Source organism: Cypionkella psychrotolerans (assembly GCF_001294535.1).
Classification (GTDB): Bacteria; Pseudomonadota; Alphaproteobacteria; order Rhodobacterales; family Rhodobacteraceae; genus Cypionkella; species Cypionkella psychrotolerans.
On sequence record NZ_LGIC01000017.1, the window covers coordinates 1 to 57,671 of the forward strand.

General features: G+C 59.9%; 48 protein-coding genes, 1 tRNA gene and 2 pseudogenes (1 of these 51 running past the window's edge). 21 read left to right on the forward strand and 30 right to left on the reverse strand.

Translation table 11 applies throughout. The features are described 5' to 3' along the window. From AKV04_RS03720 to AKV04_RS27785, 4 genes and pseudogenes are all read right to left on the reverse strand, one after another. Positions 1–513: pseudogene (locus tag AKV04_RS03720) on the reverse strand (IS21 family transposase); the annotation flags it as partial. 307 nt (positions 514–820) lie between these two features. Then, positions 821–1,135 (reverse strand): nitronate monooxygenase, encoded by a 315-nt coding sequence (locus tag AKV04_RS27775; RefSeq protein WP_082351511.1) that lies wholly within the window; start codon positions 1,133–1,135, stop codon positions 821–823. Between the two features lie 23 nt (positions 1,136–1,158). Further along, a pseudogene (locus AKV04_RS27780) lies at positions 1,159–1,485 on the reverse strand (nitronate monooxygenase); the annotation flags it as partial. A 291-nt stretch (positions 1,486–1,776) separates the two neighbouring features. After that, positions 1,777–1,965: a DUF488 domain-containing protein gene (locus tag AKV04_RS27785; RefSeq protein ID WP_054005137.1), complete on the reverse strand. Its 189-nt coding sequence runs from the start codon at positions 1,963–1,965 to the stop codon at positions 1,777–1,779. Positions 1,966–2,252: 287 nt separating this feature from the next. Between AKV04_RS27785 and AKV04_RS03735 the strand changes: the two genes are divergently transcribed. The 7 genes from AKV04_RS03735 (at position 2,253) to ccoS (ending at position 7,362) form a co-directional block, all read left to right on the forward strand. Beyond that, positions 2,253–2,693, forward strand: a complete 441-nt coding sequence (locus AKV04_RS03735; protein WP_054005138.1) for an RrF2 family transcriptional regulator — start codon at positions 2,253–2,255, stop codon at positions 2,691–2,693. Positions 2,694–2,781: 88 nt separating this feature from the next. Then, positions 2,782–4,407, forward strand: a complete 1,626-nt coding sequence (gene ccoN / locus AKV04_RS03740) for a cytochrome-c oxidase, cbb3-type subunit I (RefSeq protein ID WP_054005139.1) — start codon at positions 2,782–2,784, stop codon at positions 4,405–4,407. Between the two features lie 4 nt (positions 4,408–4,411). Next, the gene (gene ccoO, locus AKV04_RS03745) at positions 4,412–5,140 is read left to right on the forward strand and encodes a cytochrome-c oxidase, cbb3-type subunit II (RefSeq protein WP_054005140.1); all 729 of its coding nucleotides are present in this window, start codon (positions 4,412–4,414) and stop codon (positions 5,138–5,140) included. Beyond that, positions 5,137–5,301, forward strand: coding sequence for a cbb3-type cytochrome oxidase subunit 3 (locus AKV04_RS25340; RefSeq protein WP_082351506.1), 165 nt, complete (start codon positions 5,137–5,139; stop codon positions 5,299–5,301). Before ccoO ends, AKV04_RS25340 begins: the two co-directional genes overlap by 4 nt. Further along, positions 5,292–6,167, forward strand: a complete 876-nt coding sequence (ccoP, locus tag AKV04_RS03750; RefSeq protein ID WP_054005141.1) for a cytochrome-c oxidase, cbb3-type subunit III — start codon at positions 5,292–5,294, stop codon at positions 6,165–6,167. The genes AKV04_RS25340 and ccoP overlap by 10 nt, the downstream gene beginning before the upstream one ends. Positions 6,168–6,334: 167 nt before the next feature. Further along, on the forward strand, positions 6,335–7,141 hold the full coding sequence (locus AKV04_RS03755) for a DUF2189 domain-containing protein (RefSeq protein WP_054005142.1): 807 nt from the start codon (positions 6,335–6,337) through the stop codon (positions 7,139–7,141). Continuing rightward, positions 7,138–7,362: a cbb3-type cytochrome oxidase assembly protein CcoS gene (ccoS, locus tag AKV04_RS03760; protein WP_054005143.1), complete on the forward strand. Its 225-nt coding sequence runs from the start codon at positions 7,138–7,140 to the stop codon at positions 7,360–7,362. The genes AKV04_RS03755 and ccoS overlap by 4 nt, the downstream gene beginning before the upstream one ends. Positions 7,363–7,725: 363 nt before the next feature. Here the strand turns inward: ccoS and AKV04_RS03765 are convergent, their stop codons facing one another. Further along, a complete protein-coding gene (locus tag AKV04_RS03765; protein WP_054005144.1) occupies positions 7,726–8,988 on the reverse strand; it encodes a HAMP domain-containing sensor histidine kinase in 1,263 nt (420 codons plus the stop codon). A 6-nt stretch (positions 8,989–8,994) separates the two neighbouring features. Next, positions 8,995–9,687: a response regulator transcription factor gene (locus AKV04_RS03770; protein WP_054005145.1), complete on the reverse strand. Its 693-nt coding sequence runs from the start codon at positions 9,685–9,687 to the stop codon at positions 8,995–8,997. A gap of 136 nt (positions 9,688–9,823) precedes the next feature. Between AKV04_RS03770 and AKV04_RS03775 the strand changes: the two genes are divergently transcribed. The 6 genes from AKV04_RS03775 to AKV04_RS03800 all read left to right on the forward strand — a co-directional run bounded on the left by AKV04_RS03775 (position 9,824) and on the right by AKV04_RS03800 (position 19,147). Then, on the forward strand, positions 9,824–11,206 hold the full coding sequence (locus tag AKV04_RS03775) for an efflux transporter outer membrane subunit (RefSeq protein ID WP_054005146.1): 1,383 nt from the start codon (positions 9,824–9,826) through the stop codon (positions 11,204–11,206). A gap of 3 nt (positions 11,207–11,209) precedes the next feature. Next, on the forward strand, positions 11,210–12,385 hold the full coding sequence (locus tag AKV04_RS03780; RefSeq protein WP_054005147.1) for an efflux RND transporter periplasmic adaptor subunit: 1,176 nt from the start codon (positions 11,210–11,212) through the stop codon (positions 12,383–12,385). Continuing rightward, positions 12,382–15,501, forward strand: a complete 3,120-nt coding sequence (locus AKV04_RS03785) for an efflux RND transporter permease subunit (RefSeq protein WP_054005148.1) — start codon at positions 12,382–12,384, stop codon at positions 15,499–15,501. The genes AKV04_RS03780 and AKV04_RS03785 overlap by 4 nt, the downstream gene beginning before the upstream one ends. Positions 15,502–15,808: 307 nt before the next feature. After that, positions 15,809–16,735 carry a 23S rRNA (adenine(1618)-N(6))-methyltransferase RlmF gene (gene rlmF, locus AKV04_RS03790; RefSeq protein ID WP_054005214.1) on the forward strand — a complete coding sequence of 309 codons (927 nt, stop codon included), beginning with the start codon at positions 15,809–15,811 and terminating at the stop codon, positions 16,733–16,735. A 548-nt stretch (positions 16,736–17,283) separates the two neighbouring features. Next, positions 17,284–18,165: a TniQ family protein gene (locus AKV04_RS03795; protein WP_162232828.1), complete on the forward strand. Its 882-nt coding sequence runs from the start codon at positions 17,284–17,286 to the stop codon at positions 18,163–18,165. Positions 18,166–18,352: 187 nt separating this feature from the next. Continuing rightward, positions 18,353–19,147 carry a hypothetical protein gene (locus AKV04_RS03800; RefSeq protein WP_054005150.1) on the forward strand — a complete coding sequence of 265 codons (795 nt, stop codon included), beginning with the start codon at positions 18,353–18,355 and terminating at the stop codon, positions 19,145–19,147. 175 nt (positions 19,148–19,322) lie between these two features. Here the strand turns inward: AKV04_RS03800 and AKV04_RS03805 are convergent. The 4 genes from AKV04_RS03805 to AKV04_RS03820 all read right to left on the reverse strand — a co-directional run bounded on the left by AKV04_RS03805 (position 19,323) and on the right by AKV04_RS03820 (position 21,702). Beyond that, a tRNA-Arg gene (locus tag AKV04_RS03805) sits at positions 19,323–19,399 on the reverse strand. Between the two features lie 31 nt (positions 19,400–19,430). Beyond that, on the reverse strand, positions 19,431–19,895 hold the full coding sequence (locus AKV04_RS03810) for a GNAT family N-acetyltransferase (protein WP_054005151.1): 465 nt from the start codon (positions 19,893–19,895) through the stop codon (positions 19,431–19,433). Continuing rightward, the gene (locus tag AKV04_RS03815; RefSeq protein WP_054005152.1) at positions 19,892–21,322 is read right to left on the reverse strand and encodes a hypothetical protein; all 1,431 of its coding nucleotides are present in this window, start codon (positions 21,320–21,322) and stop codon (positions 19,892–19,894) included. The genes AKV04_RS03810 and AKV04_RS03815 overlap by 4 nt, the downstream gene beginning before the upstream one ends. 68 nt (positions 21,323–21,390) lie before the next feature. After that, positions 21,391–21,702, reverse strand: a complete 312-nt coding sequence (locus AKV04_RS03820; protein ID WP_054005153.1) for an ETC complex I subunit — start codon at positions 21,700–21,702, stop codon at positions 21,391–21,393. A 347-nt stretch (positions 21,703–22,049) separates the two neighbouring features. Between AKV04_RS03820 and uvrB the strand changes: the two genes are divergently transcribed. Continuing rightward, a complete protein-coding gene (gene uvrB / locus AKV04_RS03825; protein WP_054005154.1) occupies positions 22,050–24,230 on the forward strand; it encodes an excinuclease ABC subunit UvrB in 2,181 nt (726 codons plus the stop codon). Here the strand turns inward: uvrB and AKV04_RS03830 are convergent, their stop codons facing one another. Further along, a complete protein-coding gene (locus tag AKV04_RS03830; RefSeq protein ID WP_054005155.1) occupies positions 24,231–24,548 on the reverse strand; it encodes an antibiotic biosynthesis monooxygenase family protein in 318 nt (105 codons plus the stop codon). Positions 24,549–24,657: 109 nt separating this feature from the next. On the opposite strand from AKV04_RS03830, the gene AKV04_RS03835 reads away from it, so the two are divergent. Then, positions 24,658–24,846, forward strand: a complete 189-nt coding sequence (locus AKV04_RS03835; protein WP_054005156.1) for a hypothetical protein — start codon at positions 24,658–24,660, stop codon at positions 24,844–24,846. Here the strand turns inward: AKV04_RS03835 and AKV04_RS03840 are convergent. After that, positions 24,824–25,120, reverse strand: a complete 297-nt coding sequence (locus AKV04_RS03840; protein WP_054005157.1) for a hypothetical protein — start codon at positions 25,118–25,120, stop codon at positions 24,824–24,826. The two genes, AKV04_RS03835 and AKV04_RS03840, sit on opposite strands and share 23 nt — an antisense overlap. A 127-nt stretch (positions 25,121–25,247) precedes the next feature. On the opposite strand from AKV04_RS03840, the gene AKV04_RS03845 reads away from it, so the two are divergent. After that, positions 25,248–25,460, forward strand: a complete 213-nt coding sequence (locus AKV04_RS03845) for a hypothetical protein (RefSeq protein WP_054005158.1) — start codon at positions 25,248–25,250, stop codon at positions 25,458–25,460. An 87-nt stretch (positions 25,461–25,547) separates the two neighbouring features. Here the strand turns inward: AKV04_RS03845 and AKV04_RS03850 are convergent, their stop codons facing one another. Beyond that, positions 25,548–26,366: an HNH endonuclease gene (locus AKV04_RS03850; RefSeq protein WP_156317348.1), complete on the reverse strand. Its 819-nt coding sequence runs from the start codon at positions 26,364–26,366 to the stop codon at positions 25,548–25,550. Positions 26,367–26,471: 105 nt separating this feature from the next. Then, a complete protein-coding gene (lepA, locus tag AKV04_RS03855; protein WP_054005160.1) occupies positions 26,472–28,271 on the reverse strand; it encodes a translation elongation factor 4 in 1,800 nt (599 codons plus the stop codon). Positions 28,272–28,617: 346 nt separating this feature from the next. Here lepA and AKV04_RS03860 point away from each other — a divergent pair, with 346 nt between their 5' ends. Next, a complete protein-coding gene (locus tag AKV04_RS03860; protein ID WP_054005161.1) occupies positions 28,618–28,947 on the forward strand; it encodes a hypothetical protein in 330 nt (109 codons plus the stop codon). A 44-nt stretch (positions 28,948–28,991) separates the two neighbouring features. Here the strand turns inward: AKV04_RS03860 and AKV04_RS03865 are convergent, their stop codons facing one another. The 5 genes from AKV04_RS03865 to rpmB form a co-directional block, all read right to left on the reverse strand. Next, positions 28,992–29,660 carry a pyridoxamine 5'-phosphate oxidase family protein gene (locus AKV04_RS03865; RefSeq protein ID WP_054005162.1) on the reverse strand — a complete coding sequence of 223 codons (669 nt, stop codon included), beginning with the start codon at positions 29,658–29,660 and terminating at the stop codon, positions 28,992–28,994. A gap of 113 nt (positions 29,661–29,773) precedes the next feature. Further along, on the reverse strand, positions 29,774–30,325 hold the full coding sequence (locus tag AKV04_RS03870) for a 2OG-Fe(II) oxygenase (RefSeq protein WP_054005163.1): 552 nt from the start codon (positions 30,323–30,325) through the stop codon (positions 29,774–29,776). A 44-nt stretch (positions 30,326–30,369) separates the two neighbouring features. Continuing rightward, positions 30,370–30,876, reverse strand: a complete 507-nt coding sequence (locus tag AKV04_RS03875; protein WP_082351508.1) for a copper chaperone PCu(A)C — start codon at positions 30,874–30,876, stop codon at positions 30,370–30,372. A 37-nt stretch (positions 30,877–30,913) separates the two neighbouring features. Further along, the gene (locus AKV04_RS03880; protein ID WP_054005164.1) at positions 30,914–31,258 is read right to left on the reverse strand and encodes a hypothetical protein; all 345 of its coding nucleotides are present in this window, start codon (positions 31,256–31,258) and stop codon (positions 30,914–30,916) included. Between the two features lie 130 nt (positions 31,259–31,388). Continuing rightward, positions 31,389–31,676 (reverse strand): 50S ribosomal protein L28, encoded by a 288-nt coding sequence (gene rpmB / locus AKV04_RS03885; protein ID WP_054005165.1) that lies wholly within the window; start codon positions 31,674–31,676, stop codon positions 31,389–31,391. A gap of 394 nt (positions 31,677–32,070) precedes the next feature. On the opposite strand from rpmB, the gene AKV04_RS03895 reads away from it, so the two are divergent. Next, positions 32,071–37,521, forward strand: a complete 5,451-nt coding sequence (locus AKV04_RS03895) for a Hint domain-containing protein (protein WP_054005167.1) — start codon at positions 32,071–32,073, stop codon at positions 37,519–37,521. Positions 37,522–37,675: 154 nt separating this feature from the next. Here AKV04_RS03895 and AKV04_RS03900 read toward each other — a convergent pair whose 3' ends face one another. After that, positions 37,676–42,322 (reverse strand): beta strand repeat-containing protein, encoded by a 4,647-nt coding sequence (locus AKV04_RS03900; protein ID WP_054005168.1) that lies wholly within the window; start codon positions 42,320–42,322, stop codon positions 37,676–37,678. 322 nt (positions 42,323–42,644) lie between these two features. Next, positions 42,645–43,619 (reverse strand): methylmalonyl Co-A mutase-associated GTPase MeaB, encoded by a 975-nt coding sequence (gene meaB, locus AKV04_RS03905; RefSeq protein WP_054005169.1) that lies wholly within the window; start codon positions 43,617–43,619, stop codon positions 42,645–42,647. Positions 43,620–43,885: 266 nt separating this feature from the next. On the opposite strand from meaB, the gene hrpB reads away from it, so the two are divergent. Further along, a complete protein-coding gene (gene hrpB / locus AKV04_RS03910) occupies positions 43,886–46,312 on the forward strand; it encodes an ATP-dependent helicase HrpB (protein WP_054005170.1) in 2,427 nt (808 codons plus the stop codon). 149 nt (positions 46,313–46,461) lie between these two features. Here the strand turns inward: hrpB and AKV04_RS03915 are convergent, their stop codons facing one another. Beyond that, entirely contained in the window at positions 46,462–47,415 is a 954-nt protein-coding gene (locus AKV04_RS03915) for a DUF2971 domain-containing protein (protein WP_156317350.1), read from the reverse strand. 370 nt (positions 47,416–47,785) lie between these two features. Here AKV04_RS03915 and AKV04_RS03920 point away from each other — a divergent pair, with 370 nt between their 5' ends. Further along, positions 47,786–48,577: a peptidoglycan-binding domain-containing protein gene (locus tag AKV04_RS03920; RefSeq protein ID WP_054005215.1), complete on the forward strand. Its 792-nt coding sequence runs from the start codon at positions 47,786–47,788 to the stop codon at positions 48,575–48,577. A 62-nt stretch (positions 48,578–48,639) separates the two neighbouring features. On the opposite strand, the gene AKV04_RS03925 is transcribed toward AKV04_RS03920, so the two are convergent. Next, positions 48,640–49,875, reverse strand: a complete 1,236-nt coding sequence (locus AKV04_RS03925; RefSeq protein WP_054005172.1) for a urate hydroxylase PuuD — start codon at positions 49,873–49,875, stop codon at positions 48,640–48,642. A gap of 91 nt (positions 49,876–49,966) precedes the next feature. Here AKV04_RS03925 and AKV04_RS03930 point away from each other — a divergent pair, with 91 nt between their 5' ends. Further along, a complete protein-coding gene (locus tag AKV04_RS03930; RefSeq protein WP_054005173.1) occupies positions 49,967–50,905 on the forward strand; it encodes a LysR family transcriptional regulator in 939 nt (312 codons plus the stop codon). Between the two features lie 138 nt (positions 50,906–51,043). Here the strand turns inward: AKV04_RS03930 and AKV04_RS03935 are convergent, their stop codons facing one another. The 7 genes from AKV04_RS03935 to AKV04_RS03965 form a co-directional block, all read right to left on the reverse strand. Next, a complete protein-coding gene (locus AKV04_RS03935) occupies positions 51,044–51,841 on the reverse strand; it encodes an SDR family NAD(P)-dependent oxidoreductase (RefSeq protein ID WP_235815530.1) in 798 nt (265 codons plus the stop codon). 69 nt (positions 51,842–51,910) lie between these two features. Next, the gene (locus tag AKV04_RS03940) at positions 51,911–52,969 is read right to left on the reverse strand and encodes a dipeptidase (RefSeq protein WP_054005174.1); all 1,059 of its coding nucleotides are present in this window, start codon (positions 52,967–52,969) and stop codon (positions 51,911–51,913) included. Positions 52,970–53,061: 92 nt separating this feature from the next. Then, a complete protein-coding gene (locus AKV04_RS03945) occupies positions 53,062–53,811 on the reverse strand; it encodes an ABC transporter ATP-binding protein (RefSeq protein WP_054005175.1) in 750 nt (249 codons plus the stop codon). A gap of 2 nt (positions 53,812–53,813) precedes the next feature. Continuing rightward, positions 53,814–54,644 carry an ABC transporter ATP-binding protein gene (locus AKV04_RS03950; RefSeq protein ID WP_054005176.1) on the reverse strand — a complete coding sequence of 277 codons (831 nt, stop codon included), beginning with the start codon at positions 54,642–54,644 and terminating at the stop codon, positions 53,814–53,816. Next, complete coding sequence (gene nikC, locus AKV04_RS03955; protein WP_054005177.1) at positions 54,641–55,546, reverse strand: nickel transporter permease; 906 nt, start codon at positions 55,544–55,546, stop codon at positions 54,641–54,643. Before nikC ends, AKV04_RS03950 begins: the two co-directional genes overlap by 4 nt. Then, complete coding sequence (locus AKV04_RS03960) at positions 55,543–56,601, reverse strand: ABC transporter permease (protein WP_054005217.1); 1,059 nt, start codon at positions 56,599–56,601, stop codon at positions 55,543–55,545. Before AKV04_RS03960 ends, nikC begins: the two co-directional genes overlap by 4 nt. Before the next feature lie 37 nt (positions 56,602–56,638). Further along, positions 56,639–57,671: the 3' portion of an ABC transporter substrate-binding protein gene (locus AKV04_RS03965; protein WP_054005178.1), read on the reverse strand. The gene runs 581 nt beyond the window's last position; 1,033 of the gene's 1,614 nt are visible here — the last part of the coding sequence; its start codon lies beyond the right edge, outside the window; it ends in the stop codon at positions 56,639–56,641.

Genomic DNA, 57,671 nt, shown 5'->3' on the forward strand with positions numbered 1-57,671 from the left:
CGCTTGCGCCTCGCGCGGATAGGCCACAACGAACATCTGACGGCTGTAAGCCAGCCTGAAGTGCGCCAATTTGATCGTCGTGGTGGTTCCGCCCAGCACGACATGCTCGTAGCTCCAGTCAAATTGCGCCACATCACCGCACGCAAAGAACAACGGCACAAACGCCTTCGTGCTCGTGGCCCGACCCACTTCAATCTTCCACTGCCGCACATGACGCTGCACACTGTCATAGGCACCAGCATATCCCTCGGCCTGAAGACATTCGAACAACCGACGCGCCGTCCGCCGCCGTGTTTTGGGCAAAAGCCCATCACCGCGCAGCCACTCATCAAGACGGCCGCACCACGGTCCAAGCTGGGGCCCGGCTTGCTGCTTGCGCTTGTAAACCGGCTCAACCCCCTCCTTCAGATATTTGCGAACGGTGTTCCGCGACAGCTGCAGGGACCGCGCCAAGCCACTGATACTCTCGCCGTCCCGCAGCCCTCGTCGCCTGATCTTCCCAATCGTTTCCACGCATAACACTCCAGCTGCTCCCGCCCAAAAAACGGGATTGTTGCACGACTGGGGTGGTCAGTTTTGGACGCTGTTCCACCCCGTCAGCTGGTCACTTTTGCACGCTGTTTTACAGTCTGATGCGCTGCGGCGTGGCACCCGCAGCAAAGTTGCAAGGCGGCCACCGGGTCGAACTACACAGAACAGACATCTGAATGATTTTAGGCAGGCGGAGAATGGTCAGTGATCCTCCCCAACGCTGAAGCAGAGGCGGAGTTCATCGATCTCGCCTTAGGTCAAGCATGTCTTGAGGCGGCCTACCACCACGTTACTCTAAGCTGCCGCGATCACCTCGCGCGGCAGAAGGTAAGGGCGGTGCAGTTGCACCCATCAGATTGGGGCCAAGCCCGCCAATCACCGAATTGCGGATCACCCTTACCGGAGTATTGGGCGGCCAGTTCAGTGCATAGATGTCGTTATGGACGGTGTCTTCGGCCTTAGCGGCAAGCACGCGGGCCTTATGATCGTCATGGGCAAAGGATTCAGTCGTAGCCAGAAAGGCCGTGCCACAGTCGATACCCTGCGCACCAAGTGCCAGAGCGGCAACCAACCTGGCACTCGTCGCAAAGCCGCCCGAAGCGATGACGGGTAGAGCTTGACCGCCCGCACCACCTGTTCGACCAGAACAAGTGGTGCGGGCGTGCCATGCACATGCCCCCCTGCCTCGCCCCCCTGCACGATCAGCACATCTGCGCCGGCCGCCTCGGCCGCGAGCGCGGCCTTCAACGAGCGAACCGGATGAAGCAAAAGACACCCCGCCGCTTTGGCCCGCACAACGGCCGAGGGCACGACATCCCAGAAAAAGCACATTGCCGACACGCCAAGCTCAAGGCAGATACCTAGTTCAGCATCCAGCAGCGCCGGATCAGTGGCGGATGGGATCAGGTTAACGGCAAGGGTAACGGCAAGGGGCCGATCCGACTGCGCGCGCACCGCACCGCACCGATTTCTTGCGCGATAAACTCAGGGCTTTCACGCACCATGACCAGAATGCCATAGACCCCGCCGCCACCAGCTTCGCGCGCGCAACCCCGCCCATGTCGACTAGCGGGATTGGCAGACGCAGCCTAGCGGAGAGCAAACGGGTGTATGCAGCGGGTATTTGGTCATGGCATTATCTCCTTGGCGAGGCTTGCAGCCAGATAGGCACGCAAGACCAACGCATAGGTATGAAGGCGGTCCTTCGCGGCATAGATCGGCGTGAATGGCCCCTTGTGACACCAGTCAAGGGCATTTTGAACAGCTCGGGGGGCTGTGCAATTCGGCAAGATACTGCTGGCTGAAGCTGTTCCATTTCGCCGGATCATGCCCGAACCATATGCACAGGGCGGGGTTGGGGGTCACCTCTTTCAGCCAGGCATCGATCAGCAGATCGGTCTTGGCGATGCAGCGGGGCCAGAGCCTGTCAACCAACAGTCGCGCACCGACGGGAACCGCTCTCGCCCGGATGTCTTAGGCGCGACATAGGTGGATGTGTTCCGTGGATGGGGTTGTCATTTTGACAAAACCCTGTCGATCAAACCAAAGTGCGGGGGCCATCGCGGCAAAAGCCGATGCAGCGCTGCGGATTAAGTCCGCTACCACCTTGACCGCGAAGTTGAACATCTGGGTCGTCATGGCGCGTAATCCTTGACTCAGTAGTTGCATCAGGGACAAAGCCTGATAAGTGGTATTGTAAATACTTATTAAGCGAAGCCAAGATGCGCCTGACCTCTTTCACCGATTTCGGCTTGCGAGCGCTGATGCGAATGGCCTCGGATCCGCACCGCGCCTTTTCGACGGCCGAACTGGCAGATGAGTTCGGCCTGTCGCGCAACCATCTGACAAAGATCATGCAAAGGCTAGCCCAGGGCGGCATCGTGGCCACGCGGCGCGGCAGCGGGGGTGGTGCTACGCTGGCTCTCGCGCCGCGGGCGATCAGCCTGGGTGACGTGGTACGACTTCTGGAAGCGGGACAGCCGCTGGTCGAGTGTTTCGCTACCACGGGGAACACCTGCAGCATCACCGGGTGTTGCAGTCTTAAGGCGCGGTTGAGCTCTGCCGAAGCTGCGTTTTTGACCAATCTGGACCGATCAACGCTGGCGGATATTGCACTGCCCAAATCGCGACCGTCTCAAGCTGCCACGCCGGTCCCGGCCTGACTCGCCGAAAACCCAAACTTGAGAACGACTTAATCTGCAAGAAAACGTGTATCTATGTTAAACCTATTCTGAGATGAAGGAGACTTGAATGATAGCGTGTCTTACCCCAAGCGAACGCCGCATCGGTCTCTTTCTTGCAGTTTGTCTCGCCCTTCTTGGGCTGGTGATGGCAGCCGTGGGCAAACAGGATCCGATGGCCGTGCATGGCTTCATGGCCTTGGTGCTTGGGGGTGGCTTGTTTTTTGCGATTGGTGGCACGCTGGAGGAACCGGCGCCGGATGCCGCAAGGTTGCATCGCTATTACGATGATCCGATCAAGGTCGGCATCGTTCTGGCAATGCTCTGGGGCGTTTTTGCCATGAGCATCGGTTTGTGGGTCGCGGGGCTGATGGTCTGGCCTGACGCCACCTTTGGCAAGGCTTGGTCAAGCTATGGCCGCCTGCGTCCGGTTCACACCACGGGCGTGATCTTTGCCTTTGGCGGCAACGCGCTGATTGCTACCTCTTTTCATGTCATGCAGCGCACCTGCCGCGCCCGGTTGGCAGATCAGCTTTCTCCCTGGGTGGTGCTGATCGGCTATAACCTGTTTCTGGTATGGGCGGTCAGCGGCTATCTGATGGGCGTCACCCAATCCAAGGAATATGCCGAACCGGAATGGTATGCCGATCTCTGGCTGGTGATCGTCTGGCTGGTCTATCTTGTGCTTTATCTGCGCACCCTGAAACGGCGGGCGGAGCCGCATATCTACGTCGCCAACTGGTATTACCTCGCCTTTATCGTTGTTGTGGCGATGCTCCATATCGTCAATGGTCTCGCCCTGCCGGTAAGCTTCGCTGGCGCCAAAAGCTATCCGGTGTTTTCGGGGGTGCAGGATGCGATGGTGCAATGGTGGTATGGCCATAACGCGGTGGCATTTTTTATGACCTCGGGCTTTCTGGGGATGCTTTATTACTACCTGCCCGTACGCGCGCAGCGGCCGATCTTTTCCTACCGGCTCTCGATCATCAGCTTTTGGGGCATCACCTTCTTTTACCTCTGGGTTGGCTCGCACCATCTGCATTACACAGCGCTACCAACCTGGGTGCAGAACCTTGGTATGACGTTCTCGATCATGCTTTTGGTGCCTAGCTGGGCCTCGGCGGGCAACGCCTTGGCGACGCTGAATGGTGCTTGGCATCGAGTGCGCGATGACGCAACGCTGCGCTTCATGTTCGTGGCGGCGGTATTTTACGGGCTTTCGACCTTCGAGGGCTCATTCCTTGCCATCCGCCCGGTGAACGCGCTGTCGCATTATACCGACTGGACCGTCGGCCATGTGCATTCCGGCGCTTTGGGCTGGCTCGCCATGGTGACCTTTGGCGCCTTCTATTCGGTGATCCCGCAGATCTGGGGCCGCGCTGGGATGTATTCGCCGAGGCTGATCGAATGGCATTTCTGGCTCGCGCTGGCGGGGCTGCTGACTTATGTGTTTTCGCTTTGGAATGCAGGGATTACGCAGGGGCTGATGTGGCGCACCTATAATGCGGCAGGCACGCTGAACTATTCCTTCATCGACAGCATGGAGGCGATGCGCCCCTATTACATCGCGCGTTTTCTGGGTGGCGCGCTGTTTCTGGCGGGCATTTGTGTGGGCGCAGTCAATATCTGGCTGACCATTCGCGGCGCGCAAGATGTGGCGGGTGATCGCCCGTTTGCCCCCCAAGTGGCGGAGTAAAGCGATGTCCCTGTTCAAAGCGCATTACAACCTTGAAAAGCACTCGGTTGGCTTCGTTGTCGCGATCATCCTTGCCGCAAGTGTCGGCGGGTTGGTGGAAATCGCGCCCTTGTTTACAATTGATGAGACGGTGGAAACCTTGCCCGACATGCGGGTTTACACGCCTCTCGAGCTGGCTGGGCGCAACATCTATATTCGCGAAGGTTGCTATGCTTGCCACAGCCAGATGATCCGCACCCTGCGCGACGAGGTCGAACGCTATGGCCCCTATTCGCTGGCGGCGGAAAGCCAGTATGACCATCCGATGCTTTGGGGATCCAAGCGCACTGGGCCGGATATCGCCCGGCTGGGGGGCAAATATTCAGACGACTGGCATGTGGCGCATCTGACCAACCCCCGCGCGGTGGTTCCGACCTCGATCATGCCCGCTTATCCCTGGCTTGCAACGACTTCCCTCGCAGTGAACGACCTTGGCGCGCATCTGGCGACACTGCGTACACTCGGCGTGCCCTATACCGATGCGATGATCGCCAATGCGCCGCGCGACGCGCTGGCGCAGGCCCGTCCTGACAGCGAGGCGGCGGCGGATGTTGTCGAACGCTATGGCGAGGCCACAACGCTGCGGCGGTTTTCGGGAGCGGATGAGCTTACCGAGATGGATGCCGTAGTGGCCTATCTGCAAGTGCTGGGTCAGTTGACCCAAGCACCCTACACAACGGAAACCACGCCATGAGCCATGATCTTGCGCTTTTTCTCTCCAAGACCTTTGGGCTGTTTTACCTGCTGGGATTTTTCATCCTGATCTTGATCCACACCTATCGCCCGTCGCAAAAGGCGCGGGCGGATCAGGCGGCGCAATCAATCCTGACCACGGAGGACTGGCCATGTCCGTGAGCGAACGCGATCCGGTGTCGGGCTATGCCACCACCGGCCATGACTGGAACGGCATCAAAGAGCTGAACTCGCCGATCCCGCGCATCGTGCTGTGGTTTCTGGCCGTGACACATATCTATGCGGTGATCAGCTGGGTTCTGCTGCCGAGCTGGCCGTTGATCGATACCCATACCACGGGGCTGGTCGGTGTCGATCAGAAGACCGCGGTTGCCACTGATATTGCAAGTGCGGATGCGGCACGGGCAGATTGGATGTCCGCGCTTGCGACAGAAGACTATGACAGCCTGCGCGCCAATTCTGACCTGATGGCACGCGCCAAGGTCACGGCGGCAGCAGTGTTTGGGCAGAATTGCCAGGTCTGCCATCAGAAGGGCGGTCGCGGTGGTCCGGGCTTTCCGGGTCTGTCTGATGACATATGGCTTTGGGGCGGCACGGCTGAACAGATCGAGACCACTCTGCGCCACGGCATTAACAGCCCCGATCCAGACACCCATTTTGCCCCAATGCCCGCCTTTGGCCGAGATGGTTTATTGTCTCGGCCCGAGATTACCACGCTCACCGATTATGTGATGACGCTGCAAAAGGGTGTCATCGCCGGAGATACCTCTGAAGGGGCTGTTCTGTTTCAAGCCAATTGCGTCGGCTGCCACGGCGAGGATGCCAAGGGCGTGGAAGGCACGGGCGCGCAAAACCTGACGGATACGGACTGGCTCTATGGCGGGGATGCGGCAACGATCCGCCAGACCCTGCTAAACGGCCGTCAGGGCGTCATGCCTGCGTGGCAAAACCGGCTCTCTGACGCCGATATCCGTATGCTCGCGCTTTATGTCGAGGGTCTTTCGAAAGGGTCGGGAGATGCGGAATGATCACGCGAAGTCGATTTTGGGTGATCCTAGGTATCGCGGCTTTTCTGGCAGTGGTGATAGGCGCGAACTGGCGATTCATCGATCTTGCCTTCCGCTCGCATCCCGGCTGTGTCCCCGAGCACAGAAAACATCCTGCCGCAGAACCCGAATGTTGAATGAGGCAATCTATGCTTGAACCTCTTCCCGCGCTAGAGCCCCGGCTTCGCATCGCTGCGCGCTTTGCACGCGATCTTCCGCATGGTGCTGCTCTGGGCTGGCTTGCTGCGGGTTGGTCCGACCTGCGCCGTGATCCTGCTCAGAGCCTGCTTTACGGCTTTGCGGTCTTTGTTTTGTCGACGCTGGTGATCCTGGGCATGATCTGGGGCGGCCTTCCGTCGTTGATCTTTCCAGCCTTGTCGGGGTTTCTGGTGATCGGCCCACTTCTTGCCATCGGGCTTTATGAGAAAAGTCGCCGGCTGAAATCGGCATCGCGCGCAAGCTTGCGGCAGATGGTATTGGTACGCCCAGCCTCTGGCGGTCAGCTGGTGTTTGCGGGGCTTTTGTCCTGCCTTCTGGTCATGCTCTGGCTGCGCGCGGCGGATCTGCTCTACGCTTTGTTCTTCGGTCTGTTGCCCTTTCCGGGCTTTGATCAGCTGCCAGCGCAGCTGCTGACCACGCCGCGCGGTTGGGCGCTGATCTTGACCGGTTCGGCCATCGGTGGGCTTTTCGCTGCCTTTGCGATGGCAATCAGCCTGTTTTCAATTCCGATGTTGCTGGAACGCCGTGTGGATGCGTTGACAGCGCTTGGCAGCTCTTTTGCCATAACGGTGCAAAATCTTCGCGCGGTTTTGCCTTGGGGGACGATTGTTGCCCTAGGCTTTGCCGTGTCCGTTCTGACGGGTTTATTGGGGCTGATCGTGATTTTTCCGCTGCTCGGTCATGGCACCTGGCACGCTTGGGTCGCGCTGCGCCCGCCAGCAGAGCACGAAGCATGAGCTATTTCTTTCTTATCCCCGTTTCGATCGCGCTTGGTCTGACCGGCCTCGGCGCTTTTTTCTGGTCGCTTAGGCACGATCAGTATGACGACCTTGATGGCGCTGCCGCCCGGATCCTTTCCGCGACCGACAAACCCGCACAGTTGCCGCACCCCGATGCCGATAAAATGGGAGCGGTGCCGCTATCCAAGCCGCTCGAGCAAACCCAACAAAGGACGTAAGCGCCGCAGTTCGGTGCGATGCGCGGCAGAGAGCGTATTCAGCAACACCGTCAACGGCTGTTATGGGGAAACTGCCATGCGGCGCTTTTCGGGTGCCCAACGATTGCAACGGGCCGGGCGCGGCGATCTTAGCCGATCCCCTACACTGGGCGGAAAGCTGACTCTCGCTGTCTTGGCAGTGCAAGTGCGGCAGCTGCCTGAGGCGATCAACCTATTATCTATTATCATGGGCCGTTCCCGCGCGCCAATCTGCCTTATGAGGCTTGATTCAAAACTGGCGACATCTCCATCGATTCCAACTCTGGCAAAGCGTCTTTGGCTTCGCAGGAAATTGATTACGCAGCGGCTGGTCGCCTTGCGTATCTACAAAACCGCATTACCCGCGATGAGGTTGGCGGTCGAGGTTTTCAGGGGGACGCTGATTTTAAGCACCAAGCCGTTCGGCTGGCGGTTGCGCGCCAAGATGGTGCCGCCGTGAGAAGTAATGGCACCGGAGGCGATGGCCAAGCCAAGGCCAATTCCTGCAGATGGAATTTCCTTTTCGACCCTGACGAACGGGGCAAAGATGTTTTTCAAGTTTGCCTCGGGCACGCCGGGGCCTTCATCTGCCACTTCAAGGATTATGGCGTCGCCAATCTGTTGCCCAGTGACTTGCACAATCCCGCCTTGGGGCGAATGGGACAGCGCGTTGCGGATGATGTTTTCGCACGCGCGGTGCAGCAGTTCTGGATTGCCCATCACATTCAGGGTCTTCACGCCGGAATAAGTCAATTTTACGTTGCGGACGCGGCCTTCGAAATTCGCGTCGGCAATGATGTTTTCGACAAGATCCAGCAAATCGAAGGTCTGAAATTCGCCAAGGATGTCACCGCGCTCCAGTCTGGCCAAGGTCAGAATTTCGTTCACCAGATGGTCAAGTCTTGAGATATCGCCCTCCATCCGGCCCGCCAGCGATGCGCCACGGGCGGGGCTGACTTCGATCAGGCCGACGGCAGCGCGCAGGCGGGCAAGCGGCGAGCGGATTTCGTGCGAGATGTCGTGAAACAGCCGGGTGCGGCCCTCAGCAAGGGTTTGCAACCGCTCTGCCGCAAAGTCGAAATCGCGCCCAAGATCCTGCAGCTCGCGGTTCGAAGTCTGGAGTTTGGCCGATATGCGGGTCTGCAGATGCCCTGCTGCGATGGCCTTAAGGCCTTGGCTGATCCTGCGAATGGGGCTTGTCAGCCAGCGCGACAGGAATATCGCCATGACCGCGCTGACCAATGCCCCTATGGTCAACGGAAGGGCTGCGGGTTGAATGATCTGCAATCGTTCAGCGATGCTGCCTGCGCGCGACAGGTGCAGACAGCCCTGATCTGCCGCACCTATGACGTTCGCGTCGCTGCAATCCGCATCCGCCTGCAGCGCGTAAGCTGGAAAGCCGGGCGCGATTTGCCGCCAAAACGCCAGCGCACCGGCTTTTCCCTCTATCCGGTAGATGTCAGAGACCTGCTGTTCAAGCACACGTGTTTCCGCCCTGATCTGGATGTCTTCGGGCGGTGACAGATCGACAAGATTGATCAGCACGAGAAACAAAAGCAGGGTCAGCAGATTAGCGCACCAGATGAAAGCGAATACGCGTAAGATCATCTTCCGTCATTCCCTGACAAAAACATAACCAACCCCGCGCAGGCTTTGGATGGGCGATCTGCCATCCTGGAAGGTGCCCAGCTTTTGACGGATGGACGAGACATGCACATCCACCGCGCGGTCATAAGCCGCAAGCGCGCGGCCCAGCCCCTGCAACGACAAATCAGCCCGCGACACAGGCTTGCCGGTTTGGGAAACCAGCACGTCAAGCAGGTTGAATTCCACCCCTGTAAGGCCAAGCGTTGCGCCCGCCCAAGTGGCAATGCGACGTTGCCGGTCGATGCTGAGTGACCCCTCGCGCTGCACCGAGGCGCTTTCGTTGATCTGATCTTCTGGCGGCAGAGTGCGTCGCAATATGGCGCGGATGCGCGCAGCAAGTTCCGCAGGCGAGCAGGGCTTGGCAAGGTAGTCATCAGCGCCCAGATTAAGACCCATGATGCGATCCGCCTCGTCGCCGCGCGCGGTCAGCATCAGCACGGGCACCGTGCTTTCCGCCCGGATGCGGCGCAGAACCGCAAGCCCACTGACCTTTGGCATCATGATATCCAGCACTACGATATCGGCGCGCGCCTCAAGGATACGCCCAAAAGCGCGTTCGCCGTCACCGGCCACGCTGACACGAAAGCCCTGTTGTTCGAGATACTCGCCCAAAAGCGCCGTCAGTTCAAAGTCATCGTCGATCAGTAAAACAGATGTCATGGTCGCTGCGTCCTTTGTGATGACCTTAGCGCCAAGTGTCTGCCTTGATAGCCAGCTTTTGAAATCTTTGCACAATCTTAACACAACTTAACATGCTGCGCGTGCATACCGATCCGAGCAAGTTTCGGAGCCGACCATGAAGACGATCTACGCCCTGTTGGGGGCCAGCCTGCTGTCAGCCTGTAGCGTGCCGCTGATCCAGCCCAATGCCACTCAGGCTGTGGCGAGCCATTACGGCACCTCTGCTCCGCAAGGCGGCGCTGCTTTGGACGTCAACTGGTGGTCGCGCATGGGCGATGCGCAATTGACGCAACTTCTGGCGCTGGCGCGCACAAACAGCCCCGACCTGCGCAGTGCGGCGGCAAGCGTAATGGCCGCGCGCGCCCAATCTGGTCAGACCGGCGCGAATCTTTACCCCAGTTTGACCGGCTCTGCATCTGCCACGATCAGCGATTCACCGACCACGCCGCGCAGCGACAGCAACACCGCACTGGTCGATTCCAAGTGGGAACTCGACATTTTCGGCAAGGTGCAAAACGCGGCGAAGGCCGATACTGCACGGGCGGGGGCAGAGGAGTTGGCCTACGCGGGGTCTTACGTTTCCTTGGCGGCCGAGGTTGCAGACGGCTATGTCGGCTATCGGGCTTGCAGGCTTGCCCAAGCAGAATACCAAAATGCGCTGGCCTCGCAGCAAGACACCGTCACCGCGACGGGCAGTCTGGTCGATGCCGGGCTAAGCGCCTCTGCCGATCTGTCGCTGGCGCGGGCCAACGTCGCGAATGCCGAGATCAGCGTGACCAACCAACGGGCCGACTGCAAGGTTGCCGCCCAAAGCCTTGCCCGCATCGTTGGCGTGTCGCAGAGCGAGATCGACGCGGTTATCTCAAAGGGTGGCGGTCTGCCCAAAACCAAACCCTTTCAGGTGGCTTCCGTGCCTGCCGACATGTTGCGACAGCGCCCGGATGTGCTTGAGGCCGAAAAGCGTTTTGCGGCCGCGCTGCTGGATATGAAAGTCGCCGAAGCCCAGTTGTTTCCGTCCTTGACGCTGAACGGAAGTATAACTGCTTCTGATCCGCGGTCTTGGTCGTTCGGGCCTGCGTTGTCGTTGCCGATCCTTGACGGTGGTGCATCGCGTGCGGGCGTGCGGCTGGCCAATGCCAATGCGCTGACTGCGGCAGAAAGCTACCGTGCGGCGACGCTGACCGCTGTGTCAGAGGTCGAGGGCGCGCTGACCCGCCTTGCGGCTGCACGGTCTAATCTGGCAAGCGCTCAAAGTCTTGTAGCTAATTATCAGGCTTACTTTGACACCGTTGACCGCGATTGGAAGGTCGGAGCCGCCTCGCTCTTGGACCGCGAAGAAGCGCGCCGACAATTACAATCCGCGCGGATAACCCGGATCAGCCAAAGCGAGGCCGTCCTCGTGCAATGGATAGCGCTCTACAAAGCTATCGGCGGCGGCTGGGTTGCGCCAAAAGTTGTGATCTCCAAGGACCTGGCCCCGAAGAAAATTGAAGGCTAAGATATGACCCGATCCAAAAAGCTTCTTCTCGCTGGCCTTGCCATCGCCGTCGTGCTCGGCACGGCCTATGCCTTTCGGCCCGAGGGCAGCGCCTCCGACGTGGCGGCATCCGAGACTGCACCGCAGAGCGCGGCGCTGACGGTTGCGGTGGTTGCGCCCGAAAAGGGCGTCTGGCCCATCGAAGTTCAGGCCAATGGCTGGCTGGCCGCCTGGCAAGAGGTTGTCATCTCGGCGCAGGTTGGCGGGCAGATGATCACCTCGGTCAACGCCGAAGTGGGCGATACGGTGGCCGAAAACGCACTGCTGAGCGAACTTTCGACCGGGTCGCTGACCAATCAGATCATCCAGCTAGAGGCCGCCGTGGAGTCGGCCAAGGCTTCGCTGGAACTTGCATCCGCCGATGCCGTGCGCGCGCAGCAACTCAGCGGTGGCAGCTCGATCTCAAAACAACAGGCAGCCGAATACTTTGCTACCGAACGCAAGGCGCAAGCAGATGTTCAATCATCTGAAGCGCAACTCGCCTCCGCAAAGCTCGATCTGGCGCATACCAGTATCACGGCGGCAACGGGGGGGATCATCTCCAGTCGCAGTGCTGCGGTCGGCAATGTGGTCAGCGCAGGCCAAGAACTTTTTCGCATGGTGCGTGATGGGCGCGTGGAATGGCAGGCCGAAGTGCCGCTGAACCAGTTGCGCAGCATCAAGGTTGGCATGCCCGTCAGTATTCCAACGCCGATTGGCGACGTATCCGGCGAGGTGCGCCGTATCGCCCCCACCGCCTCGGAAAGCAATGGGCGTGTCATCGTCTATGTCTCGCTTACCCCGCCGAAAGGGCTAGAGACGCCGAAGACCGGCATCATGATATCGGGCAGGTTCAAGGTGGGCAGCAGCGCGGCTGTGTCGGTGCCGTCTTCGGCAGTGGTGATGCAGGACGGGTTTTCCTATGTCTTCACCGTGAACCCGGGCGACGCCAACACCGTTTCGCGTGTTCGGGTTGAAACCGGGCGGCGTCTGGATGATCGCGTCGAGATCACCAGTGACCTGGCACTGGCGGCGGAGGTCGTGCAGGCGGGCGGGGCGTTTTTGTCGGATGGCTCGGTGGTTCGGGTGGTGCCTGCAGAGGCAGACACGGCGGCACCAGCGCCCGCATCTGATGCGGCCACGACCGAGGTGCAGCAATGAATTTCTCTGCTTGGGCCATCCGCAACCCTGTGCCGCCGATCCTTGCGTTCTTGCTGCTGACCATCACGGGCCTGATGGCGTTCAATCGGCTGGATGTGCAGAACTTCCCCGACATGTCGCTGCCGACAATCTCGATTTCGGCCAGCCTTGACGGGGCCGCGGCCGCCCAGCTTGAAACCGAAGTCGCGCGCAAGATCGAAGACCAGTTGACCGGGCTGGATCAACTTGACTCGGTGACCACCACGATCACCGACGGCTCCGCGTCTATTTCGGTGGCCTTTCAGGTCGGCAAGGATGTGCAGACCGCGTTGGACGAGGTTCAATCCGCCGTCGATCAGGCCAAGGCCGATCTGCCCTCGGAAATGAACGCCCCCACCGTGTCGAAAACCACGCTGTCGGGCGGGCCACTGGTGACCTATGTGGTCAGCTCGAACAAACTCGACGATGCAGAGCTAAGCTGGTTTATCGACAACGATCTGAAACGCGCACTGATGGCTGTCGATGGCGTCGGTGAGGTCGGGCGGCTGGGCGGTGTTGACCGCGAGATCAAGATCGAGCTTAATCCGCTGTTGCTGAACGGGCTGGGCCTGTCCGCGGCAGATGTGAACACCCAGCTTGACGCGGTTCAGCGCGATTTGTCTGGCGGCAAGGCCGAAATCGGCGGGGCCTCGCAGTCGGTGCGGGTTCTGGCGGCGTCGGGAAGCGTCGAAGATCTGCGCGCCATCCCGATCCCGTTGCCAAACGGGTCGTGGGTGCGGCTGGACGAGTTGGGCACCGTGACCGATACGTTTTCTAACCTGACCTCGCTGGCCTATCTGAACGGCGAACCTGTTGTCGCCGCACAAATCAAGCGGCTGACCGGTTATTCCGATCTGGCCGTGACCGAAGACGTGCGCACCGCGATGGCCACCTTTGCAGCCGAACACCCGCAGGTAAAGGTCACCGAGGCCTACAACACCATCCTGCCGACCGAGCAGAACTACGCGGCGTCCATGAGCATGCTTTACGAGGGTGCCGCGATTGCCGTGCTTGTGGTGTTCTTGTTCTTGATGGACTGGCGCGGCACCCTGCTTGCCGCCATCGCCCTGCCGCTTTCGATCATCCCGACCTTTCTGGTGATGGACTACTTGGGTTATTCGCTGAACACGGTCACCCTGCTGGCACTGTCGCTGGTGGTCGGGATCCTGGTGGACGATGCGATTGTCGAGGTGGAAAACATCGAGCGGCACATGCAGATGGGCAAGCCGCCCCTTCAAGCCGCGAAAGAGGCCGCTGACGAGATCGGGCTGGCGGTTATTGCCACCACCTTTACCTTGATTGCCGTGTTCCTGCCCACCGCGTTCATGAGCGGGGTGATCGGCATCATCTTCAAGCAATTTGGCATCACAGCCTCTGTCGCGGTGTTCTTTTCGTTGCTGGTCGCCCGCTTTGTCACGCCGATGATGGCCGCTTACATGATGAAGGCCAAAGCCGCGCATGAAAAGCCGGACGGCTTTCTGATGCGCAACTACATTACCGTGATCCGCAGCGCGCTTCAGCACCGCTGGATGCCAGTGGTCGGTGTGCTTGCGTTCTTCGGGCTGACAATTCTGATGCTTGGCCATCTGTCCACGGGGTTCTTCCCCGCCTCGGACAGTAGTCAGACCCAGGTGAAGATCACCACCGCACCCGGAACCACCATCACGCAAACCGATGCGGTATCGCGCACGGTTGCGGCCGCGCTGAAAGGTGTGGGAGACGTTCATGGTGTTTTCCAGGCCACCGGCTCTGCCTCCAGCGGCGGCATGGGGGGCGGGTCGCAGACAAGTTCGGTCACCTCGGCCACGATCGTTGTGGACCTGACCAATATTGATGATCGCGACGTAACCCAGACCGAAATCGAAGCAGGCATCCGCGAAGCCTTGAAAGACATCCCCGGCGCGCGGATCGAGGTCGGGTCTGGCGGGAATGGCACGCAACTGCAACTTACGATGGCGGGCGACAACGCGCAGACCTTGGTTGACGCATCAAGCAACCTTGCGAATGAGGTGCGCGCCAAGATCGTGGGGATTGGCAATGTGACCACCTCGGCCTCCATTCAATCGCCCGAGATCGTGATTACGCCCGATCTGGCGCGCGCCGCCTCTTACGGGGTGACATCGCAAAGCATTTCCAACGCCATCCGGGTGGCGACCTCGGGCGCTTACGACTCGGAGCTGTCGCAACTGAACCTGCCCGAGCGCCAGATCCCGATCCGGGTGACACTCGCCGAGCAGACCCGTCAAAGTCTGGATGAAATCAAGCTTATTCCGGTGCAGGGCGCGAAGGGCAACGTGACGCTTGGCGCGATTGCGCAGGTGTCGCTGGGGTCGTCGCCCGCCCAGATCAACCGCCTTGACCGATCGCGCAACGTCTCGGTGACTATCGAGCTGAACGGACGAAACCTGTCTGACGTCAACAAGGACGTCGCTGAACTGGCCAGCTACCAGAATCTGCCCGCTGGCGTGAAATTTGTCGAACAAGGCGATCTCAAGCGCCAATCGGAACTTTTCAGCAGCTTTGGCACCGCGATGGCGCTGGGTATCTTTTGTGTCTATGCCGTTTTGGTGCTGCTGTTTCATGACTTCTTGCAACCGATCACCATCTTGACCGCGCTGCCGCTGGCACTGGGCGGCGCGCTGTTTCCGTTAGTTATTACCGGGACCAGCTTTTCGATGCCTGCGGTCATCGGCCTGTTATTGCTGATGGGAATCGTGTCGAAAAACTCGATTCTGTTGGTGGATTACGTGCTGCTTGCCCGACGCTCTGGCATGAGCCGCTATGATGCCTTGGTTGATGCCTGCCACAAACGGGCGCGTCCCATCATCATGACCACCGTGGCGATGTCGGCGGGTATGTTGCCGGCGGCGCTGAGCCTGATGGAGGGGGATTCGAGCTTCCGCCAGCCCATGGCAACCGTTGTGATTGGTGGCTTGGCGACGTCTACGCTACTCAGCCTGCTGGTGATTCCTGTAGTGTATACGTTCATCGACGATTTCGAACAGTTCGTCACACGGCGGTTCCGCGCCAAAAGCCCCAACCTGCACCCAAAAAGCGCGCAACAAGGCCAAAGCGGGGCGCGGCGGTTGGATTGCTAAATTAAGACACAGCTGCAAACAACACTGGCCGCTTCTCAAGCGAAATGGGATAGCTGTGGGACGGCATCGACTGGCAGTTCAGGGCCGTTACTGACGGACGGACCTATTGGATCAGCGCAATGCTGTGGGTTAGAGAAAGTTAGCTTCGAGCCGGAAATGACCAATGCAGCACAGGGCATGATCGGTCGGGCCGTCGCTTTAATCGAGCATCTGCCTTGCGACAAATTTTACTATTTGTGCATGAGGGCCTAAAACCAACTCATCGTCGGGCGAGTGACGTGCACCAACTTTCATGAAGGCGTTCCAAATGGCCACCAAAACGAATCTGCATCCGCGCAATCAACATTCGGAAGGCTACGACTTTGTGCGATTGGTGGTGCAGACACCTGAACTCGAGGCTTTCACGATCAGCAATCCACTCGGTCAGACGACAATTGATTTTCAAGATGTAAGCGCCGTTCGTATGCTTAATCGGGCATTGCTAAAGACGCATTATAATATTGATTTTTGGGATATCCCCGCGGGTTATCTATGCCCACCAATTCCCGGTCGTGTGGACTATATCCACTATCTTGCGGACTTGCTTGCCGACAGCAATAACCAAGACACTCCGCGTGGGCGTCATATCAAAGCGTTAGACGTCGGCACCGGTGCAAGTCTGGTTTACCCCTTGACAGGCCAGAGCGAATACGGCTGGCACTTCACTGGCGTCGATATAGATGCGGGTGCTCTCAAATCGGCAAGGCAAATTTGTGAATTCAACAAGTTGAAAATCACCCTTAGGCGACAAAATAATCCTGAGAGTATCTTTAGAGGCGTGATCGAAGCTAACGATTCCTTTCATGTAACCATGTGCAACCCTCCTTTTCATTCGTCCATGGAACAAGCGAATAAAGGCACCCAACGCAAGTGGGCGAATCTTGGAAAAGGACATTCACAAAAGCTCAACTTTGGTGGTCAAAACGCTGAACTTTGGTGTCCGGGTGGCGAGATAGCGTTTGTCGCCCGCATGGTTGAGCAGAGCATGGAGTTCGCTGATCAGTGCCTGTGGTTTACCTCGTTGGTGTCGAAAAAAGATAACCTCCAGCCACTCTACCGAATTTTAGGAAAAGCCAGGGCGGCTGATTTTAAAGTTGTCGAAATGGCACAGGGGCAAAAAACAAGTCGATTTATTGCTTGGACTTACATGAAGAAAAATCAGCGCTCCTTGTTTGCGAATAGAGATGGGTCATAGGAGCCCCTTTGCCGAAATTCTGCGATACAGGTAATGTCTGCTTCGGAGAAGCAGCATCGCAGCATCCCGTGACACTGTGGATGTCCGCTAAGGACCGAATGCGTCGCTCATAGATCGCCAAGGGTCAGCGAGGCCATTCTGCACCGCAGCAAATCGCGAAGAGTGTCTGGGAGTGGATCAGGCAGGGAATGCAGGGTGTCTCTCACCTGCTGATCATCGAACATCTCGTGAAAAATGTTGAACAACGATAACTGTGTGGCAAGAGGCCGCGAGCTCACGATACCTGCGGCACGCGCTGCGCGAGGTCCAGCCCGAGGAAGACCCGCGACACCGCGTTCGTGGAATAGCCCGCCACGCCTTCGAGTAAGGGACGCAGGTGAGCAGATAATTTCCACTGAAAATTGAGCCATGTTTCCCTTCCCCCAGCTTTGCGCGCAATGTGGAAATCAACAACCCCCGCTCTTGACGACGTCTTCGGCCTCTAAGAATGAACAATTGGTGTCTAGTGACCCATTGGAAAGCATAACCTTCACCATCAACAACCCCGTGTGATCTCCTTTGTCAAACTGCCCGCCCGCCTACACCCAGCCCACCGCGAAACCATCCCATCCTACTTGTCGCGCTTAGCTGCTTCGAAAGGGGTGACCGCGCAGAGTTTAGCCTATGACATGGGCGTATCCTTCAAGCGCATCATTAACCTTGATGAGGACGCCCTGTCGCGCCTGTCAAAATGGGGGGCGCTTTCAGCCAAAGAGCTACACGAGCTTTTGTCATGGACAGGTGAAAGTGTCGGTAACATCCGGCTGCGGCTGCGCGGGGAGAACTTTGTCTCGCGCGGCCTGCGCAACCCTATCGTTCGCGGTTGCCCCTTGTGCCTCAAAGAAGATGTTAAGTCGCATGATGGCGACCCGGCTGAGGCGATGGTTATGCGCGGGGATTGGCAGTTTCGCGAGGTGGGACTGTGTTTGCATCATAGTCATCCCCTCGTAGAACTGTGGGTCGCCGATTATCCGAGTGAGCGCTACGATATGGGTGCGCGGCTCAATGAGATCTTGCCCGCGCTCATGGCTGGAAAGCTCGACAAACAACTTCAAGCCCCAACCGCCTTTGACCGCTGGCTGGATGACCGCCTTGAGGATGCGCGCGATTACACTTGGCTTGCGCATCACGATCTTTACGCCGCCGCGAGTTTCTGCCGGATTCTCGGCACGGAGTTGCTTCGCCTTGACCCGCAGGCCGCGGCAAATGGATGCGGTCTAGATATGCAAGCACGCGCAAGAGGCTTTGAGGTCGCAAGTAAAGGCGAGCCCAGCATCCTCGCAGCCCTGACCACGCTCATGCAATCGGCGACCGGGCGCAATCAAGAAATCAAAGCTGCCTTGGGACATCTATTTTACAAGAACATCTCCACAGCATCGTTGCACCTCTAATGTTTCGTGCCGTTTCGCCGCGTCCTGCGATCCTTCGTGATAGATAATTGGCCCATCGAAGAAGGTGCCCACATTTACGGCACGCCCCTCCCAGGGCGTATCCTGCACTCGATCACTACGGCGTCGACAGAAACCGGGATAGGCACGAATCTACTGAGACAGCTGCTGGTTGAACCTGGTGCCGTTGATGCAGATGACGCTCGCCCGAACGACCTTCCGCGCACAAGAGTATGCGCCACTTTTGGCGGAGATCCTGACATGGGTCGAACCTGTCAAAATGAGACGCGCGATGGGGGCTTCGCTAAATGAGCTTAACGCGCTGGTTGAGGCGAACTTGTTGGTGCCTCGCACGCAGCTCCCGAAAATCAAAAGGGTTTGGCGCCGTTCAGATGGCCTTGATCTCGTTGCTCATCTGAAGCCCATTTCCCAATCGATCAGCGAACAGGATCAAAATTGGGAGAGATTGCAGATCGCAAAAGCCCGTTCAGGCCTCACTGTCGGTGACCTCATCGCAGCCATCTGGGCTGGGCAGCTGCAAATTGGCGCGAGAGACGGCCAGTCCGGTTACCAGAGCCTTTGCGTCCATAAGGAAGAGGTAAACAATCTGGCGGATCATGCGTCTGTGCTCAAACAGCGAGACCATCCCTCGGCGGTCCAGTTTGGGCGCTCCGTCGGCATCCGCGATAAACGCCGTTTTTCTACTCTGGTTGAAAAGGGCTATACGCCGGCCACAAGAATGCGCCATCCCAATACCGGTATATGGCAATATGTTATGACCGAGGCCAACATGATCGCATTCCATGCCCGATTCATGACCCTCACAACCATGACTGAAGAATTCGGAGGGCATCGGCAAATCTACCTCGCTGCGCTTCGATCTGCAGGTGTGCCCACTTTCATGCCCGACGGTGAGGACTATGGTCATCTCTACCTAAGGAGCTCGGTGGAGCCTGTGTTGCGTAAACAACGCCTTATCGACTGACTGCACCTCCCAAACAGAGATCGAGGCGGTCACACCATCCATTTGAAATCATGAAATAAAATACTGGAGGGCGGATTTTTGCCCCATTGTATAGCGAAATCTCTTAACAGGGGGTGTGCAAGAAAACGCCAAAACGTGCACTCTTATGCCTCGTTTACAATGTTTAATAAATCTATGGCGACTCCGGAAGGACTTGAACCCTCAACCCCAGACTTAGAAGGTCCGTGCTCTATCCAGTTGAGCTACGGAGCCGCATTTGGCCTATGTGCGGCAGGATCGGCCGCTACGCAAGGCTGCGCGTCATGTAAAGCGAGTTCGCATCAAGGCTGTAGCCCTCAAACGGCGGGCAATCCTCAAACCCGGCTTTGTAATACAACGCGCGGGCGGCGACGAAAGTGGGCTGCACCCCGGTTTCCAGCGACAGGCGTTTCAGGCCTGCGGCTTTGGCCTCGGCCAAGAGATGATCGAGCATGGTGCGCGACAGACCCCTGCCCCGCGCCTCGGTCAGCACATGCATGGATTTGATCTCGGCATGGGCTGCGTCGATCCGTTTGAACGCGCCCATCGCCAAGGGTTTTCCCGCATCGCGCAGCACGAAGAAATCCACCTCGGGGATCGCCAGTTCCGAGGCATCCATCATATGGATGCTTTCGGGCGGCGTATCGGCGTGCATGTCTTCGGTGTGGCGCTGCATCAGCAGCGCCAGATCCGCACTTAGCGGGCTTTCCTTGGTGATGGTCACACTCATTGTGCACCCATCATATTGGTGCCATTCACCAAGAAACCACCGGTTGCGGTGGATTCCAGTTCCCAGACCAAAGCGCCGTTTTCGCCGGGTTTGGCCATGCCTTCGGCCATTTTCAGCATCGGCGTGATCTGGCCTGTCATCTCGGGCGGGCCAGCGGCGAGCGCCTGTTCCACTGCCGTCAAACCCGTTGCAGTGACGGTGGCTTTGCCGACGGGCATCGGCGTGGCCGGGCCCGCGCTGAAAGCACCCTCATAGGTCACGGTATACAGCGGCGAGGTGATGGTGCCCGGTGCCAATGTGAGATCGACCACGCCATCGGGCAGCAAAGCCGCCAGCAACGCCTGATCTTCTTCCGGCGTGTTGACCTTCGGATTAGCAAGATCCAGCGTTTCCAACAGGATCGCCGCCGGGGCTGCCAGATTGAAGCGCGAGGCTTTGAAATCGAGGCTCAGCGAGGTCGGCACCAGTTGCGCCGCCCATTCCGGCACCAGACCCGCGGGCAGGCTCAGGCCATTCAGGGTGAAGGCTTCGCGGAACAGACCATCATCGACAATCCCATTCGCCTCAATCTCAAACGTCATATCGCTGAGGCCGACCGCGCCCATCGGAGTATCGACCTTAACCGCTTTCAGCGCGCCCGTGGCCGCCACATGCGCAAACAGCGGCAAGCCGTCTTTCACGATGCCCTTCAGCGTGTCTTGCTGTGCGATAGCGGCTGCGGCATCTGGGTTGGCGACGGCAAAGGCGATCAGTTTATAAATCGCATCCGGGCGCAGGCCCGTCATCTCGGAGGTTCCCGACTGGCTTTCGGCGGTCAGGGTGATCGGCATCCCCATTTCCGGGACCGTCATCGTCTCGGTCAGCCCGGTGGCCTCATAGGTGCTGGACGCGTCCACCCCGCCATCGGCACCGGCTTCAGCGGTGCTATCAAGTTTCATGCTGGCAAGGCTGTAGGCGACATTGGTCTCAGATTTGGTGTTCGGATCAATCACCTTCTCGGTCACCGCCATATCGGTCGCCGTGGTGGTCGAGGTGGTGAAGGCTTGCAGCGCCGCATCAAAAGTGCCGGTGCTTTGCAGGCTGGCAATCTTCACCGCGATATCCGCCGTACCTGGCACCGACAAAGTGAAGTCAAGCGCTTGATCCTGCTCCATTTCCCATGTGCCATCGCCGTTATCGGTCAGGCTGAATTCGATCGGGGTGATGGTGGTTTTCACCTCGGGCGGGGCCTTGGCGATCAGCGGCGCGAAATCGAGGGTGACATCGTAGTAATCCTCCTCGGGGGTGACGGTGACGACGCCTTCGGTCGCGCCAAGATAAGTTTGCAGCGTGGCGGTCAGGGCTTCGGCCCCCTCTGGCGTGGCTTCAGCCGAGGCTAGGCTGGCGCAGAGGCTGAGCGGCAGAGCAATAATGGCAGCATAACGCATGGGAAAACCTTTCTTTGGGTCGAAATGTAGCAGGCAAAAAGCGCCCTAAGCTTGGGCGGGGGTGATGGTTAATGCGTCCAGACACCGCGACGGTCGGTCGCGAAATTCTCCCCATAGCCACGCTGGCGGATCAAAGCTTTGCGCTTTTGCGGCTCGGTCACGTCAAATTCAATAGCGTTTGCAGTGGCATAGGCTTCGGCAGCTTCACGCGACTCAAAGCGCAGTTTGACCTGCGCTTGGGTGTCCGAAGAACTGGTCCAGCCCATCAGCGGATCAACTTCCCGCGCAGAATCCGGGGCGAATTCCAGCAGCCAATCGGTGGTTTTCGCGGTGCCAGACTGCATGGCGGTTCTGGCGGGCTGATAAATGCGGGCGCGCATGATGAAAACTCCCTGAGTGTTGGGTAGGTTTATTCCGAAATTGGCGGGAAAACGCAAGCCAGAAGGCGCTGTCGGTTGGTCGCGAGGGGTGTGAGTGGGGTGTGTGGTGCGACCAACCGACAGCGAAGTTTGCTGCTTGCTCGGGTAGAGTGCCGCAGGCTTCGCCGCAAAACAACTATAAAGTGCATCTTTGATCTACATTTTCGTTAAAATTGCATTGCTTTTCTTCACTTTAGCGAAAGATAGGTTAACAGCTGCTTTCACACGCCTTTGTTTTCCATGCCCCTTCCCCGTGAACAAAAACGGAATAGATTGGGCGCTGGAGGGAATCACGGGAAGGAATCACTGTGCCCCATAACAACATCAATGCCCTGTCCGAGCGCCCCGAGGTGCTGACCCGCCCCAAGCTGGAAGGCGGGCGGCGGTTTGTCTTGAAGACCCCGTTTGAGGCGGCGGGCGATCAGCCGACCGCGATTGCAGCGCTGTCACAGGGGATTCTGGAGGGCGAGCATGATCAGGTTTTGCTGGGCGCGACCGGCACCGGCAAGACCTTTACAATGGCGAAGGTGATCGAACAGACCCAGCGTCCGGCGATTATCTTGGCCCCCAACAAGACGCTGGCCGCGCAATTATACGGCGAATTCAAGGGCTTCTTCCCCGAAAATGCGGTGGAATACTTCGTTTCCTACTACGATTACTATCAGCCCGAAGCTTACGTCGCCCGCACCGACACCTTCATCGAGAAGGAATCGCAGATCAACGAACAGATCGACCGGATGCGCCACTCGGCCACCCGTGCCCTGCTGGAACGCGACGATGTGATCATCGTGGCCTCGGTGTCGTGCATCTATGGCATCGGTTCGGTGGAAACCTATTCGGCGATGACGCAGGATTTGCTGGTCGGGCAGCACTATGATCAACGGCAGGTGTTGGGCGAGTTGGTGGCACAGGCCTATAAGCGCAACGATCAGGCGTTCCAGCGCGGCTGCTTCCGGGTGCGCGGCGATTCAGTCGAAGTTTGGCCCGCCCACCTTGAAGATCGGGCCTGGCGGTTCTCGTTTTTCGGCGAGGAATTAGAGGCGATTGTAGAGTTTGACCCCTTGACCGGGGCGAAGACCGACAGTTTCAAGCAAATCCGCATCTATGCCAATTCGCACTATGTCACGCCGCGCCCGACGATGAATCAGGCGGTGATCGGCATCAAGAAAGAGCTGCGGCAGACGCTGGATTTGATGGTGTCGCAGGGTAAACTGCTGGAAGCGCAGCGGCTGGAGCAGCGCACCTCTTTCGATCTGGAAATGCTGGAGGCGACCGGGGTTTGCAACGGCATTGAAAACTACTCACGCTATCTGACGGGGCGCGCTCCGGGCGAACCGCCGCCAACCTTGTTCGAGTTTATCCCCGACAATGCCATTGTTTTTGCTGACGAATCCCATGTGTCTGTGCCGCAGATCGGCGGCATGTACAAGGGCGACTTCCGGCGCAAAATGACGCTGGCCGAGCATGGCTTCCGCCTGCCGTCCTGCATGGACAACCGCCCGCTGAAGTTTGAAGAATGGGACGCGATGCGGACGCAAACGGTGTTCGTATCCGCCACCCCGGCAGCTTGGGAGATGGAGCAAACCGGCGGCGTCTTTGTCGAGCAGGTGATCCGCCCGACTGGTCTGGTCGATCCGCAGATCGAAATTCGCCCGGTCGATATGCAGGTGGATGATCTGCTGGATGAAATCCGCCGTGTGGCGGCCTTGGGTCTGCGCGTGTTGGTCACAACCCTGACCAAACGCATGGCGGAAGACCTGACCGAATATTTCCACGAACAAGGCATCCGCATCCGCTATATGCACTCGGACATCGACACCATTGAACGCATTGAAATCCTGCGGGATTTGCGGCTGGGGGCGTTTGATGTGCTGGTCGGCATCAACCTGTTGCGCGAGGGGTTGGACATCCCAGAATGTGGCTTGGTGGCGATTTTGGACGCCGATAAAGAAGGCTTCCTGCGCTCGGAAACCTCATTGATCCAGACGATTGGCCGGGCGGCGCGCAACTCCGATGGCCGGGTGATCATGTATGCCGACCGGATCACCGGCAGTATGGAGCGCGCGATTGGTGAGACCACGCGGCGGCGCGATAAACAGATTGCTTACAACACGTTGCACGGGATTACGCCCACCACGATCAAGAAAAACGTCGAGGATGTGCTGCTTGGGATTTACCAAGGCGACACCGATCAGGCGCGGGTGACGGCGAAGATCGACCGGCCGATGTTGGGGCATAACCTTGCCAGCCATCTGGACGCGTTGCGGCTGGCGATGCGCAAAGCTGCCGAGAATCTGGAGTTTGAAGAGGCTGCGCGGATGCGGGATGAGGTGCGGCGGCTGGAAGCCGTGGAACTGACCATCGCCGATGATCCTTTGGCCCGGCAATCGGTGGTCGAGGACGCCGTGGAAGACGCTGTGAAAATGTCGGGCCGCTCAACCGGCGGCCGGGCGGGGATGCGGGGCGGCAAGGCGCGGCGGCGGAAGTAGTCAGAATGCCGCGATCACCTCATACATCACCGGCTCGAAGCCTTTGCACAGGGTGTTGATCAGACGGTTGCGCTCGCGCATTTCCGGGCTGCGCAGCATCGCCTGATAATCCTCGCGCCGCTGCCATTTGGAGTAGTTGCACACCCGCGTCATCGCGTCGTTCATATGCAGACCAGCGCCGATAAAGCCTTGTTGATGCCGGATAAATTCGTCGTAGGCGGCTTGTAGTTTCTCCATAAGATCATGGGCGGTGGCGGGGGTCATCTCGAAGGTAGTGATGATGGTTTGGCCTTGGAAGCTGGCGGAGATGTCGGTCATGGCGGGCTCCTTTTTCGGCAAGGCTAGGCGGTGGCGGTGAGTCGGGCAAGGGACTTGGCAGGGCCGCGTTTTCGCGGCATGGTGGGATTAGGTATAATAGGCGGGCGATATGAAGATCTTAGACCCGAATGATCCGTTCTTTGCCAAGGCTTGGGTGCGGTGGGTGACTTGTGTTTTGCCAATGCTGTGGGGGTTGGTGGAGTTCTATTACAACAGCCCCGGCTGGGGGGTTTTGTTTGTTGTGGCAGGGGCTTACGCGTTTTATATGCTGATCATCAAGACTTCGGACAACGGATAGAGCCGCGCATTTCGCCGGAATCTCCGGTGAGCGAGGTTTCGCGCAGTTTGCAGCCTGTCACCTCGGGAATCAGGGCGATCATTTGGGCGCGGATGTCGTCATGCTCGCCGCGTTTGGCATAGCCTTGGCGGATCACCTCGACGCGTTTTTCGGTATAGAAAACCGTGTATTGGCGGCCATCACGGGTCACGTCCACCCGCTTGGCGTTGAAGAATTCCGGCGCGGGTTGGGCACCGCAGGCGCAGAGGATCAGCAGGGGGATGAGGGCTTTCATGGCCTCAGCTTGGCCGGATTTGGTTAAGGCCGCGTTAACGGCGGCGTTTCGCCGGGGTTGTGGATGGAGGGAACCGGGGCGGGGTTGGCGCGTTGTCGGGTATCAGCCAATTTCATAGGAGGCTTCCATGACCATCAAATCTTACATCCTCGTCGGTATCGCGGCGTTTGGGCTCTCGGGCTGCTTGGAAAACGACGCCCAGCGCGGCTTGGCGGGTGCGGCGGGCGGTGCTGTGATCGCGGGGGCCACGGGCGGCAATGCGGTGACGGGCGCGGTTATCGGCGGCGCGGGCGGATATTTCTGCCGCGATCTGAATGTGCCGGGTTGCCGGAATAAGTGAGGGTTGGGAGTGGGGGGCGGGTAATTGGGCCCGCTCTTTTCGGTTTGTAGTGGTGTAGGTTGGAGTGAAATCCAGCCCTACATTTTGTTAAACATTAAAAAGCGCATTCCATGCTTCAGCGTAGCTAGGCGACGGCAACCAATCAAACGACATCAACGATTTTTGAGATCTTACCCAACCCGGCTCGCCCGTTACGAAAAGATTGTCTAATTCTTCACTTTCGATGGCGAAGCCCATCTGCGAAGTGCTATTTTTTGTGTTAGGTAGGTGAATGCCGTTTTTATTTATGATTACAGGAACATTACTTATGACAGAGCGGAAGGTTTTGAAGTTTACGATTCCATCCGTAATGGAAATGTCCAAGAACACTTTCCGATTCGGACCGACCACCTTAAATTTAGTTCCGGTCAGCGTAATGTCCCAAAAAAAGTGCGCCCTAAACTCTATTACATTCTCTATGATCGACAAAGCGAGTTTTCCATCCCTTCCGAATATATCCAAATTAAATTTTGGCTTACTCCCAAGCAAGAATGAGAATGGCACGTAACCGTTGATATTGAATAAATTGAATTTCCGATCCACTGGGATCGCGACTCCACAGTTTCCGAAAACAACTTTGAACATGGGGCTCAACAGAGGCTCATAAAATCCGCTATTTTGCTGCTGCCTCAAATAAGGATTTGCTCGCCAAGTTTCGACTTCTCGCTTATAAAGTCGTCCTGCCGTCACTTCAGTGTGATGCCAGGGACATAACAGAACAATGTTTTCAAAATCGTGCGCCTGACATTTAGCGTATGGAGTGACATGCTCATATTCGGTCGGCATCTTGCCACATATAATACAACCATATCCACAATGCTGACGAACGCGGCGCTTTATATCCTCGGGAATAGCGGGTCGAGACATTCAACTCTCCAAATAAGTGCCAAACATCCCGCCCATCCTGCACTGTGTGGGCACGCGAATGGTTTCACCATTCTCTTTCGCCCACCCGCGCTAAAACTGGACAGCCTAGCTGTCCATTTTTAGCGCGCTAATAAACGCCTCCTGCGGAATCTCCACTTTCCCAAACTGCCGCATCCGCTTTTTCCCGGCCTTCTGCTTCTCCAGCAGTTTCTTCTTCCGGGTGGCGTCGCCGCCGTAGCATTTGGCGGTCACGTCTTTGCGCATGGCCGACAAAGTCTCACGCGCGATCACTCGCGCGCCAATCGCCGCCTGGATCGGGATTTTGAACATATGGCGAGGGATCAGGTCTTTCAGTTTTTCAACCATGGCGCGGCCACGCGCCTCGGCCCTATCCCGATGGACCATCATCGACAGCGCGTCGACGGGTTCCTCGTTGACAAGAATCGACATTTTGACAAGGAAATCTTCACGATATTCCGAGATGCTATAGTCAAAGGAGGCATAGCCCTGCGTGACCGATTTCAGGCGGTCGTAGAAATCGAACACCACTTCGGCCAGCGGCAGATCGTAGACCACCATGGCGCGGGAGCCGGCATAGGACAGGTCCATCTGGATGCCGCGGCGGTCTTGGCAGAGTTTCAGCACATCGCCGAGGTAGTCGTCGGGGACCATGATCGTGGCTTTGATCCGGGGTTCCTCGATGTGGTCGATATAGGTCAGGTCGGGCATGTCGGCGGGGTTGTGCAGGTCTTGCACGGTGCCGTCTTTCATGTGGAGTTTGAAGACCACCGAGGGGGCGGTGGTGATCAGGTCGATGTCATATTCGCGCTCCAGCCGATCCCGGATGACTTCGAGGTGCAAAAGGCCAAGGAAGCCGCAGCGGAAGCCGAAGCCGAGGGCGGCGGAGGTTTCCATCTCGGTGCTGAAGGACGCGTCGTTGAGCGAGAGTTTCTCGATAGCGTCGCGGAGGGCTTCGAATTCGGCGGCATCGACCGGGAACAGGCCGCAGAACACCACGGGCTGGGCGGGTTTGAAGCCGGGGAGGGCTTCGGTGCAGCCCTTGCGTTCGTGGGTGATGGTGTCGCCGACCCGGGTGTCGCGGACTTGCTTGATGCTGGCGGTGAAGATGCCGATTTCGCCCGGCCCCAGTTCGGCAATGTCGACCATCTGCGGCTTGAGGACCGAGAGTTTGTCGATGCCGTAGACGGCGTTGGTTTGCATCATGCGGACGCGGTCACCCTTTTTCATCACGCCGTCCATGATGCGGACCATGACGACGACGCCGAGGTAGGCATCATACCATGAGTCGACCAGCATCGCTTTCAGAGGCGCGTCGCGGTCGCCCTTTGGGGCCGGCAGGCGGGTGACGATGGCCTCTAGCACTTCGGGGATGCCGAGGCCGGATTTGGCGGAGATCAGCACGGCATCGGAGGCATCAAGGCCGATCACGTCTTCGATCTGCTGGCGGATGCGGTCGGGTTCTGCTGCGGGCAGGTCGATCTTGTTGAGGACGGGGACGATTTCGTGGCCGGCATCCAAGGCTTGGTAGACGTTCGCCAGCGTCTGCGCCTCGACCCCCTGAGACGCATCGACGACCAGCAGCGAGCCTTCAACCGCGCGCATCGAGCGGGAGACTTCATAGGCAAAGTCGACGTGGCCGGGGGTGTCGATCAGGTTCAGGATATAGGTTTTGCCATCCTTCGCCGGATATTCGATCCGCACCGTGTTGGCCTTGATGGTGATGCCGCGCTCGCGCTCGATATCCATGCTGTCCAGCATCTGCGCCTTCATATCGCGCGCAGCCACCGTGCCGGTCATCTGAATGAGCCGGTCGGCGAGGGTGGATTTACCGTGGTCGATGTGGGCCACGATGGAGAAGTTGCGGATGAGATCAAGCTGGGTCATGCGCGCGATATAGCTTGGATTGGGGGGGGCGGGAAGGGGGTTGTGGTGCGCAGGATGTGTCCACGCGTGGACAGAAGGGTGGTGTGTGTGATTTCAATGAGTTAGCTGGAGGTCGTTAAGAGTTTGTTAAGGGTTGCGGCCATGCGAATTGGCATAGGTGAGGGGTGGCTTTGCGCGGCTCCAAGCGTGGCGGGGTGAACCCCGCCCTGCCGCAAAGACAGCTGGCGCGTGGAATCCGACCAATGGCAACCGCGTCTTGAAAAATCCCGCGCTTGCTACCATACTGATTCCAGATAATGATCTGCGGCTGAGGGCAACCCGGTCGTGGGCGGGCAGAGGCAGAGCGATGAAAAAGTCTATTTTGTGGGCGGCCAGTCTGGCTGTGTTAAGTCTGGGCGTGGTGCTTCCGGTGATGAGCAGTTTTGCCAGCGCCGGGCCGATTGAGAATGCGTGCAACCGCTCCGAGCGCAAGGCGGCCAATCGGCAGCTGTGTGCTTGTATTCAGCAGGTTGCCGATATGACGCTGAAAGGCGGCGATCAGCGCCGCGCGGTGGCGTTCTTCAAGGACCCCGAGAAGGCGCATAAGGTCTGGATGTCGAAAACCGACAGCGATGATGCATTTTGGGAGCGCTATAAGGCGTTCGGCGCGCAGGCGCAGGCCTATTGCGGCGGCTGAACGCGGGCTCAGCAGTGGCGGAGTGAACCCCGCCCCACCCCTGTTCAACGCGGGCTGACTTTGCCAAAGCGATAGTTCGCCGCATGAGCGGGCAGCGCCAGATCTGGGCTTAGGTTTGGGTCGGGGATTGGTGTGCCCATGCTGAAATCAATCGGCAGCAGGCCAGCCCAAACCGGGGTGTTCATATCCTCTGGCGGATCGGTGGGCATGCCGGTGCCGATTTTGGCAGAGGCCTCGCTCAGCGGCAGGCTTAGGATCGCGGTGGCTTTAAGTTCTTGCGTGGTCATCGGGCGCAACTGATCCCAGCGGCCGGGGAACATTTGCTCCATCATCCCGCGCAAAGCCTCGGCTTTCTCGGCGGAATTGGTCACGGCGCGGGCCTCACCAAACACCATCACCGAACGGAAGTTCACCGAATGCTCCAGCCCTGAACGCGCCAGCACCATGGCATCGGTCAGGGTGACGGTGACGCAGACCTGCGCATCTTTCGCGGTGCGTTGCGTGCGGCTGGCCGACGATCCGTGCCAGTAGATATGGTCGCCAATGCGCCATTGCAGGGTGGGGATCACAATGGGCGCGCCGTCTTTGACATAGCCGACATGGGCGACGGGCATTGCTTCGAGAATCGCATCAATCGTGGCGCGGTCGTAGGCGGCTTTCTCGTGCATACGGCGGGCGCGGCTGCGGTCGGAGGGGGCTTTGGGCTCGGTCATGTCTTTGAATTGCTCTTTTTGAAATACTCCCGCCGGAGGCATAGGCGGCTGGCTTGGGGAGCCTCTGGCGGGGATATTTATCACCAATGTGAAATGGGTAGGGCAGAGTTTGGTTATCGGAAAGCGGGGCCGTGCGACCATAGGGTCAGCGACCAGCGGGTGCCTGCAATGAGCGGGGTGACGCGGTGCAGGGTGAAGCTGGGGAAGATGGTGGCGGTGCCGCGTGTGCGGGGGGCTTGGGTGATGTTGCTGTCGGGGCGCAGTTCCAGCGTGCCGCCTTCGTAGCTGGTGGGATCGGAGAGTTGCACGACGATGGTGAGTTTACGTTTGGCAGCCCAGTTGCCTGCGCCGATATCGCTGTGCCAGTCGAAATGGCCTTCCCGTTCGGCGGTGTAGCGGGCGACTTGCGGGCTTTCGCCGAAATCGGAAAGATCAAACTGGAAGGCTTCGCGGTTGGCTTGCGCTGTCAGGCTGATCATGCGCTCAAGCACCCATGACGCTTCGGGGATATCATCCAGCCACGCGATCTCGGCCCGGCGGATATTATGGGCGGTGGTGCCGCGCACAAGGCCTGCATCTTTCAGGTGATGCGCTGCGATCAGGCTGATCAGGCGGTCACATTCATCCGGGGAGAGCGCGTTGGTCAGCGAGATATGCGAAGTCATGCTTTGCCTTTTTGGGCGGGGCTTTGGGAACCCCGCCTGTTGGTTTAATTGACGGGGGCTTCCATCGTGCTGTGGTCCATGCCGGGCATATCGGCCATCGGAGCCGCCGCCGCATCGGGTTTGCGGGCGTTGTCGACGGGGACATCGACTTTCACCTCGCCCGCCTTCTCGAAGGTCAGGGTGAGGTGGATCACGTCGCCGTTTTTCAGTTTTTGATGCAGCCCCATCAGCATGATGTGGTCGCCGCCGCGTTTCAGATCGCGACTTTGCAGGGCGGCGACCGGGAAGCCTTCGGGGACGGCAGCCATGCTCATCACCCCGCCCGCGGATTCGGTGCTTGTGTGCATCTCGACCCGATCGGCCACGTCAGAGGCGACGCCGATCAGGCGATCATCGGTATCGGCGTGGTTCATGATCTCTAGAAAGATACCACCGGTGCCGCCGATGCCGCCGCTGGTGCGGGCGTAGGGGTTTTCGATATGCACACCTTGGTGGGCGAAAGCGGGGGCGGCACACAAGAGGGCTGCGGCGATAAGGGCTTGAAAACGCATGGATTTTCCTTTGCGATTGATCATGGGAGAGGTGGGATCAGGCAAAGGATGGTGGGTCGCGGGCGGATTGTTTTGGCGGTGTGGCGGTGCGGGTTTGGGGGGCGTGTGCGGGGCGGGCGCTGCGGCTATGGGTGGGGGCAGCGGCGATTTGCGGTGGGGATGGCAGCAAAGCCGTGATGGCTGCGGTGCAATCCGGGCAGCGGTGCGGGCTGGGGATCGGTTTGCCGGTGGCGTCGAGGGTGATGGTGGTCAGGCCGCCGCTGGTGTCGGCGCAGATTTCCATCTGGGTCGCGCCCTGCATTTCGGCGTGCATCACCGCCGCGTGGACCGAGGTGGTCGCAAGCGTCAGGGCGAGCAGAAGCGAGAGCAGGTGGCGGATCATGGCGCTTGGTTTAGCGCAGGTGATGCTGCGGGGGAAGGCGACAGTTTGTCAGCGCCCCTGCCCCGTCGCTGAAAGCCAAAAGGCCCCGCTTGTCTCCAAGCGAGGCCCTGTGACATCAAGCCAAAGGCGATCAGGCGGCGGCCTGAGCCTTGGCGATCTCTTTTTTGATCTTCAGCGCGTCGAGCGACAGATCTTCGTCCTTGGCTTTCGCCATGAACGCGTCCAGACCGCCACGGTGATCGACGGTACGCAGAGCCGCAGCCGAGATCTTCAGCGAGAAGGATTTGCCCAGCACGTCGGAGATCAGCGTCACCTGATTCAGGTTCGGCAGGAAGCGACGACGGGATTTGTTGTTGGCGTGGCTGACAGTGTTGCCAGACATCGGGCCTTTGCCAGAGAGTTCGCAGACGCGAGACATGGTCTATTTCCTTGTCAGTTTAAGACGAAAAGGCAGCCACCCGATGGGTAGCACCCGAATTTGATTTCGGGCATTTACGGGTAATCTGGCGGCGCGTCAAGCGTGCAAGGTGATAAAAGCCCGGCAAAAGGCCCGATGACCAAGCAGTTTTTGCGGAAAACGCAGCGAAATTCCACAAGTTGCGCAAGGGCTTGTCCCCTGCCCTGCCCGATTCTGGCGGCTTTGGCCCCAGCTTGGCCTTGCAAGATTTGCGCTTGCGTCACTGATTTATCACAACCCCCTGAGAAAGTTCAGGGAATCCGCCAAAATTGCGCCACAATTTCGGCTCATTTGACATAATTGAAATGCAAATAGATCCGGGCGCAAGATCCGGGCAAACGAGCAGAGCAGCGCAGTGGCAAATATTACCGGAACCGCAGGGAATGATTCCCTGCTTGGAACGACTCTGTCCGATACCATCACCGGGTCTGGCGGAGACGACACGCTTGACGGCGGCAGTGCCGCTGACACGCTGTATGGCGGCGATGGCAATGACCTGCTGTATGGCGGCAATGATCTGCTGCTGTCCGTCGCTGACAAACTTTATGGCGGCAATGGCAATGACACGCTGATCGGCAATGCCGGGGCGGATTTGCTGGACGGCGGCGCGGGGATTGATACCGCAGATTACAGCAGTTCAGGCGCGGCTGTCACGGTGTCGCTGGCGACCGGGGTGGGCTCGGGCGGCGATGCAGCGGCCGATACGCTGACCGGCATCGAGAATCTCGTAGGCTCTGCCTATGCCGATAAACTGACCGGAGACGGCGGCGACAACGCGCTTTATGGTGCCGCGGGGGCAGACAGCTTGGTCGGCGGCGCGGGCAATGACAGCCTATACGGCGGCAATGACAGCGACACGCTGATTGGCGGCACTGGCGCTGATCTGCTGGACGGTGGCGCGGGTGCGGATGATGTGGATTATTCCGCCTCAGCAGCGGCGGTTAGCATTGATCTGGCGGCGGGCACCGGGCTGGGTGGCGATGCGCAGGGCGATGTTCTGGTCAGCATCGAGGACGTGATCGGCACCGGCTTTGCCGATACCATCGCCGGATCAAGTGCGGCCAACATGCTATATGGTGCAACGGGTGCCGACAGTCTGTTTGGTGGTGCGGGCAATGACAGCCTGTATGGCGGCAATGATAATGATACGCTGGCGGGCGGGCTGGGCAGTGACCTGATCGACGGCGGCTCTGGCACCGATACTGCCGATTATTCAGCCGCGACAGCTGGGGTTGCAGCCAGTCTTACGAGCAACACAGGCACGGCGGGCGAGGCTGCGGGCGACACATTTACCAGCATTGAGAATCTTGCGGGGTCGGGGTTTGACGACACTCTGATCGGTGACGGTAATGCCAACGTTTTGTATGGGGCCGCGGGCAATGACAGCCTGAGCGGGGCTGCGGGGGCCGACAGCCTGTATGGCGGGCTTGGCAATGACACGCTGATTGGCGGCACCGGCAGCGATCTGCTGGATGGTGGCGCGGGCGACGATACTGCCGATTACTCGGCCTCGACCAACGCGGTGCAGGTCAACCTGAGCACGGGTCTGGGCGCGGGCGGTGATGCGGGCGGCGATACGCTGGTGGGCATCGAGAACATCATAGGCTCGGGTCAGGCGGATGTGCTGACCGGCGACGGCAACAACAACGCGCTTTATGGTGGGGTTGGCATTGATAGCCTGTATGGCGGCGCGGGCGATGACAGCCTGTATGGCGGCAACGACAACGACATTCTGATTGGTGGCGCGGGTGCTGATCTGCTGGATGGTGGCGCGGGTTCGGATGATGTGGATTATTCCGTCTCAACTGCGGCGGTTAACATTGATCTGGCGGCGGGCACCGGGCTGGGTGGCGATGCGCAGGGCGATGTTCTGGTCAGCATCGAGGATGTGATCGGCTCGGCCTATGCTGACACGATCACTGGATCGACGGCGGCCAACATGCTGTATGGTGCGGCTGGGGCCGACCTGCTGGACGGCGGCACGGGCAATGACATTCTTTATGGCGGCAATGACAATGACACGCTGATTGGCGGCGCGGGCGCGGACAGTCTGTTTGGTGGCTCGGGCATTGATACTGCGGATTATTCGACGGCGGGCGCGGGGGTGGCGGCAAGCCTGACCACCAACACCGGCACGGCAGGCGACGCCAACGGCGATACCTTCAACTCGATCGAGAATTTGGTCGGCTCGGCGTTCAACGATACGTTGGTGGGCGATATCAATGCCAACGCGCTTTATGGCGGCGCGGGCAATGACAACCTGAACGGCGCGGCGGGCGTTGACAGCCTGTATGGCGGCGATGGCAATGACACGCTGATTGGTGGCGCCGGGTCTGACGTGCTGGACGGCGGCGCAGGCATTGATGCGGCAGATTATTCTGCTGCGGGCTCTGCCGTTACCATCAACCTTGCCACCAATGTCAACCTTGGCGGCGATGCGGCGGGCGACACGCTGAGCAGCATTGAGGTGGTGATCGGTTCTGCCTTTAACGACAGCCTGACCGGGGATGCGGGCGCGAACACGCTTTACGGCGGTGTGGGCAATGACACGCTGGTGGGCGGCGGCGGTGCTGATCTGCTGGACGGAGGCACGGGCACCGATAGCATTGATTACTCGGCCTCCGGCGCGGGGATAACGATCAACCTTGCCACGGGTGTCAACACTGGCGGCGATGCGGCGGGCGATACGTTGGTGGGGGCCGAGATTATCATCGGCTCGGGTCTGGCGGATGTGATCATCGGCGACGGGACGGCCAACGTGTTTTATGGCGCGGCCGATGCGGATGATCTGGACGGCGGTGCTGGCAACGATTCGCTTTATGGCGGCGCGGACAATGACACGTTGGTCGGGGGTCTGGGCAGTGACCTGCTTGATGGCGGCAGTGGCATTGATACGGCGGATTATTCAGGCGCAGCGGCGGCGGTTGCGGTCAGCCTGACCACGGGCACCGGCACGGCGGGCGAAGCTGCGGGCGATACACTGACCGGGATCGAGAACCTGCTCGGCTCGGCCTATAACGACACGCTGACCGGCGACGGCAATGCCAACGCTTTGTATGGTGGGCTGGGCAATGACAGCCTGAACGGCGCTGCAGGCGTTGACAGCCTGTATGGCGGCGACGGCAATGACACGCTGATTGGCGGGGCTGGCGGCGATCTGATCGACGGTGGCGCGGGGATTGATACGGCCGATTATGCGTCCTCGACCTCTGGCGTGACGGTCAATCTGGCAACGGGCGTCAACACCGGCGGCGATGCGGCGGGCGATACGCTGGTGGGCATCGAGAATATCACTGGCTCGGGGGCGGCGGATAGACTGACGGGCGATGCGGGTGCCAACGTGCTGGATGGTGGCGCGGGCAATGACACGCTGGCGGGCGGTGCGGGAGCCGATACGCTGATTGGCGGCGCTGGTACCGATACGGCGGATTACTCGGCCTCGGGGGCGGCGGTGTCGGTCTCGCTGACCTCTGGCACCGGCACTGGCGGCGATGCGCAAGGCGATGTGCTGACAGGGATCGAGAACCTGATCGGCTCGGGCTACAACGACACGCTGATCGGCGACGCGGCCGCAAATGCGTTAACCGGCGGCGATGGCAATGACATGCTGTATGGCGCGGCTGGCATCGACAGTCTTTACGGCGGCACCGGCAACGACACGCTGTTTGGCGGCGCGGGCAATGACTATCTCGACGGCGGCGCGGGGACCGATACCGCCGATTACAGCGCTTCGACCGCAGCGGTGAACGTCAACCTTACGACAGGCACTGGCACCGGTGGCGATGCGGCGGGCGATACGCTGGTGTCGATCGAGAACCTGATCGGCTCGGCCTATGCCGATGTGCTGACGGGCAATGCCGGGGACAATTATCTGTCGGGCGGCGCAGGCATCGACAGTCTCTATGGTGGCGACGGTGATGACACGCTGGCGGGCGGTGCGGGCGCCGATGTGCTGAACGGCGGCGCCGGGATGGACTTTGCCGATTACTCGACCAGCAACGCGGCGGTGTCGATCAACCTGAGCACTTGGACCGCACTTTACGGCGATGCGCAGGGGGATCAGCTGACCGGGGTCGATGGAGTCATTGGCTCGGCCTTCAACGACACCATCATCGGCTTCAACGATCAGGGGCTGACGGGCGACGTTTACACCAACGTTTTCTACGGCGGCGCGGGCGACGATTATCTCGACGGGATGGGTTCGAATGACATCCTATTTGGTGGCGCGGATAACGACACGATCTATGGCGGCACAGGCGATGATGCGAGCTATGGCGGCACAGGCAATGATGCGATCTATGCCGGAGACGGCAATGACAGATCTTACGGCGATGCTGGCAATGATTTGGTCTATGGCGGCGCGGGCAACGATAGTGCGGACGGCGGCGACGGCAATGATACCGTTTACGGCGATGCGGGCGAAGATCTGGTCAGCGGTGGCGCGGGCAACGATCTGGTCTATGGCGGCGACGGCAATGACACTGTCGATGGTGGTGACGGCGATGACGCCGCGTATGGCGATCTTGGCAATGACACCGTGCTGGGCGGGGCGGGCAATGACGCGGCTTACGGCGGCGTCGGCAATGACCTCATCTATGGCGGCGATGGCAACGATAGCGTCTTTGGCGATGCTGGCAACGATACCGTGCTGGGCGGCGCGGGCAATGACCTCGTCTATGGCGGGGACGGCAATGACAATACCGATGGCGGCACCGGCGACGATCAGGTGTTTGGCGGCGCTGGCAACGACGTGGTCTCGGGCGGCGATGGCAATGACTCGGTCGATGGCGGCACGGGCAATGACAGCCTGGACGGTGGCGCGGGCAATGACAGCCTGTATGGCGGTATTGGCAATGACACGCTGTTTGGCGGGCTGGGCAATGACACGTTGGACGGCGGCACTGGCAATGACACCCTGAGCGGCGGTGACGGCAGTGATCTGATCTACGGCGGCGACGGCGGCGATGTGATCTATGGCGGCGCCGGTGCCGATACGCTGGTCGGTGGCTTTGGCGCCGATACGATCTATGCGGGCGCGGGCGATATCGTCGATGGCGGCACCAGTGGCACCGATTGGGATGTGCTGGATCTGACCGGACAAGCGCCGTTCAAGATCATCCGCGATCCTGCGAACCATTTGAATGGTGTGGTGAATTTCCTCGACAGCACGGGCCACATCATTGGCACGCTGAGCTTCACCAATATCGAAAGCATCGTGTCGTGCTTCACCCCCGGCACGCGGATTGCGACGCCTGCGGGTGAGGTGGCGGTAGAGGCGTTGCGGGTCGGCGATATGGTGGCAACGCGCGACAACGGCATTCAGGAAATCCGCTGGATCGGCTCGCGCCGGATCACGCGGGACGAATTGCGCGCCGATGAAAGCTTGCAGCCGATCCTGATCAAAGCCGGGGCGTTGGGGCATGGTTTGCCGGAAACTGACATGATGGTGTCGCGCCAGCATCGGATGTTGATCAGCGGGCCACGTGCCGAATTGCTGTTTGGCAGCGATGAAGTGCTGGTGCGGGCGCAGCATCTGCTGAGCTTGCCCGGCGTCTCGGTGGCGGAGGTCGAGGCTGTGACCTATCTGCACATCCTGTTTGACCGCCACGAGGTGATTTTGGCCGATGGCGCGTGGAGCGAAAGCTTCCAGCCCGGCGACCGCACCATGGGCGGCATGGATGCCGAGCAACGCGATGAGATCTACAAGATCTTCCCCGACCTGGCCGAAGCGGGTCAACTCGCGCGGTTCGAGGCGGCGCGTCCGACGCTGAAATCCTTTGAGGCAAGGGTGTTGCTGGCGGCCTGAACCAGGCCAAACCACACGAATATGAACGCCGCAAGCCGATAGCCTTGCGGCGTTTTGTTTTGGCCCGCGTCTCTGATCGACATTTACGATCATAAATGCCCAAAGGGCCAACCGATACATCGGCCAGCCCTGAGGTTTTGAGTTGATTTCCCGATCAGGTGAACAGGAAGTCGCCACCCGAAATCTGGGTCTGATCCGTCAACCCGGTGATCCGAATGGTCAGATCGGTGGCCCCGTTGCCGTCGAAGTCCAGTTGCAGGGCGCCAGCGATGAAGCGGGCTTCGGTGTTGGCAGTACCCGAGAACGCCGCGTCGCCGACATAGGCGAAGGTCCCGGTCAGCAGGCCCACGAACTGCAGCAGATCGCCCTCGGCCAAACCGCCGTCCACGGCGTTGAAGTCCGAGATGGTCGCCTGAGAGGTCGAGGCCGCAACAAACACGAAGTGATCCGCCCCGGCGCCGCCAATCAGCACATCCGCACCGCTGCCGCCCGCCAAGGTATCGTCCCCGGCCATGCCGTTCAGCACGTTTTTGCCCGAGTTGCCCGTCAGTACGTTGTTCAACTCGTTGCCGGTGCCGTTCACCCCGAAGCTGCCCGTCAGGATCAGGTTTTCGAAGTTCGCGCCCAGCACATGGTTGACCGAAGATCGCACCAGATCGGTGCCAGCATCGGCGCCTTCGGTGACGACATCGCTGAGGTGGTCGATGATATAGGTGTCATCGCCCAAGCCGCCCGACAGGCTGTCCGCACCGCCGCCGCCGTCCAGCGTGTCGTTGCCCGCACCGCCGTCCAGCGTGTCGTTGCCGGACCCAGCCGACAGCAGGTTGTTGCCCGCGTTGCCGATCAGGATATTGGCCGACGAGTTGCCGGTGGCGTTGATGTTGTCCGTGCCGGTCAGCGTCAGGTTTTCCACCGGAGACAGGATGGCGTAGCTTACCGAAGCATAAACCGTGTCAGTGCCTTGGTTGGTCAGTTCGGTGACACGATCATTGACGCTGTCAACGATGTAGGTGTCGTTGCCCAGACCGCCGACCATGGTGTCGTTGCCGATGCCACCATCCAGAGTGTCGTTGCCAGCGCCACCAGTGATGCTGTCATTGCCAGCCATGCCCGACAGATAGTTGTCGTTTGCGTTGCCGATCATGACGTTGGCGTTCAGGTTACCGGTGCCGTCGATCGCCGCCGCGCCGTTCAGCGTCAGGTTTTCCAGCGTGTCGGCGAGGGTGAAGGTCACGGACGAGAACACCGTATCTGTGCCTTGGGCGGCCAGTTCGAACACCACATCGTTCAGCGAGTCGACATAGTAGGTGTCGTTGCCAAAGCCACCGATCATCGAGTCATTTCCGGTGCCACCGTTCAGCGTGTCGGCCCCTGCCCCACCGTCCAGCGTATCGTTGCCCGCCATGCCGTTCAGGAGGTTGGCACCGATATTGCCGGTCAGCAGGTTGTTGGCGCTGTTGCCAAAGCCCTTCAGACCCGAAGACCCTGCGAGAACCAGATTCTCAAGGTTCGCACTCAGCGTCCAGTCTACGGTAGAGCTGACCGTATCGCTGCCAGCGCCACTGGCTTCGGTGATCGTGTCGTTCAGCGAGTCGACATAGTAGAAATCGTCGCCCGTCCCGCCATACAGCGCATCATTGCCAGAGCCACCGTTCAGCGTGTCACTGCCCGTGCCGCCGTAGAGGCTGTCGTTGCCCGACTCGCCGGTCAGCAGGTTGTTGCCTGTGTTACCGTTGACGATGTTGTTGAGGTTGTTGCCATGGCCTTCGAGGTTGGCGCTGCCCTGCAGGTTCAGGTTCTCGGTAAAGGACAGCAGTGTCCAGTTGACGGTTGAATCCACCGTGTCGGTGCCGCCCGTGTTGGTTTCGAAGGTTTTGTCATCGACGCTGTCAATGATGTAGCGATCATCGCCATCGCCGCCCGACAGCGAGTCATTGCCGGTGCCACCGTCCAGCGTGTCGTTGCCAGCACCGCCGTAAAGCACGTCATTGCCCGCCAGACCAGACAGCAGGTTGGCCCCGCTGTTGCCGGTCAGGACGTTGGCCACAGCGTTGCCAGTGCCGCTCAGGCCAGAAGTGCCCAGCAGGGTCAGGTTTTCAAAGTTGCTGAGCAGGGTGTAGTTGAACGTGGTCTGAACCGTGTCGATGCCTTCATCGAAATTCTCGACCACCACGTCATTGGCGTTGTCGAGGATGAAGATATCGTTGCCGATGCCGCCATACAGCACGTCATTGCCCACGCCGCCGTCCAGCGTATCGCCGCCCGCACCGCCGTAGAGGGTGTCATTGCCCGCCAGACCTTGCAACATATTCTGACCACCGTTGCCGGTCATCGTATTGGCCGAGGCGTTGCCGAACGCGTTGATGCTGGCAGCGCCGTTCATCTGCAGATTTTCGATGTTGTCGCTCATCGTCCAGGTTGCCCCGGTGATGACGGTATCGTTGCCTTCCCCCGGCTGCTCGATGACCACGTCGGCGGTGGCGTTGATGGTGTAGGTGTCGTCACCGACGCCGCCTACAGCCACGTCATTGCCGATGCCGCCATCCAAGCTGTCATTGCCCGCGCCACCATAGAGGGTGTCGTTGCCGGTGCCGCCCGTCATGTAGTTGTTGCCGGTATTGCCGGTCATGATGTTATCAGAGGTGTTCCCCGTGGCGTTGATATTGGCGCTGCCCGACAGGATCAGGTTTTCCACCCAGCGGTCCATCGTGATGGTGGCAGAGCTTTCCATCGTGTCGATGCCGCCGCCGTCGAGCTCGACAATGGTGTCGCCCGAGCCGTCAACGTAGTAGTAGTCGTTGCCAGCGCCGCCGATCATCGAGTCAGACCCGGTGCCGCCGTTCAGCGTGTCATTGCCTGCGTTGCCGATCAGGGTGTCGTTGCTCTCCAGACCGGAGAGCAGGTTGTCGCCAGAGTTGCCGGTCATCAGGTTGGCGACAGTGTTGCCGATACCGCTGATGTTGCCCGTATCGTCCAGCAACAGGTTTTCAAAATTGTCAGCCAAGGTCCAGTTCACTGTGGTCTGAACTGTGTCGATGCCTTCATTGGCCAGTTCGACCAGCACGTCATTTAAGCTGTCGACTTGGTACAAGTCGCTGCCCTTGCCGCCGATCAGGCTGTCATTGCCGGTGCCGCCATCCAGCACATCGCCGCCATCCATGCCATAGATGGTGTCATTGCCCGCCAAGCCGCGCAGGATGTTTTTGCCCATGGTGCCGGGGCTGCTGTTACCACTGTTGCCGATCAGGATGTTGTTCAACTCGTTGCCGGTGCCATTGAGATCCAGCGAACCGGTCAGCGTCAGGCGGTCGATATTGGCGCCAAGGATGAAGTCAACCGAAGAAATCACCAGATCGTTGCCTTCTCCGGCGTTCTCGATGATCAGTTCGGCAGAGGAGCCTACATAATAGGTGTCATCGCCGACGCCACCGATCATGGTGTCGTTCTCGCCACCGCCATCCAGGGTGTCATTGCCCGCTCCCCCGGTCAGCACGTTGACAAAGGCGTCGCCCGTCAACGAGTCGGCAAAGGCCGAGCCGATCAGGTTCTGGATGCGATACAGGCGGTCGCCTTGTGCATCGCCGCCCGACCCGGTCGAGCCAGAAACCACCGAAACGGTCACAGCGGCCGACGAGGCCGAATAATCAACCGTATCCACACCCTCGCCGCCGTCCAGCGTATCGGCACCTGCGCCGCCGATCAGGATGTTGGCGTTGTTGTCGCCCGTCAGGCTATCTGCGCCCGCCGAGCCACGGATGTTCTCAAAGTTAGAAAGAATGTCGCCTTCGGCGTCACCGCCGATGTTCACACCGCTGAACAGGTTAACGGTGACCGCCGCAGCCGACGTGCTGTAATCCACCATGTCGTTGCCTGTGCCGCCATCAAGGGTGTCTGCGCCTGCACCGCCCAAGATCACGTTGTCACCCGTATTGCCGATAACGGTATCGGCAAACGCAGAGCCGATGATGTTTTCAATCGCAACCAACGTGTCCGCGCCTTCGCCCCCGGTAGCAAGTCCCGTGGTCAGGTTGACGCTGACGGCTGCGGTGGATGCCGCATAGCTGACGGTGTCGACATCCGCGCCGCCGTCGATGCGGTCGTTGCCGGTGCCGCCCAGCAGCACGTCATTGCCTGCACCGCCGTAAAGACTGTCGGCGCCCGCAAGGCCGCTCAGCAGGTCGTTGCCTGCGTTGCCCGTCAGGATGTTCGCGTTAGCATCGCCCGTCAGTGTGTCGTCAAGGGCCGAGCCGTTGATGTTCTCAAAGTTGACAATGGTGTCGCCAGTCGCGTCGCCGCCGGTGGCACTGTTTGTGGTCAGGTTGACGGAGACCCCAGCGCCCGAGGTGCTATAATCAACGGTGTCCGAGGTGCCCGCGCCGCCGTCCATCACGTCATTGCCCGCGCCGCCTGCGATCAGATCGTTGTCAGCCCCGCCGTAAAGGCTGTCATTGCCCGCGCCACCAAACAACTGGTCGTTGCCCGCAGCCCCCGTCAACACGTTGTTGCCAGTATCGCCCGTCAGCGTGTCAGCGAGGGCCGATCCGATGATGTTCTCGATCGAGATATAGGTATCGCCCTGCGCATCGCCGCCGGTGGCGCTGAGCGTGGCAAGGTTCGCGTTCACCGCAGCGGCGCTGGCGGTGTAATCCACCGTGTCAATGCCGGAACCGCCATCCAGCAGGTCAGCCCCGCCGAGGCCGATCAGGGTGTCGTTGCCCGCAAGGCCGGTCAAGGTGTCGTTGATGGCCCCTGCCGTTGCCGTGACCGTGTCGTTTCCAGTTCCGCCGGTAAAAGTCGCCATTCTTAAAGCTCCAAGGTTAAGGGCCGCCGGGAGACCGGAGGACAAAGGGTGATTGCATAAAGGGATAGGTGAGACTTCGGGCCAAAATTGGACGGAAATTTCCGAAAATGCCGCGAATTGCAGCAAAAGCACGGCAGCTTGTGGCAAAGCTGGCGCGGCATCACCATCGTTACCATATTGATGTTGTTATATTATAATTAATGACGGAAATGGCGTAGCCCCGCTGGGCTGCCGCATTTTGCCGCCAGATGATCGTTAAGACCGCTTGGGTCCGAATCGATCCGCGACGGGCTGCCCGCGCGCGATGATCAAAGCTTGGTGATCAGCTGCGGTGCAGCAAGGTCAAGATCTGGGCTGCGGCAGCCTCGGGCGTGCAACGGCCTTCAGCGACGGCGCGGCCTTGTGCTGCGACGATGCCCTTGGTCGGCTCTTGCTCCAGCACCGCGAGCAAGCCGCGCCGCAATTCTTCCTTGAACCAATGCTGCGCCTGCTGACCGCGCCGCACCGCCCAATGGCCCTGCGCGCGCCGCCAATCGGCCAGAGCCTGCATCTCGGCCCAAGCCGTTGCCAGCCCCGCCTGTTCGAGCGCCGAGACGGTCATCGCCTTGGGATAGCCCGCTGGATCTTGCGGGCGTTTGCGCAACAGCCTTAGCGCACCTGCATAATCGGCGCAGGTCCGCATCGCGGCGGGTTTCAGATCGCCGTCGGCTTTGTTGACGAGGATCAGATCAGCCATCTCCATGATGCCCCGCTTGACGCCCTGTAATTCATCGCCGCCCGCAGGGGCCAAGAGCAGGATAAACAGATCGCAGAGCTCGGCCACCACGGTTTCGGATTGGCCGACGCCGACGGTTTCAATCAGGATGATGTCAAAGCCAGCGGCTTCGCAGAGTGCCACGGCTTCGCGCGTGCGCCGCGCCACGCCACCCATCTGGGCTTGGGAGGGCGAGGGTCGGATGAAGGCGCGCGGATCGCGGGACAGATGCTCCATCCGGGTTTTATCGCCAAGGATCGAGCCGCCCGAACGGGCTGATGACGGATCAACCGCAAGCACCGCGACGCGCTTGCCCTGCCCGGTCAGCATCAGCCCGAAGCTTTCGATGAAGGTAGATTTACCCACCCCCGGCGTGCCGGAAAGCCCGATGCGCAAGGCTTGCTTGTCGCTGCCCAAGGCTTGCAACAATTCCAACGCCTGCGCGCGGTGATCGGCGCGCGCGCTTTCCACCAGCGTGATGGCGCGGGCCAGACTGCGGCGGTCGCCCGATTGCAGGCTTGGGACGAGGTGAGCAAGATCCATGGCGACTCCCTTTGCGCGGTTTTGCCTGAGCGCGGGCCGTTTTGCCAGTGTGACCTTGAAACAGGAGCGACCTCGGGCCCCATCGAGGGGCCTCTCGGTCGCGCTGCCGAGGAGTAAATCTGCCGCGTTGGTTTGGCGGGCCTGCTGGAAGCGCGCCGCGCGGGAGTATTTCAAAAAGAGCAACTGACAAGGAATTGCTCTTTTCTAAATACTCATTCTTTTTGCCTGCTGCTGGCCAAGCCGGAGCGGTTGCGGGATAAGGCCTTATGACCAGATTGCCGATAGAAGATGTGTTGGGGGAAGTGCGCGCCGCGACCGCGGCGCGCGGGATGGTGGTTTTGCAGGCCCCACCAGGGGCGGGCAAGACCACATTGGTGCCGCTGGATCTGCTCGCCTCGGGGCTGATCGCAGGGCGGATCGTGATGCTGGAGCCACGGCGCTTGGCAGCAAGGGCTGCGGCAGAGCGGATGGCGGAGACCTTGGGCGAGGCTGTTGGGGCGACGGTGGGCTACCGCATTCGCGGCGAGGCGAAGGTCTCGAAGGCGACGCGGATTGAGGTGGTGACGGAAGGGATTTTGACCCGGATGATCCAGAGCGATCCGGGGCTTACGGGTGTGGGTGCGCTGATCTTTGACGAGTTTCACGAGCGGAGTTTGAATGCCGATCTGGGGTTGGCTTTAGCTTTGGAAATTCGCGGGGCTTTGCGCGACGATCTGGTGTTGGTGGTGATGTCGGCGACTTTGGACGCGAGCCCTGTGGCGGCGCTGATGGGCGATGCGCCGGTGGTGACCTCGATGGGGCGGGCCTATCCGGTCGAGACGCGCTGGCTGGGGCGCAGTCCTGATACCTCGATGCGGTTTGAGGCCGGGGTGGCGGGTTTGGTGCGGCAGGCGGTGGAGGAAACCGAGGGCGGCGTGTTGGTATTTCTGCCGGGTGAGGGGGAAACTCGGCGGGTTGAAGCGATGCTTTCGGGGCTTGCGGGGTGTGAGGTGCGCACCCTGTTTGGCGCGATGGAGTTTGCGGCACAAAGGGCGGCTTTGGGGCCATCTGTGGGGCGCAAGGTGGTGTTGGCGACCTCGATTGCCGAGACGTCTTTGACGATCCCGGATATTCGGGTGGTGGTCGATGGCGGGCGGGCGCGGCGGGCGCGGTTTGATCCGAACTCTGGCATGTCGCGGTTGGTAACCGAGCGGGTGACCAAGGCCGAGGCGGAACAGCGACGGGGCCGGGCTGGGCGTGTGGCTGAGGGAGTATGTTACCGGTATTGGACGCGCGGTGAGGAAGGTGGGCTTGCGGCCTATCCCCCGGCGGAGATTGAGGCGGCGGATTTGACCGGCCTCGCGCTGGAGCTGGCACTGTGGGGCGGTGATGTCGGGTTTCTAACCGCGCCGAATGTCGGTGCGATGGCGGAGGCGCGTGCGCTGTTGGAGGGGTTGGGCGCACTTGAGGGCGGGCGGATCACGCTGCATGGCCGGGTGCTGGCGGCTTTGCCGTTGCATCCAAGGCTCGCGCATATGTTGGCTGTCGTAGGGCAAGAGGCTGCGACCTTGGCGGCGGTGCTGGGGGAGCGCGATGTGTTGAAGGGCGCGCCGCCGGATCTGGGCTTGCGGCTGGCGGCGGTGGCGGATCTGCGGCGGTTTGAGGCGGCGCATCCGTGGCCGGTTTTGCGGCCGGTGGTGGAGCGGGTGAAGCTGGAGGCGCGGCGCTTGGCGCGGTCTGTGAGTGGTGCGGATGCTGGCTATAGTTTGGCGCAGATGGCGGCGCTGGCCTATCCCGACCGGGTGGGGCTGCGCAGGAAGGGCGAAGCGCCGCGCTGGGTGCTGTCGGGCGGCAAGGGGGCGGTGATGGCGGCTGGTGTGCCGCTGGCCGGGGCGCGGTTGATCGTGGCGACGGATCTGGATGGCGATGCGCGCGAGGCTGGGGTGCGGCAGGCGGTCAGCATCAGTGAGGCGGAGTTGCGGGCGGTTTTCGGCGATCAGATCGCGTGGCGTGAAGTTTGTGAGTGGTCGAAACGCGAGGGCCGGGTGATGGCGCGGCGGCAGGAATGTTTTGGCGCGCTGGTGCTGGCGGATGTGCATTGGGATGCGCCTGCCGATGCGGTGGCGCGGGCGGCGCTGGAGGGGATGCGCCTGAATGGCCTGCATTTTACGGCTGCGGCGCGGCGGTTGCGGGCTCGGGTGGAGTTGGCGCGGGGAGGTGGTTCGGATTGGCCGGATTTCAGCGATCAGGGGTTGCTAGACAGCGCGGAGGATTGGTTGCTGCCGCATTTGGCGGGGGTGCGGACTGAGGCGGATTTGCGCGGGTTTGATTTGACCGAGGCGTTGCGGGCGCGGCTGTCTTGGGAGCAGGTGGCGGCTTTGGATAAGCTGGTGCCGGGGGCGTTTGAGACGCCGTTGGGGCGGCGGGTGCCGATTGATTATGATGGCGAGGTGCCGGGGATTGAGGTGCGGCTGCAGGAGATGTTTGGGGTCACGGTGCATCCGGTGGTGGGGGTGAAACGGTTGCCGCTGCGGGTGGTTTTGACCTCGCCGGGGCAGAAGACGATTCAGGTGACGATGGATTTGCCGGGGTTCTGGAAATCATCCTATGCGGATGTGAGGAAGGATATGCGGGGGCAGTATCCGCGGCATCCCTGGCCGGAGGACCCGACGGTTGCGGAACCGACCTTGCGGGCCAAGCCTCGGGGGACTTGAGGGGCGGTCCCGCGTTGGGACCGTTTGGATTTATGGGGAATTTCAGGAGGTTGGGGTGGGGTGTTAAGGGGGTGTTAAGGTTTGGGGGGGGCGTGGGGCCGCCGCTCTATAGTTGGCTTACACCCAAACTGTTTGAAAACTTTGCGCCCTCATCCAACGCGAAGTGGAATATCTGACACAACCACTTTTTCTGCGGCTCCTTCAACGCCCAATCCTTCCAAAACGCCCACAAACGCTTTGTAAGTCACATATGGAAATTGCGTTGGACCAATAATTATTCGATCAATTAGGGAGGGAATATCGGCACCATGCAGGCCATTCTCAGGTTCGTCGGCCAATCGAAGTTTGTAAACTAACTGCGGTACATTTCCCATAACAACGGTTTCCGCTGTCATACTCGGACTCGTTCTTTCCGTTGGGCGATAATACAATCGCCATTCTTTTTCTTCTTCGAACCCGGGGTGTTTCGTTGCAATTGCAAATCGGAACAGCATGTCGTGAATGTATGCAACGAGAGTTTGCTGGCCCAACCCTAGCAAGTATCTTCTGTTGATAAGAATAGCGTTCGTGATCTGGGAAAGGTGCTCAGTTAAGCCTTCCTCAGAAAGATACAGCACCGGGATTGAGAACACGGCAAGGAGATCGGTGATTGCGATCATCGGCGTATTATTCACCACCAAGGCGGTGTCTCCATAGGCACGCCACATCGAAAGCCGTCCTCGTTTGTCTTCTTTTGGATCGTGAACCGAAACACATGCAATGTAAGTTTCAAATTGCCAATCATGCCTCCATCCCGAAAGAAGTTCATCTGCTTGCTTTATTGTGTCTGGAAATATATCATCGACGGCTTCACGAAACCTTGCTCCTTCTGGTCCATTAAAAACCGCAACGATCAAATTCAGCCCATATAAAATTTCCGAGTAGTCATTCATGACTGAGGCATTTCTGAACCACAGCTCTTGATTTCTTATTATCTTAATCGCCGTATCCGCCGAGGTATAGTAAACGAATCTCTTTTGTTGAGCGGCAACAGCCATGACTTCGTCAACAATTTTTGGCTGAAATATCTGTTTGAATTTTAACGTAATTTCGTCGAATTCCACGGTAATATCGCCTCCCCAGTGCCTCAATCAGTACAGCATACCTTCATTATGACAGGGCAGGAAAGGCTCGATTTACTGGAGGCAGGTTCTCTGGCACTACGCCCCTTGCCCAACCGCTTTCAGCCTTATGGGCAACGGACCGAGGCGGATGGAGTCGCACTGGTCGTTGCCCATAAGAGCCTCCGGCGGGGATATTTGAGCGCAGAGGATGAACCGGGTTGGGGCTGGTGAACTCGGGGAGCCACTTACTCGCTTGCTAGATCGTAGGACCGCCGCCCCGCAATTCTCTGCGCAACCGTTCCGCATCTCGCGCGTTATCTCTTTGATGAGCGGGGACCCGTGCGGTCTTCCGAGCGAAAGGGTGATGATGATGCGGAATTTTGCTTTGCCGATGGTGCTGGTGGCGAGTTTGGCGGGGGTGGCTCCGCTCCATGCGCAGACTGATTTGGGTGATGTTGTCTCGGGCATTGCGCAGTCTTTGATTGCGCAGGAGATGGACAAGAAGGCCTATCTCGAGGCGCAGCGGGTGAACACGGTGCGGGGGTATCGCGGCTATTTGACCCAGTATCCGAAGGGGATTTACCGGGTAAATGCGCAGCAGGCTCTGGTGAAATTGGGGGCCTCGGTGGACCCTTATCCGGGCACGCCTGATCCGGGCAATCCGCCTGCGGGGGCCTCTGCTGCGCAGGTGGAGGCCTCGATTGGTCTGAGCCGGACGCAGCGGGTTTTGATTCAGCGACAGTTGACGGCCGTGGGCTATCCAACCGGGGTGGCGGATGGGCTGTGGGGGTCTAAGACTCGCGGCGCGATTGGTCAGTGGCAGAAAGCCAATAAGCTGGCGGTGACCGGATATGTGACGGCGCGGCAGGTGAATTTGATTGCGCAGCAGGCGGGGGACAAGGTGCAGCCCACGCCGCCAACTGGGCCTTCGGCAGGCGATGATCAGCTTGAGGAGCGCTTGCTGGGTCTGAGCTATGACGAGCGGCGCGAGGTGCAGCGGCGGCTGACCTCATTGGGCTATAATACCTATGGCGTCGATGGCGATCTGGGGGCGAACTCGCGCCGGGCTTTGGCGGCGTGGCAGCGGGACGAGAACCAACGGGCGAGCGGCTATCTGACGGCGGATCAGCTGCGGTTGCTGCGGCGGCAGTCGGGCGGCTGAGGCTGTGGTCTGAAGGTTAACAAGGCCGCCCATCGGTTTGGGCGGCCTTTTTTATGGCTCATTTAGCTGCTTTGACCGCCCTGCCCTGCGGATTGGAACCAGCGGCGGATGGTGTCGCGCTCGGGGTCTTCCATGTAGCTGAGGTTGGCGGGGGGCATCGCGTGGGTCAGGCCGGCTTGCATATAGATGCGTTTGGCTTCCGCTGCGATTTGGGCGGGGGTTTCCAGCACGACGCCTTTCGGGGGCCAGTAGATGCCCTCGTAGGCGGGCTCGGCGGCGTGGCACATTGAGCAGCGGCCTTGCACGATGGAGACGACTTCGTCGAAGCCTTGGCCACTGGCGTAGGTAAGCGATGGGCCGTTCAGTGCGGCTTCCTCGGGGCGGTGGCGCATCGGGGCGGTGGAGAGCCATGCGATGATCAGGAAGATGATTGCGGTGACGAACCATGTCCAATGCGGGTTGCCCTTGCGGGCGTGTTTGGTGTTGAACCAGTGGCGGATGGTGACGCCCATCAGGAAGACGAGGGAGGCGATCAGCCAATTGTATTCAGTGGCGAACACCAAGGGGTAGTGGTTGGACAGCATCAGGAACAATACTGGGAGTGTCAGGTAGTTGTTGTGGGTGCTGCGTTGTTTGGCGATCTTGCCGTATTTCGGGTCGGGGGTGCGGCCTGCTTTCAGGTCAGCCACCACGATGCGCTGGTTTGGCATGATGATCATGAAGACGTTGGCGGACATGATGGTGGCGGTGAAGGCTCCGAGATGGAGGAGCGCGGCGCGGCCGGAAAAGACTTGGGTGTAGCCCCAAGCCATGCCGACGAGGATGATATACAGGCCGATCATCAGCCGGGTGTTGTCGTCGCCGAAGCGGCTTTTGCAGATCAGATCATAGGCGATCCAGCCGAAGGCGAGGGAGGCGAGGGATATGGCGATGGCTTGGGTTTGGCTGAGGTCGGCTATAGCGGGGTCAATCAGGTAGAGGTTGGCGCCGAGGTAGTAGACCAGAAACAGCATGGCGAAACCGGAGAGCCATGTGGTGTAGCTTTCCCATTTGAACCAGGTGAGGTGTTCGGGCAGCATCTCGGGGGCAACGAGGTATTTCTGGATGTGGTAGAAGCCGCCGCCGTGGACTTGCCATTCCTCGCCATGGGCTAAGGCAGGCAAGCTGGGGGTTTTGCGCAGGCCAAGGTCGAGGGCGATGAAGTAAAAGGATGAGCCGATCCACGCCATCGCGGTGGTGACATGCAGCCAGCGCGCGGCGAGTTCGACCCATTCCCACAGCACAACCCAGTCATACATCGGTAGTCTCCTGTTTTCAGCAGGCTATACCGGGCAGCATTGATCTGTTAATCCTGAAAAACCGGGGAATACTTTCAAGATTGGCGCGAAAATGTCCTATGTCAACACGATCAAGATGTTTGTGCGGGTGTATGAGTTGGGCTCGATGTCGGCGGCGGCGCGGGATCAGCGCACCTCGCCTGCGGTGGCCTCGGCGCGGATATCCGAGTTGGAAAAGCATTTGGGGGTGAGACTATTCTCGCGCACGACGCGGAGTTTGCAGCCGACCGAGAATGGCCGGATTTTCTTTGAGGGCGCGAAGAAGGTTTTGGAGGCCATCGACGAGGCCGAAGCGGCGGTGATGGATGTCACACAAAACCCCAGGGGGACGATCTTTGTCTCGGCCCCACTGGGGGTGGGGCGGCGGTTTATTGCGCCGCATGTGCCGGTTTTTAAGGATATGTATCCGCAGATTGATGTGCGGCTACGGCTTTCAGACCGCATCATTGATGTGACGGCTGAGGGCTTGGATGTGGCATTTCATCTCGGGATTTTGGAAGATTCGACGCTGAAGGTGCGGTTGATTGCCGATTGCCCGCGGGTTTTGTGCGCCGCGCCCGCCTATATCGCGCGGCGGGGGATGCCTGCGGATGGGGTGGCTTTGGTGGGTGACAAGCACGAATGTCTGAACCTGCGGTTTCCCGGCGCGAAGGAATTTCAATGGGCATTGCAGACCCCCGACGGGGTGCGGCGTTATGAGATCACCGGGCCGTTTGAGAGCGATGACGGCGATGTGCTGACCGGCTGGGCGCTGGATGGGCGCGGCATCGTGATGAAGCCGGTGTTTGAGGTAGCAGATCATTTGCGGTCTGGGGCTTTGGTGCCGGTAGCTACGGCAACGCCGCCTCTGCCGACGCAGCTTTCTAGTTTGTCGCAGCATCGGCGGTTGAAGGACCCGAAGGTGAAGCTGTTCACCGATTTCATGGCGGCGCATGTGCGCGATGCGGTACGCGGGGCGATTGAGGGGCGTTCGGTAGCAATGGCGGGGTAAGCCCCGCCCTACCCGGTTTCAACTGGGCTCCGCACCGCCCGCGCGAACGACTGGGCGGTGCTCGGCGTTGACACCTACGCCTCCGGCGGGGATATTTTTGCCAAGATGAAACGAAAATTTTAGATAAATTTTAGGGATTTAAGTCTCGTAGGGCCAGTTGGCTTGGCTAAAGGCTCCGCCGTCGACCCAAAGGGTTTGGCCCGTCACAAAGGCGGCGGCGTCTGAGATCAGGAATAGCAGCGGTCCGGCAAGGTCTTGCGGTAAGCCGACGCGGCGCAGCGGGGTGACGCGGGCCCAAGTGGCGTCGTAATCGGGGGCCTCGGCGGCGGTGCGGGCGGTGGCGATGGCGCCGGGGGCGATGCAGTTGACGCGGATGTTGTGGGGGCCGAGCTCAACAGCGGCGACTTTGGTGAATTGCTCGATGCCGCCTTTCGAGGTGGTGTAATCGACCAGTTTCGGAAAGGCGAGTTTGTTGCAGCCGGAGCCGAGGGTGATGATGGCACCGGGCTGGTTTGCCTTGATCATGGCTTTCGCGGCGGCTTGGGTGTTGAGGAAGGTGCCGCGCAGGTTGGTGGCGATGGTGCGGTCCCAATCATCCGGGTTCAGGTCGAGGAGGCTGGACCAGGTTTGGATGCCTGCGTTGTTGACCATGACAGAGGGGGCAGTTTCGGCCCAATCGGCGGCTTCAGCGTGGAAGCGGGTGGTTTCGGCGGCGTCGCCCGCGTCACATTCCCAAGCGCGGGCGCGTTGGCCGAGGGCTTCGACGGTGGCGATCAGGGTGACGGCGGCTTCGGTTTGGTTGAGGTGGGTGAAGCCTATGTCATAGCCAGCACCCGCAAGCGCGGTCACGAGCGCGTGGCCGATGGCGGAGGGGCCTGCGGTGACGAGGGCGAGTTTGGGCATGGTCTGACCTTTGAGAGGGATTTCATGCACCATGCCGGAGGACTCTTATTGGAGGAAGAGCCTCCGGCGGGAGTATTTCAGAAAGAGCAATCTTTCAGGGAGTTATTCGCCCCAAGTGCGGTCTAGCAGGGCGAGCCAGTTGTCGTAGCACAGCTTTTGCATCAGAGCCTGACCGTAGCCGTGGTCGAGCATCGCCTGTTGCAGGGCGGGCAGGCCGGTGACGTCGCCAATGCCGTTGGGCAGGGTTGCGCCGTCGAAGTCGGAGCCGAGGCCGAGATGGTCTTCGCCCAATTGGGCGAGCAGGTGATCGAGGTGGGCAAGGACGTCTTCCCAGCCCATGTCGCCCGACTGTTTGCCATCGCGGCGCAGGAAGGAGGTGGCGAAGTTGAGGCCGACCATGCCTTTGCTGTCGCGGATCATGTGGAGTTGGCGGTCGGTGAGGTTGCGGCTGGAGGGGGTGATGGCGTGGGCGTTGGAATGGGTGGCGACGAGGGGGGCGTTGGTCAGGGCGGCCACGTCGTTGAAGCCTGCTTCGTTGATGTGGGAGAGGTCGATCATGATTTTCAGATCGTTGCAGGTGCGGATCAGGCGTTTTCCGGCGTCTGTGAGGCCCGCGCCGGTGTCGGGGCTGGAAGGGTATGCAAAGGGGACGCCGTGGCCGAAGATGGTGGGACGCGACCAGACCGGGCCGAGGCTGCGCAGGCCGAGGGCGTGGAAGGCGTAGAGGTTGTCTAGGTTTGCGTCGATGGCCTCGGCGCCTTCCATGTGCAGGATGCCTGCAATGGTGTTGGATTTCAGGCAGTCGCGGATTTGCGCGGTGGTGGTGCAGAGTTTGAACTGGCCTTTGGAGCTGCGTTCCATCCAGAGGAATTGGCGGGCCATTGAGAAGGCGGTCGACAGGGCTTCGGGTTCGGTTATCAGGTCGCCGAGCGGGATGGTGAACGGCGGGTTTTCCATCTGCGTCATGTAGTTGGGGGCGTCGTGGGCCTCTGGCGAGGGAATGTAGATGGCGAAGAAGCCCGCTTTGAAGCCGCCCTTTTGCATCCGGGGCAGGTCGAGATGGCCTTTGCCTTCACCGGTCAGCCAGATCGCCTCGCGGTTTTCGGGGTGTTTGTGCAGGCGCAGCAGCAGGTCGTTGTGGCCGTCGAAAGTGGGGAACATTTTTAGTGCCTTTGTGTTTTGGGCAAGCGGCTGGGGCGTTGCCCCAGACCCCAGGATATTTGAGCCAATGTGAAAGTTGGCTTGGGGATGGATTAGCCTTCGAGCATCCGGTCGGCGGAGGCTGCGAACAGGCTGCGGGCGTAGGGGGTTTGCATTTGGGCGGTGGCGAGGGCTTCGCGGGTGAGTTCCTCCACCGCTTTGCCGTGTTGCATCACGAGGATGCGGTCGCACATGTGGTCGATCACGGCGAGGTCGTGGGAGACCATCAGGAAGGTGAGGCCTCTTTCCGTGCGCAGGCGGGAGAGAAGGTTGAGGGTTTCGGCTTGGACCGAGGCGTCGAGGGCGGAGGTGGGCTCGTCCAGCAGTAGAATTTCGGGTTGCAACATCAAAGCGCGCGCTATGGCCACGCGTTGGCGTTGGCCGCCTGAGAGTTGGTGAGGGTAGCGGAAGCGGAAGTTGGGCGGCAGGCCCACGTCGGTAAGGGCCTTGGTGATCGCGGCATCGGTGAGCGGCAGGCCGTGGATGGCGAGGGGCTCGGATAGGGTGCGGTCGATGGTGTGGCGGGGGTGGAGGCTGGCGTAGGGGTCTTGGAACACCATTTGCACTTTGCGCGAGAAGGCGCGGTCGTGGGTGATCGGTTTGCCGTTGATGCGGATGCTGCCGCCGCTGATGGGGGCAAGGCCGCAGATCGCGCGCAGGATAGTGGATTTTCCGGAGCCGCTTTCGCCGACGAGGCCGAAGGATTCTTGGGCTTTGACGTTGAGCGAGACGCCTTCGACGGCGCGGACGTGGCGGCCTTGGGCGGTGAAGGTGACGGAGAGGTTTTCGATTTCTATCAGCATGTTCAGAGCGCCCAACTTGCGTCGCGGTCTAGGCTTGGCAGAGCTTCGCGGGTGCCGCCGATGCGCGGAAGGCAGTTCAGCAGGCCTTGGGTGTAGGGGTGTTTGGCATGCATCAGGTCTTTCGCGGCCAGTTCTTCGACGACTTTGCCTTTATACATCACCAAAACGCGGTCGCAGAAACGGGCGACGAGGCGCAGGTCGTGGGAGATGAAGATCAGGCCCATGCCGCGGGTTTTCACAAGGTTGTCGAGGATGGAGAGGACTTCGGCTTGCACCGTCACATCGAGGGCGGAGGTGGGTTCATCGGCGATCAACAGGTCGGGGTTGGGGATCAGCATCATTGCGATCATCACGCGCTGGCCCATGCCGCCGGAAAGCTCGTGCGGGTAGGCCTCCATCACACGCTGCGGGTCGCGGATTTGCACGGCGTTCAGCGCGTCGATGGCTTTGGCGATGGCCTCGGACTTTGAGACTTTGTCGCGCTGGCGCAGGCCCTCGGTCAGTTGTGCGCCAACCTTCATCACCGGGTTAAGGGAATATTTCGGGTCTTGCATCACCATGGCGATGCGGGGGCCGCGGAGGGCGCGCATCTGGGTTTCCGAGGCTTTCATCAGATCAATGCCGTCGAAGGTCATCTCATCGGCTTCGATCTTCCCCGGGGGACGGATCAGGCGGAGGACGGAGCGACCTGTCATGGTTTTGCCGGACCCGGACTCACCCACGATGCCAAGGCGTTCGCGGTTCAGATCGAACGAGACGCCACGGACGGCTTCGACGCGGCCTGCTTCGGTGTCAAAGGTGACGCGGAGGTTTTTGACGGTGAGGAGGCTCATTTGCTGGCGCTTTTCGGATCGAGAACGTCGCGGAGGCCGTCGCCCAGCAGGTTGAAGCCAAGGCTGACGATGAAGATGGCGAGGCCGGGCATGGTGGCGACCCACCATTGCTCAAACAAGAACTTGCGGCCTGCGGAGATCATCAGACCCCATTCAGGCAGGGGTGGTTGCACGCCTAGGCCAAGGAAGCCGAGCCCCGCGGCGGTGAGGATGACGCCTGCCATGTCGAGGGTGACGCGGATGATCACCGAGGGCAGGCACATTGGAATGACATGGCCCCAGATGATGCGGATGGGGCCTGCGCCTTGCAGTTTGACAGCGGCGATATAGTCGGAGCTGCGCACGGTCAGGGTTTCAGCGCGGGAGACCCGGGCGTAGGGGGGCCATGAGGTCAGCGCGATGGCGAGGACGGCGTTCTCCATACCTGGGCCGAGGACAGCCACCAAGGCGAGGGCGAGGATCAACTTGGGGAAGGCGAGGAAAATGTCAGTGATCCGCATCAGGATGGTGTCGACCCAACCGCCGAAATAGCCTGCGACGGTGCCGATGATCAGGCCGACGACCGGGGCAGTCAGGATCACCAGCAGCACAATGTAGAGGGTGATACGGCTGCCGTAGAGGATGCGGGAGAGGATATCTCGACCGAAATCGTCAGTTCCTAAGATGTTGCCGGGGGTGCCGGGGGGCAGCAGGCGGCGGCCGAGTTCTTGGGTGATCGGGTCATGCGGGGCAAGCAGCGGCGCGAAGATCGCGACGAACAGCAGGGCGGCGGTGATCAAGAGGCCGATCATCGCCAATGGGTTGCGGCGCAGGCGCAGCCAGCTCAGGTAGCTTTGGCCGAGGCGGGATTGCATCCGCGAGGCCGGGTTGGGGTCGCGCAGCCATGTGGTGAGTGTGCTCATACCCGCGCCCTCGGATCGACGAGGCGGTATAGCAGGTCTGACAGCATGTTGAGGCCGATATAGGCGATGCCGACAACGACAGTGCCCCCCAGAACGGCGGGCATGTCGGCGACCATCAGGGCGTCGGTAATATAGCTGCCAAGTCCCGGCCATGCGAAGATGGTTTCGGTCAGCACGGCACCTTCTAAGAGGTAGGCGTAGCTGAGCGCGATCACTGTGATCAGCGGCACCATGACGTTTTTCAGGGCGTGGACCCAGATGACGCGACGTTCGGGCATGCCTTTGACGCGGGCGGTGGTGATGTATTCCTGGCCGAGTTCGTTCATCATAAAGCTACGGGTCATTCTGCTGATATAAGCCATTGAGATATAGGCAAGAATCCCGGCGGGCAGAATGATGTGGGAAAACGCGTTGGCGAACATGTCCCAACGGTTGTTGAGGGCTGTATCGAGCAGGATCATGCCGGTGTATTGCGTGAGTTCAAAGTCGAGTGACATTTGATAGCCTGCGTCTAAGCGTCCGGGGCCGCCGACCCAGCCGAGTTGGCCGTAGAACAGCAAAAGGCCCATCAGGCCAAGCCAGAATACCGGCATCGAATAGCCCATCAACCCGATCAGACGGGTGGATTGGTCGAAAAAGCTACCGGGTTTTGTGGCGGCGATAACTCCGGCAGGAACGCCCAAAAGCACGCCGAGAATGGTGGCGAGAGTGGCAAGTTCCAGCGTGGCGGGGAAGCGTTGGCTGACTTCCTCGAGCACAGGCTCGCGGGTGCGGATTGAGGTGCCGAGATCGCCTTGCAGGGTGTTGCCGACATAGATGCCGAACTGCTTCCAGAGGGGTTCGTTCAGGCCCAAACGCTCGCGCGCTTCCTCCATCTGCGCTTCCGTCGCGCGCTCGCCTAAGATCGACAGGACAGGATCGACCGGAATCACGTTAGAGATGAAGAACGTCACCATCAAAAGGCCAAGGAAGGTGACAAACAGCGTGACAACCGTGCCGCCGATTTGGCGAAGCAACGGGATCAGGCGCGAGGACGGAGCGGGGGTGCTGGTCATGGAAAACGGGCGGCCCATCGCTGGGCCGCCCATGGCCTTACTTGGTTGCAAGCCAGTAGGTGGCACCAAGATCTACTGCGCCACCAGTGTAGAAGTCTTTAACGTTGGCGCGCACCCCGGTTTGGCGGGCTTGCTGGAACATCACGATGAACGGTGCGGTTTCGCGGAATTTCTTCTGCAAAGCGGCATACATCTCAACGCGTTTGGCCGGGTCTTGCTCCAAAGCGGCGGCTTTGGATTCGGCGGTCATCTCACCCGGATCGTAAGCGTTGCGCCATGCCAGATAGCCGGTGTTGTTGGCGGCATCCGAGTTATCGGGGTTTTCGGCAAAGGTCGAGGAGTTGGTGTTCGGATCGGGATAATCCGGCCCCCAGGTTTGCAGCGTGCCGTCGTGCTGGCGGGCGCGGTATTCTTTCAGCTGCTCGGCACCTTCACCGACGCTGAGGTCAACCTTGATACCGGCTTGGCCGAAGGTGTTCTGGATCGACTGCGCCACATCCATGCGGTCGGCGGCGTTGCGGACCGACAGCTTGATCGCCGGGTCCTTGATGCCGGATTCCGCGATCAGCGCCTTGGCTTTCTCGATATCCAAGGAATAGGGGTTGTCATCCAAAGCGCCCAGATAGCCCGACGGCAGGAAGTTTTGGTGAACGACGGCGGCACCCTTCATGAAGGTGTCGGCCATGCCCTGATAGTCTACCGCCCAGCGCATCGCGTCGAGGAATTTGGCGTTCTTGTAGTTTTCGTTCTTTTGGTTGAACGACAGATAATAAATCTGGCCGCCAACGTCTTCTTGGATCGCCACATCGGCATTGCCAGCCATGCCAGCGACATCCACCGGAGTCAGCGTGCGGGCGATGTCGATATCGCCTTTTTCAAGCTGCAAACGCTCGGTCGCAGCTTCGGGCACATGCGTCACGAAGACCTTGGCCATTTTGGCATCGCCGCGCCAATAGCCGGGGCGCATCTCCAGAACGTAACCCTCGTTTGGCTTGAAGGATTTCAGCGTATAGGCCCCAGTGCCTGCCGAATGGGTTTTCAGATATTCGTTGCCCAGATCGCTGACGCCA

What these genes read in the sequence shown, in the direction of transcription:
- AKV04_RS03735 (WP_054005138.1), top strand. Translation starts at nt 2,253, where the DNA reads ATGCGCCTGACCTCTTTCACCGATTTCGGCTTGCGAGCGCTGATGCGA.
- ccoN (WP_054005139.1), top strand. Translation starts at nt 2,782, where the DNA reads ATGATAGCGTGTCTTACCCCAAGCGAACGCCGCATCGGTCTCTTTCTT.
- ccoO (WP_054005140.1), top strand. Translation starts at nt 4,412, where the DNA reads ATGTCCCTGTTCAAAGCGCATTACAACCTTGAAAAGCACTCGGTTGGC.
- AKV04_RS25340 (WP_082351506.1), top strand. Translation starts at nt 5,137, where the DNA reads ATGAGCCATGATCTTGCGCTTTTTCTCTCCAAGACCTTTGGGCTGTTT.
- ccoP (WP_054005141.1), top strand. Translation starts at nt 5,292, where the DNA reads ATGTCCGTGAGCGAACGCGATCCGGTGTCGGGCTATGCCACCACCGGC.
- AKV04_RS03755 (WP_054005142.1), top strand. Translation starts at nt 6,335, where the DNA reads ATGCTTGAACCTCTTCCCGCGCTAGAGCCCCGGCTTCGCATCGCTGCG.
- ccoS (WP_054005143.1), top strand. Translation starts at nt 7,138, where the DNA reads ATGAGCTATTTCTTTCTTATCCCCGTTTCGATCGCGCTTGGTCTGACC.
- AKV04_RS03765 (WP_054005144.1), bottom strand. Translation starts at nt 8,988, where the DNA reads ATGATCTTACGCGTATTCGCTTTCATCTGGTGCGCTAATCTGCTGACC.
- AKV04_RS03770 (WP_054005145.1), bottom strand. Translation starts at nt 9,687, where the DNA reads ATGACATCTGTTTTACTGATCGACGATGACTTTGAACTGACGGCGCTT.
- AKV04_RS03775 (WP_054005146.1), top strand. Translation starts at nt 9,824, where the DNA reads ATGAAGACGATCTACGCCCTGTTGGGGGCCAGCCTGCTGTCAGCCTGT.
- AKV04_RS03780 (WP_054005147.1), top strand. Translation starts at nt 11,210, where the DNA reads ATGACCCGATCCAAAAAGCTTCTTCTCGCTGGCCTTGCCATCGCCGTC.
- AKV04_RS03785 (WP_054005148.1), top strand. Translation starts at nt 12,382, where the DNA reads ATGAATTTCTCTGCTTGGGCCATCCGCAACCCTGTGCCGCCGATCCTT.
- rlmF (WP_054005214.1), top strand. Translation starts at nt 15,809, where the DNA reads ATGGCCACCAAAACGAATCTGCATCCGCGCAATCAACATTCGGAAGGC.
- AKV04_RS03800 (WP_054005150.1), top strand. Translation starts at nt 18,353, where the DNA reads ATGCAGATGACGCTCGCCCGAACGACCTTCCGCGCACAAGAGTATGCG.
- AKV04_RS03810 (WP_054005151.1), bottom strand. Translation starts at nt 19,895, where the DNA reads ATGAGTGTGACCATCACCAAGGAAAGCCCGCTAAGTGCGGATCTGGCG.
- AKV04_RS03815 (WP_054005152.1), bottom strand. Translation starts at nt 21,322, where the DNA reads ATGCGTTATGCTGCCATTATTGCTCTGCCGCTCAGCCTCTGCGCCAGC.
- AKV04_RS03820 (WP_054005153.1), bottom strand. Translation starts at nt 21,702, where the DNA reads ATGCGCGCCCGCATTTATCAGCCCGCCAGAACCGCCATGCAGTCTGGC.
- AKV04_RS03830 (WP_054005155.1), bottom strand. Translation starts at nt 24,548, where the DNA reads ATGACCGACATCTCCGCCAGCTTCCAAGGCCAAACCATCATCACTACC.
- AKV04_RS03835 (WP_054005156.1), top strand. Translation starts at nt 24,658, where the DNA reads ATGAAGATCTTAGACCCGAATGATCCGTTCTTTGCCAAGGCTTGGGTG.
- AKV04_RS03840 (WP_054005157.1), bottom strand. Translation starts at nt 25,120, where the DNA reads ATGAAAGCCCTCATCCCCCTGCTGATCCTCTGCGCCTGCGGTGCCCAA.
- AKV04_RS03845 (WP_054005158.1), top strand. Translation starts at nt 25,248, where the DNA reads ATGACCATCAAATCTTACATCCTCGTCGGTATCGCGGCGTTTGGGCTC.
- AKV04_RS03850 (WP_156317348.1), bottom strand. Translation starts at nt 26,366, where the DNA reads ATGTCTCGACCCGCTATTCCCGAGGATATAAAGCGCCGCGTTCGTCAG.
- lepA (WP_054005160.1), bottom strand. Translation starts at nt 28,271, where the DNA reads ATGACCCAGCTTGATCTCATCCGCAACTTCTCCATCGTGGCCCACATC.
- AKV04_RS03860 (WP_054005161.1), top strand. Translation starts at nt 28,618, where the DNA reads ATGAAAAAGTCTATTTTGTGGGCGGCCAGTCTGGCTGTGTTAAGTCTG.
- AKV04_RS03865 (WP_054005162.1), bottom strand. Translation starts at nt 29,660, where the DNA reads ATGACCGAGCCCAAAGCCCCCTCCGACCGCAGCCGCGCCCGCCGTATG.
- AKV04_RS03870 (WP_054005163.1), bottom strand. Translation starts at nt 30,325, where the DNA reads ATGACTTCGCATATCTCGCTGACCAACGCGCTCTCCCCGGATGAATGT.
- AKV04_RS03875 (WP_082351508.1), bottom strand. Translation starts at nt 30,876, where the DNA reads ATGCGTTTTCAAGCCCTTATCGCCGCAGCCCTCTTGTGTGCCGCCCCC.
- AKV04_RS03880 (WP_054005164.1), bottom strand. Translation starts at nt 31,258, where the DNA reads ATGATCCGCCACCTGCTCTCGCTTCTGCTCGCCCTGACGCTTGCGACC.
- rpmB (WP_054005165.1), bottom strand. Translation starts at nt 31,676, where the DNA reads ATGTCTCGCGTCTGCGAACTCTCTGGCAAAGGCCCGATGTCTGGCAAC.
- AKV04_RS03900 (WP_054005168.1), bottom strand. Translation starts at nt 42,322, where the DNA reads ATGGCGACTTTTACCGGCGGAACTGGAAACGACACGGTCACGGCAACG.
- meaB (WP_054005169.1), bottom strand. Translation starts at nt 43,619, where the DNA reads ATGGATCTTGCTCACCTCGTCCCAAGCCTGCAATCGGGCGACCGCCGC.
- hrpB (WP_054005170.1), top strand. Translation starts at nt 43,886, where the DNA reads ATGACCAGATTGCCGATAGAAGATGTGTTGGGGGAAGTGCGCGCCGCG.
- AKV04_RS03920 (WP_054005215.1), top strand. Translation starts at nt 47,786, where the DNA reads ATGCGGAATTTTGCTTTGCCGATGGTGCTGGTGGCGAGTTTGGCGGGG.
- AKV04_RS03925 (WP_054005172.1), bottom strand. Translation starts at nt 49,875, where the DNA reads ATGTATGACTGGGTTGTGCTGTGGGAATGGGTCGAACTCGCCGCGCGC.
- AKV04_RS03930 (WP_054005173.1), top strand. Translation starts at nt 49,967, where the DNA reads ATGTCCTATGTCAACACGATCAAGATGTTTGTGCGGGTGTATGAGTTG.
- AKV04_RS03935 (WP_235815530.1), bottom strand. Translation starts at nt 51,841, where the DNA reads ATGGTGCATGAAATCCCTCTCAAAGGTCAGACCATGCCCAAACTCGCC.
- AKV04_RS03940 (WP_054005174.1), bottom strand. Translation starts at nt 52,969, where the DNA reads ATGTTCCCCACTTTCGACGGCCACAACGACCTGCTGCTGCGCCTGCAC.
- AKV04_RS03945 (WP_054005175.1), bottom strand. Translation starts at nt 53,811, where the DNA reads ATGCTGATAGAAATCGAAAACCTCTCCGTCACCTTCACCGCCCAAGGC.
- AKV04_RS03950 (WP_054005176.1), bottom strand. Translation starts at nt 54,644, where the DNA reads ATGAGCCTCCTCACCGTCAAAAACCTCCGCGTCACCTTTGACACCGAA.
- nikC (WP_054005177.1), bottom strand. Translation starts at nt 55,546, where the DNA reads ATGAGCACACTCACCACATGGCTGCGCGACCCCAACCCGGCCTCGCGG.
- AKV04_RS03960 (WP_054005217.1), bottom strand. Translation starts at nt 56,601, where the DNA reads ATGACCAGCACCCCCGCTCCGTCCTCGCGCCTGATCCCGTTGCTTCGC.